Source organism: Streptomyces sp. NPDC043876 (assembly GCF_056435825.1).
The window spans coordinates 57,672-113,299 of record NZ_JBWKDV010000003.1 but is presented as its reverse complement, the minus strand read 5'-3'; the positions used below and the strand labels follow the sequence as shown (position 1 = coordinate 113,299).

General features: G+C 73.9%; 51 protein-coding genes and 1 pseudogene (2 of these 52 cut by a window edge). 23 read left to right on the top strand and 29 right to left on the bottom strand.

Annotated features, from left to right (window positions below; translation table 11 throughout):
* Window positions 1-1,208: the 5' portion of a sensor histidine kinase gene (locus AC0693_RS09905; protein ID WP_478801423.1), read on the bottom strand. The gene continues 40 nt to the left of window position 1, outside the view; 1,208 of the gene's 1,248 nt are visible here — the first part of the coding sequence; its start codon is at window positions 1,206-1,208; the stop codon falls past the left edge of the window.
* Window positions 1,209-1,384: 176 nt separating this feature from the next.
* On the opposite strand from AC0693_RS09905, the gene AC0693_RS09900 reads away from it, so the two are divergent.
* Window positions 1,385-1,882 (top strand): hypothetical protein, encoded by a 498-nt coding sequence (locus tag AC0693_RS09900; protein WP_469315663.1) that lies wholly within the window; start codon window positions 1,385-1,387, stop codon window positions 1,880-1,882.
* On the opposite strand, the gene AC0693_RS09895 is transcribed toward AC0693_RS09900, so the two are convergent.
* Window positions 1,879-2,550, bottom strand: coding sequence for a DUF2278 family protein (locus AC0693_RS09895; protein ID WP_478801422.1), 672 nt, complete (start codon window positions 2,548-2,550; stop codon window positions 1,879-1,881). The two genes, AC0693_RS09900 and AC0693_RS09895, sit on opposite strands and share 4 nt — an antisense overlap.
* Before the next feature lie 145 nt (window positions 2,551-2,695).
* Here AC0693_RS09895 and AC0693_RS09890 point away from each other — a divergent pair, with 145 nt between their 5' ends.
* Together AC0693_RS09890 and AC0693_RS09885 are read left to right on the top strand one after the other, a co-directional pair.
* Window positions 2,696-3,052 carry a YciI family protein gene (locus AC0693_RS09890; protein ID WP_469315661.1) on the top strand — a complete coding sequence of 119 codons (357 nt, stop codon included), beginning with the start codon at window positions 2,696-2,698 and terminating at the stop codon, window positions 3,050-3,052.
* A gap of 79 nt (window positions 3,053-3,131) precedes the next feature.
* Window positions 3,132-4,466 carry an RNA polymerase sigma factor gene (locus AC0693_RS09885; RefSeq protein ID WP_478801421.1) on the top strand — a complete coding sequence of 445 codons (1,335 nt, stop codon included), beginning with the start codon at window positions 3,132-3,134 and terminating at the stop codon, window positions 4,464-4,466.
* On the opposite strand, the gene AC0693_RS09880 is transcribed toward AC0693_RS09885, so the two are convergent.
* The 6 genes from AC0693_RS09880 to AC0693_RS09855 form a co-directional block, all read right to left on the bottom strand.
* Window positions 4,438-4,776, bottom strand: a complete 339-nt coding sequence (locus AC0693_RS09880) for a thioredoxin family protein (protein WP_469315659.1) — start codon at window positions 4,774-4,776, stop codon at window positions 4,438-4,440. The genes AC0693_RS09885 and AC0693_RS09880 overlap by 29 nt on opposite strands.
* A gap of 79 nt (window positions 4,777-4,855) precedes the next feature.
* Window positions 4,856-5,056, bottom strand: coding sequence for a ferredoxin (locus AC0693_RS09875; RefSeq protein ID WP_478801420.1), 201 nt, complete (start codon window positions 5,054-5,056; stop codon window positions 4,856-4,858).
* A 7-nt stretch (window positions 5,057-5,063) separates the two neighbouring features.
* Window positions 5,064-6,257 (bottom strand): cytochrome P450, encoded by a 1,194-nt coding sequence (locus tag AC0693_RS09870; RefSeq protein WP_469336170.1) that lies wholly within the window; start codon window positions 6,255-6,257, stop codon window positions 5,064-5,066.
* A 166-nt stretch (window positions 6,258-6,423) separates the two neighbouring features.
* Entirely contained in the window at window positions 6,424-7,410 is a 987-nt protein-coding gene (locus AC0693_RS09865; RefSeq protein WP_478801419.1) for an MASE1 domain-containing protein, read from the bottom strand.
* 102 nt (window positions 7,411-7,512) lie between these two features.
* A complete protein-coding gene (locus AC0693_RS09860; RefSeq protein WP_478801418.1) occupies window positions 7,513-8,346 on the bottom strand; it encodes a PP2C family protein-serine/threonine phosphatase in 834 nt (277 codons plus the stop codon).
* 108 nt (window positions 8,347-8,454) lie between these two features.
* Entirely contained in the window at window positions 8,455-9,420 is a 966-nt protein-coding gene (locus AC0693_RS09855; RefSeq protein ID WP_478801417.1) for a pirin family protein, read from the bottom strand.
* Between the two features lie 127 nt (window positions 9,421-9,547).
* Here AC0693_RS09855 and AC0693_RS09850 point away from each other — a divergent pair, with 127 nt between their 5' ends.
* The 6 genes from AC0693_RS09850 to AC0693_RS09825 all read left to right on the top strand — a co-directional run bounded on the left by AC0693_RS09850 (window position 9,548) and on the right by AC0693_RS09825 (window position 14,008).
* Window positions 9,548-9,940, top strand: coding sequence for a tetratricopeptide repeat protein (locus AC0693_RS09850; protein ID WP_478801416.1), 393 nt, complete (start codon window positions 9,548-9,550; stop codon window positions 9,938-9,940).
* Between the two features lie 96 nt (window positions 9,941-10,036).
* A complete protein-coding gene (locus tag AC0693_RS09845) occupies window positions 10,037-11,242 on the top strand; it encodes a methyltransferase (RefSeq protein WP_469315652.1) in 1,206 nt (401 codons plus the stop codon).
* A gap of 58 nt (window positions 11,243-11,300) precedes the next feature.
* A complete protein-coding gene (locus AC0693_RS09840) occupies window positions 11,301-12,092 on the top strand; it encodes a MerR family transcriptional regulator (RefSeq protein WP_468468492.1) in 792 nt (263 codons plus the stop codon).
* A 106-nt stretch (window positions 12,093-12,198) separates the two neighbouring features.
* Complete coding sequence (locus AC0693_RS09835) at window positions 12,199-12,834, top strand: DUF6230 family protein (protein ID WP_356414113.1); 636 nt, start codon at window positions 12,199-12,201, stop codon at window positions 12,832-12,834.
* Entirely contained in the window at window positions 12,825-13,349 is a 525-nt protein-coding gene (locus AC0693_RS09830) for a DUF6114 domain-containing protein (RefSeq protein WP_469315651.1), read from the top strand. The genes AC0693_RS09835 and AC0693_RS09830 overlap by 10 nt, the downstream gene beginning before the upstream one ends.
* Window positions 13,346-14,008, top strand: a complete 663-nt coding sequence (locus AC0693_RS09825) for a hypothetical protein (RefSeq protein ID WP_356414119.1) — start codon at window positions 13,346-13,348, stop codon at window positions 14,006-14,008. The genes AC0693_RS09830 and AC0693_RS09825 overlap by 4 nt, the downstream gene beginning before the upstream one ends.
* A 110-nt stretch (window positions 14,009-14,118) precedes the next feature.
* Here the strand turns inward: AC0693_RS09825 and AC0693_RS09820 are convergent, their stop codons facing one another.
* Window positions 14,119-16,875, bottom strand: coding sequence for a penicillin acylase family protein (locus AC0693_RS09820; RefSeq protein WP_478801415.1), 2,757 nt, complete (start codon window positions 16,873-16,875; stop codon window positions 14,119-14,121).
* Between the two features lie 312 nt (window positions 16,876-17,187).
* On the opposite strand from AC0693_RS09820, the gene AC0693_RS09815 reads away from it, so the two are divergent.
* Window positions 17,188-17,427: a DUF2087 domain-containing protein gene (locus AC0693_RS09815; RefSeq protein WP_469315940.1), complete on the top strand. Its 240-nt coding sequence runs from the start codon at window positions 17,188-17,190 to the stop codon at window positions 17,425-17,427.
* 10 nt (window positions 17,428-17,437) lie between these two features.
* Here AC0693_RS09815 and AC0693_RS09810 read toward each other — a convergent pair whose 3' ends face one another.
* From AC0693_RS09810 to AC0693_RS09780, 7 genes are all read right to left on the bottom strand, one after another.
* Window positions 17,438-19,012 (bottom strand): M4 family metallopeptidase, encoded by a 1,575-nt coding sequence (locus AC0693_RS09810; protein ID WP_478801414.1) that lies wholly within the window; start codon window positions 19,010-19,012, stop codon window positions 17,438-17,440.
* A 270-nt stretch (window positions 19,013-19,282) separates the two neighbouring features.
* Window positions 19,283-20,332 carry a M4 family metallopeptidase gene (locus AC0693_RS09805; RefSeq protein ID WP_478737768.1) on the bottom strand — a complete coding sequence of 350 codons (1,050 nt, stop codon included), beginning with the start codon at window positions 20,330-20,332 and terminating at the stop codon, window positions 19,283-19,285.
* Between the two features lie 132 nt (window positions 20,333-20,464).
* Window positions 20,465-21,898, bottom strand: a complete 1,434-nt coding sequence (locus AC0693_RS09800) for a dihydrolipoyl dehydrogenase family protein (protein ID WP_478801413.1) — start codon at window positions 21,896-21,898, stop codon at window positions 20,465-20,467.
* A gap of 142 nt (window positions 21,899-22,040) precedes the next feature.
* Window positions 22,041-22,451: a thioredoxin gene (gene trxA, locus AC0693_RS09795; protein ID WP_478737772.1), complete on the bottom strand. Its 411-nt coding sequence runs from the start codon at window positions 22,449-22,451 to the stop codon at window positions 22,041-22,043.
* Window positions 22,452-22,525: 74 nt separating this feature from the next.
* On the bottom strand, window positions 22,526-23,965 hold the full coding sequence (locus AC0693_RS09790; RefSeq protein ID WP_478737774.1) for an aldehyde dehydrogenase family protein: 1,440 nt from the start codon (window positions 23,963-23,965) through the stop codon (window positions 22,526-22,528).
* 223 nt (window positions 23,966-24,188) lie between these two features.
* A complete protein-coding gene (locus tag AC0693_RS09785) occupies window positions 24,189-25,379 on the bottom strand; it encodes a thiolase family protein (RefSeq protein WP_356414138.1) in 1,191 nt (396 codons plus the stop codon).
* A 112-nt stretch (window positions 25,380-25,491) separates the two neighbouring features.
* The gene (locus AC0693_RS09780; RefSeq protein ID WP_478801412.1) at window positions 25,492-26,559 is read right to left on the bottom strand and encodes a LacI family DNA-binding transcriptional regulator; all 1,068 of its coding nucleotides are present in this window, start codon (window positions 26,557-26,559) and stop codon (window positions 25,492-25,494) included.
* Window positions 26,560-26,730: 171 nt separating this feature from the next.
* Between AC0693_RS09780 and AC0693_RS09775 the strand changes: the two genes are divergently transcribed.
* Complete coding sequence (locus tag AC0693_RS09775; RefSeq protein WP_478801411.1) at window positions 26,731-28,311, top strand: amidase; 1,581 nt, start codon at window positions 26,731-26,733, stop codon at window positions 28,309-28,311.
* An 82-nt stretch (window positions 28,312-28,393) separates the two neighbouring features.
* Window positions 28,394-28,873, top strand: a complete 480-nt coding sequence (locus AC0693_RS09770; protein WP_478801410.1) for a type II toxin-antitoxin system PemK/MazF family toxin — start codon at window positions 28,394-28,396, stop codon at window positions 28,871-28,873.
* Window positions 28,874-28,898: 25 nt separating this feature from the next.
* Here AC0693_RS09770 and AC0693_RS09765 read toward each other — a convergent pair whose 3' ends face one another.
* Complete coding sequence (locus AC0693_RS09765; protein ID WP_469315643.1) at window positions 28,899-29,711, bottom strand: TIGR02452 family protein; 813 nt, start codon at window positions 29,709-29,711, stop codon at window positions 28,899-28,901.
* Between the two features lie 162 nt (window positions 29,712-29,873).
* Between AC0693_RS09765 and egtA the strand changes: the two genes are divergently transcribed.
* From egtA to egtD, 4 genes are read left to right on the top strand one after another with little or no spacing between them, the layout of a single operon-like run.
* Window positions 29,874-31,265, top strand: coding sequence for an ergothioneine biosynthesis glutamate--cysteine ligase EgtA (egtA, locus tag AC0693_RS09760; RefSeq protein WP_478801409.1), 1,392 nt, complete (start codon window positions 29,874-29,876; stop codon window positions 31,263-31,265).
* Window positions 31,262-32,590: an ergothioneine biosynthesis protein EgtB gene (gene egtB, locus AC0693_RS09755; RefSeq protein ID WP_478801408.1), complete on the top strand. Its 1,329-nt coding sequence runs from the start codon at window positions 31,262-31,264 to the stop codon at window positions 32,588-32,590. Before egtA ends, egtB begins: the two co-directional genes overlap by 4 nt.
* Window positions 32,590-33,378: an ergothioneine biosynthesis protein EgtC gene (gene egtC / locus AC0693_RS09750; protein ID WP_469315640.1), complete on the top strand. Its 789-nt coding sequence runs from the start codon at window positions 32,590-32,592 to the stop codon at window positions 33,376-33,378. The genes egtB and egtC overlap by 1 nt, the downstream gene beginning before the upstream one ends.
* Window positions 33,371-34,417 (top strand): L-histidine N(alpha)-methyltransferase, encoded by a 1,047-nt coding sequence (egtD, locus tag AC0693_RS09745; protein WP_469336201.1) that lies wholly within the window; start codon window positions 33,371-33,373, stop codon window positions 34,415-34,417. Before egtC ends, egtD begins: the two co-directional genes overlap by 8 nt.
* Window positions 34,418-34,605: 188 nt before the next feature.
* On the opposite strand, the pseudogene AC0693_RS09740 reads toward egtD, so the two are convergent.
* The 3 genes and pseudogenes from AC0693_RS09740 to AC0693_RS09730 all read right to left on the bottom strand — a co-directional run.
* A pseudogene (locus AC0693_RS09740) lies at window positions 34,606-35,184 on the bottom strand (lysophospholipid acyltransferase family protein); the annotation flags it as partial.
* Complete coding sequence (locus AC0693_RS09735) at window positions 35,181-35,999, bottom strand: GNAT family N-acetyltransferase (protein ID WP_478801407.1); 819 nt, start codon at window positions 35,997-35,999, stop codon at window positions 35,181-35,183. The pseudogene AC0693_RS09740 and the gene AC0693_RS09735, both read right to left, overlap by 4 nt.
* Window positions 36,000-36,125: 126 nt before the next feature.
* On the bottom strand, window positions 36,126-37,388 hold the full coding sequence (locus AC0693_RS09730; RefSeq protein WP_478737789.1) for an extracellular solute-binding protein: 1,263 nt from the start codon (window positions 37,386-37,388) through the stop codon (window positions 36,126-36,128).
* Window positions 37,389-37,577: 189 nt separating this feature from the next.
* On the opposite strand from AC0693_RS09730, the gene AC0693_RS09725 reads away from it, so the two are divergent.
* The gene (locus tag AC0693_RS09725; RefSeq protein ID WP_356414166.1) at window positions 37,578-37,793 is read left to right on the top strand and encodes a dodecin; all 216 of its coding nucleotides are present in this window, start codon (window positions 37,578-37,580) and stop codon (window positions 37,791-37,793) included.
* A gap of 13 nt (window positions 37,794-37,806) precedes the next feature.
* Here the strand turns inward: AC0693_RS09725 and AC0693_RS09720 are convergent, their stop codons facing one another.
* A complete protein-coding gene (locus AC0693_RS09720) occupies window positions 37,807-38,304 on the bottom strand; it encodes a phosphatase domain-containing protein (protein ID WP_478801406.1) in 498 nt (165 codons plus the stop codon).
* A gap of 135 nt (window positions 38,305-38,439) precedes the next feature.
* On the opposite strand from AC0693_RS09720, the gene AC0693_RS09715 reads away from it, so the two are divergent.
* Window positions 38,440-40,842: an excinuclease ABC subunit UvrA gene (locus tag AC0693_RS09715; RefSeq protein WP_478801405.1), complete on the top strand. Its 2,403-nt coding sequence runs from the start codon at window positions 38,440-38,442 to the stop codon at window positions 40,840-40,842.
* Here the strand turns inward: AC0693_RS09715 and AC0693_RS09710 are convergent.
* The 5 genes from AC0693_RS09710 to AC0693_RS09690 all read right to left on the bottom strand — a co-directional run bounded on the left by AC0693_RS09710 (window position 40,826) and on the right by AC0693_RS09690 (window position 46,985).
* Window positions 40,826-41,482: a hypothetical protein gene (locus AC0693_RS09710; protein WP_469315634.1), complete on the bottom strand. Its 657-nt coding sequence runs from the start codon at window positions 41,480-41,482 to the stop codon at window positions 40,826-40,828. The two genes, AC0693_RS09715 and AC0693_RS09710, sit on opposite strands and share 17 nt — an antisense overlap.
* A gap of 63 nt (window positions 41,483-41,545) precedes the next feature.
* Window positions 41,546-43,363: a stealth family protein gene (locus AC0693_RS09705; RefSeq protein ID WP_478801404.1), complete on the bottom strand. Its 1,818-nt coding sequence runs from the start codon at window positions 43,361-43,363 to the stop codon at window positions 41,546-41,548.
* A 180-nt stretch (window positions 43,364-43,543) separates the two neighbouring features.
* The gene (locus AC0693_RS09700; protein ID WP_356414177.1) at window positions 43,544-44,290 is read right to left on the bottom strand and encodes a succinate dehydrogenase/fumarate reductase iron-sulfur subunit; all 747 of its coding nucleotides are present in this window, start codon (window positions 44,288-44,290) and stop codon (window positions 43,544-43,546) included.
* A complete protein-coding gene (locus AC0693_RS09695) occupies window positions 44,287-46,236 on the bottom strand; it encodes a fumarate reductase/succinate dehydrogenase flavoprotein subunit (protein ID WP_478801847.1) in 1,950 nt (649 codons plus the stop codon). Before AC0693_RS09695 ends, AC0693_RS09700 begins: the two co-directional genes overlap by 4 nt.
* Window positions 46,237-46,280: 44 nt before the next feature.
* Window positions 46,281-46,985: a succinate dehydrogenase cytochrome b subunit gene (locus AC0693_RS09690; protein WP_478801403.1), complete on the bottom strand. Its 705-nt coding sequence runs from the start codon at window positions 46,983-46,985 to the stop codon at window positions 46,281-46,283.
* Window positions 46,986-47,080: 95 nt separating this feature from the next.
* Between AC0693_RS09690 and AC0693_RS09685 the strand changes: the two genes are divergently transcribed.
* Window positions 47,081-47,959, top strand: a complete 879-nt coding sequence (locus AC0693_RS09685; protein ID WP_469315632.1) for a LysR family transcriptional regulator — start codon at window positions 47,081-47,083, stop codon at window positions 47,957-47,959.
* Window positions 47,960-48,072: 113 nt separating this feature from the next.
* Window positions 48,073-49,119, top strand: coding sequence for a S66 family peptidase (locus tag AC0693_RS09680; protein ID WP_478801402.1), 1,047 nt, complete (start codon window positions 48,073-48,075; stop codon window positions 49,117-49,119).
* A gap of 204 nt (window positions 49,120-49,323) precedes the next feature.
* Here AC0693_RS09680 and AC0693_RS09675 read toward each other — a convergent pair whose 3' ends face one another.
* Entirely contained in the window at window positions 49,324-50,004 is a 681-nt protein-coding gene (locus tag AC0693_RS09675; RefSeq protein ID WP_469315630.1) for a TetR/AcrR family transcriptional regulator, read from the bottom strand.
* 131 nt (window positions 50,005-50,135) lie between these two features.
* On the opposite strand from AC0693_RS09675, the gene AC0693_RS09670 reads away from it, so the two are divergent.
* Window positions 50,136-51,215 carry an FAD-dependent oxidoreductase gene (locus tag AC0693_RS09670; RefSeq protein WP_478801401.1) on the top strand — a complete coding sequence of 360 codons (1,080 nt, stop codon included), beginning with the start codon at window positions 50,136-50,138 and terminating at the stop codon, window positions 51,213-51,215.
* Between the two features lie 139 nt (window positions 51,216-51,354).
* On the opposite strand, the gene AC0693_RS09665 is transcribed toward AC0693_RS09670, so the two are convergent.
* On the bottom strand, window positions 51,355-53,496 hold the full coding sequence (locus AC0693_RS09665; protein ID WP_356414214.1) for a putative bifunctional diguanylate cyclase/phosphodiesterase: 2,142 nt from the start codon (window positions 53,494-53,496) through the stop codon (window positions 51,355-51,357).
* 176 nt (window positions 53,497-53,672) lie between these two features.
* Window positions 53,673-54,494 carry an SAM-dependent methyltransferase gene (locus AC0693_RS09660; RefSeq protein WP_356414195.1) on the bottom strand — a complete coding sequence of 274 codons (822 nt, stop codon included), beginning with the start codon at window positions 54,492-54,494 and terminating at the stop codon, window positions 53,673-53,675.
* 857 nt (window positions 54,495-55,351) lie between these two features.
* Between AC0693_RS09660 and AC0693_RS09655 the strand changes: the two genes are divergently transcribed.
* Both AC0693_RS09655 and AC0693_RS09650 read left to right on the top strand, forming a co-directional pair.
* Window positions 55,352-55,501, top strand: a complete 150-nt coding sequence (locus AC0693_RS09655) for a hypothetical protein (RefSeq protein WP_356414197.1) — start codon at window positions 55,352-55,354, stop codon at window positions 55,499-55,501.
* Window positions 55,502-55,532: 31 nt separating this feature from the next.
* Window positions 55,533-55,628 carry the 5' portion of a bestrophin-like domain gene (locus AC0693_RS09650; RefSeq protein WP_478801400.1) on the top strand. 678 nt of this gene lie beyond the right edge of the window, so only the first 96 of its 774 coding nucleotides appear in the window; the start codon lies at window positions 55,533-55,535; its stop codon lies beyond the right edge, outside the window.

Here is a 55,628-nt window from a genome sequence, read left to right as displayed (position 1 = left end):
CCCCCGAGAGGGCTGTTGATCACGATGGTTCCGTCGACCGACCCTACGCGCTTGCGCAGGCCCATGAGCCCGGTGCCGCCCGCGGGGTCGGCGCCCCCCACCCCGTCGTCGGTGACGGTGATGCGCAGCCGGTCGCCGTGGCGCCGGGCGACCACCTGGCAGCGGTTCGCCCGGGCGTGCTTGGCGACGTTGGCGAGGGCTTCGGAGACGACGAAGTAGGCGACGGCCTCGACGGTGGGACCCGGCCGCTCGGCCAGTTCCACGGTGAGTTCGACGGGCAGCGGCGCGCGGGCGGCGATGCCGGAGAGGGCCGCGTCCAGGCCGCGGTCCTCCAGGACGGCCGGATGCAGGCCGCGCACCAGGCTGTTGAGTTCCTCGATGGCCTCCTTGGCCTCGCGGTGGGCCTCGTCGATGACGGCCTTCGCCTCGGGCGGCAGGTCGCGCAGGGCTGCGCGGGCGATGCCGAGGTTCATGGCGAGGGAGACCAGGCGCTGCTGTGCGCCGTCGTGCAAGTCCCGCTCGATGCGCCGGCGTTCGAGGTCGGCGGCGTCCAGGACACCGGCCCGGCTCTCGGCGAGGTCCTCGACCCGGCGTTCGAGTTCGCGGGCGCGGTTGGGTCCGAGGAGCCTGCGCGCGAGGCCGCTGTCGAGCCGGGCGAGGCCCGCGGCCAGCCAGGGCGTGAGGAGCAGCAGCAGCGCGCCCGCCACGGTGAGGAGGACCTCGTCGTCGGTCCATCCCGTGCCGCGTTCGGAGACCGGCCGCATCCACGACCAGGCGAAGACGCTCGTGCCCGCGAGCCCGACCGCCCAGCCCAGCGCGACGAGGCCGCCGCCGAGGCCGGCGAGCGGGCTGACCAGCAGGTGGTAGCCGTACTGCCGCCAGGTCGATTCGGCCCGCAGCCGCTCCAGCCAGCCGCGCGGGGTCCACCAGGGCCGCAGGTGGCCGACGGGCGGCACGTCCTGGGCCAACAGGGCCCACAGGCGGCTGCGTTGGAGCACGGTGAGCAGGGGCTGGAGGAGGAGCAGGAGGAGCAGCGCCACGGGGGCACGGCCCGGGGCCGGGATGAGGACGGCGAACGCGGCGGTGGCGGGCAGGGCCGTCGGGACGGCCGCGACGGTGAAGACGGTGTTGCGCCGGGCCCAGGCCGACCACGGCGTGTGCCCGGCGATCCAGGTGTACGTACGCCGCAGCGCGCCGGGAGGTGCCATGCGCTCACGGTAACGGCACTGGTCAGGGACCTGCCACCACCCTGGTGCCCGTGCGGGGGTGTAGCCAGTGCCACCCCCTTTTCGGACCGTGCCACTACTGACCCCGGCGCTCCCGACCAGCAGTGTTGTCACCGTGCCCGGGGGACGGACCGCCGGGCCGGAGGGAGTTCCGCCGCATGACGCTCGTCGCCCCGCAGTTCCGGACCCGCGGTGTCCCCCTGAACCCGCTCCCCCGGCTCCCCCGGCCCCGGTCGGCCGCCTCCGCGCTCAGCCGGCGCCGGTCCCCGCGCGTCCCCCGGCCCGCCACGGTGCTCACGACGGCAGGGATCGCGCTGGTGCCGTGGATCGCGGTGCTGGCCAGGACCCTGCCGCACACCGTCGAGGTCTCCCACTGGTCCACGGCCTGGATCGGACTGGACGTCATGCTCGCCGCGGGCCTCGCCGGTACGGGGCTGCTCCTCGGCCGGGGCGACCCGCGGGCCGGGGCGGCGGCCGCCGCGACGGCCGCGGTGCTGGTGCTGGACGCCTGGTTCGACGTGACGACCTCGGCGGCGGGCGGCGCCCGGATGACGGCGGTGGCGCTGGCGGTGTGCGCGGAACTCCCGCTGGCCGCACTGTGCGCCCGGGTCGCGGTCCGGAGCCCCGAGCCGGAAGCGGCCCCCGCCACCGTCTAGTTCGGCTCTGGGAGCGGGTGGCCGTCCGGGTCGGTCGCGTCCGCCTGGGTGGAGAAGCGGGACAGGAACGCGTCGAACCGGCCGTCCGGGCGCCGCACGAGCAGGGCGCCGTCCTGCCAGGTGCCGTTCTCGGCCCACCACCGGGTGCCGAGGGGGTCGCCCTGGTTCTGGTGCACGCGGCGCAGGCCGAGCCCCTCCTGCGAGGGCTCGCCGAAGACGAGGACCGGCCGCCCCGGCACGAGGAGCGCTTCCAGCGCCTGCGAGGCCTCCCGGAAGGAGCCGGAGGTCCACGGCCGCGGCGGCCTCAGCCGGTCGAGCGGGCCCCGGAGCCGTCCCGGCACCCGGCGGCCGAAGAGCCGGCCCGCCCGGTCGCCGAGCGCAGGGTGCCGGAGGTAGTCGAGCGCGCCCGATCCGCGGGCGCGGGACAGGTCGTGGTAGCCGGGCGCCGGCGCGTCCACCGGTTCCAGCACGGAGGGGTACAGGGTGAGCACCTTCCACTGCACGCCGACGCCGCGCTGCCCGCCGTCCACGTCGATCGCGCACGTGTGACGGCCCGCCGGGGTGTCGATCTCCAGGTGCACGCGCGACCAGCGCCCCTGCGCGTCGGGGTCGTCGCGGACGTGCCGGTGGAGGGTCCCGGACAGTACTCCGTAGTTCTCGAAGGGCATGGGCTCCAGTCAAGCACCGGGGCCCGCGGAAATCCGCGGAAGAATTCTCCCGGCGTGTGTCGATCCCGCCGGGCGCCGTTCGACGTATGAGTGAGGGGCGGGGAAGGACCCCCGCCCCCGGACGGAACGGCACAAGGAGTACGTCATGCCCCGCTACCTTTCGATGATCCGCCTCGACGAGGCCAACGCCCCGGCCGAGGGCCCCAGCGACGCGCTGATGGAACGGATGGGCCGGCTCATCGAGGAGATGACGAAGGCCGGTGTCCTGTTGGAGACCGCCGGTCTCGCGCCCACCGCGCAGGGCGCCCGGGTGACCTGGGAGGGCGGCCGGACCTCGGTCGTGGACGGCCCGTTCACCGAGGCCAAGGAGGTCGTCGGCGGCTACGCGATGCTCCAGGCCAAGGACCTGGCCGAGGCGGTCGAGTGGACGAAGCGGTTCCTGTCGGTCCACGAGGACTACTGGACGATCACCTGCGAGGTCCGCGAGGTCGCCGAGGGCTGAGCCCGGCGCGGGCACCGCGCGCCCGGCCCGGCCCGGCTTCGTTGCCGGGCCGGGCCGCGGGGTGCTCTGATGGGTGGTCGTGAGCACTGACAGCACGGTGGAGACCGTCTTCCGGATCGAATCCGCGCGGATCGTCGCCACGGCCGCACGGATCGTGCGGGACGTCGGGCTCGCCGAGGAGATCGCCCAGGACGCCCTCGTCGAGGCACTGGAGCAGTGGCCGCGCACGGGTGTCCCGGACAACCCGGCGGCCTGGCTGACGACCACCGCCCGACGCCGGGCCGTCGACCTGGTGCGCAGGCGGGAGGCCTACGCCCGCAGGCTCGCCGACCTGGGGCGCGACCTGGATGAGGCGGCGTACGATCCCGAACCGGCCGGGCCGGGCGACATCGACGACGACGTGCTCCGGCTGATCTTCACCGCGTGCCACCCGGTGCTGCCCCGGGACGGCCGGATCGCGCTCACCCTGCGGCTGCTGGGCGGGCTGACCACGGACCAGATCGCCCGGGCCTTCCTCGCCCCGGAGGCCACCGTCGCCCAGCGCATCGTGCGGGCGAAGCGGGCCCTGGCGGCGGCGGGCGTGCCCTTCGAGGTGCCGTACGGTCCCGAGCGCGCCCAGCGGCTGGCGGCCGTGCTGGAGGTGGTCTACCTGATCTTCAACGAGGGGTACGCCGCCACCGCGGGCGAGGACCTGATCCGGCCCGCGCTCTGCGAGGACGCGCTGCGGCTCGCCCGGCGGCTGGCCGCGCTGATGCCCGCGGAGGCCGAGGCGCACGCGCTGGCGGCGCTGCTGGAGATCCAGGCCTCGCGGACGGCGGCCCGCACCGACGCCGCGGGCCGCCCGGTCCTCCTCGCCGCCCAGCGGCGCACCCGCTGGGACCGGCTGCTGATCCGGCGCGGGTTCGCCGCGCTGGCGGCGGCCGGGGACCTCGGCGGCGAGCCGGGGCCGTACGCGCTGCAGGCCGCGATCGCCGCCTGCCACGCCCGGGCCGGCAGCTACGAGGAGACCGACTGGCGGGCCATCGCCGCCCTGTACGGGAGGCTCTCGGCGCTCACCGGCTCGCCCGTGGTCGAGCTGAACCGGGCGGTCGCCGTCTCGATGGCCGAGGGTCCGGCGGCGGGCCTGGCCGTGGCGGACGCCGTGGCGGGAGCGCCCGTACTCAAGGCGTACCACCTGCTGCCCAGCGTCCGGGGCGAGCTGCTGGCCCGGCTCGGGCGGTCCGCCGAGGCGCGCGCCGAGTTCGCCCGCGCGGCGGAGCTGACCCGCAACGCACGGGAACGGGCCCTGCTGCTGCGCCGGGCCGAAGCGGCCGGGGCGGACGTACCCGGCGCGCCCGGCACCGGTTCGCCGGCAGCACCGGAACCGCGCTCCCCCGGCGCGCCCGTCAGAGAGCGGCGTCCAGGAACGCCCTGAGCCCCTCCCGGTCCAGCGCCCCTTCCCGGGTGGCCACCACCTCGCCCGCCGTGACCAGCACGAACCAGGGCGCGCTGGTGACCCCGTAGCGGGCGGTCGGCCCCGGGCAGCGGGTCATGTCCGCCTTGACGGCGGTCAGCCGCCCCTCGTACGCGTCGGCCGCCTCCCGCACCAGGGCGTCCATGTCCTTGCAGACCGCGGCCACCTTCGGCCAGGTCCCGGTGAAGCAGACGAGGACGGGCCCGGGGACGTGTCCGAGGATGAAGTCGAACTCCTCGTTCTCCAGCGGTTGGTGGACCCGGCTCGCCATCGGTGCTCCTGGGGTGGTGATCAGTGCGGCAGCACCATCATGCGAGCACGGGCCACCGCCCCGCCAACCGGGGCCGCCGTCAGCCCGGGCGGACCGTGATGGCTCCCACCGGGCAGGCGCGGGCCGCCTCGCGCACCAGCGTGCTGCCGTCGCCGTCCTCCTTGCCGGGCAGCAGTTCGCTGAGCCCGTCGTCGTCCTGCGTGAACACTCCCGGGGCGGTCAGGGCGCACTGTCCGGCGCCGATGCAGACGTCCTTGTCGATGTCGATGCGCGGGCTCACGCCGGCCTCACCAGGTCACGGGGAGTTCGAGCATCCCCTGGATCGTGTCCCCGGGTTTGAAGGGGATCCGCTCGGCGGGTGCGGCGAGGCGCAGCCCCGGCAGGCGCTCGAACAGGGCGCCGAGGGCGATCTCCATCTCGGCTCGGGCCAGGTTCTGCCCCAGGCACTGGTGGATGCCGAAGCCGAAGGCGACGTGGTGGCGGGCCGAGCGGTGCCAGTCCAGGGCATCGGGGACCGGATAGGCGGATTCGTCGCGGTTGATGACCGAGGTGGAGAAGACCACCCCGTCGTCCTTGCGGATGGTCACCCCGGCGATGTCGATGTCGACGGCGGCGACCCGGAGCATGCCGTCCGCGATCGAGAGGAACCGCAGCAGCTCCTCCACGGCGGCGGGCATCAGCTCCGGATCGGCGCGCAGCTCGGCCAGCTGCTCGGGATGGCGCAGCAGGGTGAAGGTACCGAGCGAGATCATGTTGGCGGTGGTCTCGTGCCCGGCGATCAGCAGGATCGTGGCCAGGTCGATCAGTTCGGTACGGTCCACCTCGCCGGTGACCAGCCGCTGCGCGATCAGCTCGTCCAGCAGCCCGTCACCGCCGGGTGCGGCGCACTTGCGGTCGATCAGGTCGCCCAGGTAGTCGGTCAGTTCGTCGCGGGCCCGCTCGGTGTCGGCGGCGTCCTTGCCGCGCAGCAGGCGGCGCGAGCGGGCCTCGAAGAACTCGTGGTCGGCGTACGGCACCCCGAGCAGGGCGCAGATGACCATGGACGGCACGGGCAGGGCGAAGGCGCTGACGAGTTCCGCGCCCGGGCCGTTCTCGATCATGGCGTCGATGAGGCGGTCGACGGTCTCGCGGATCTGCGGCCGCAGGGCGGCCGTCCGCTTGAGGCTGAAGCTCGGGATCAGCATGCGGCGCTGCACGTTGTGTTCGGGGTCGTCGAGGCCGAGCAGCGCCACCCGCCGGTTCCGCAGCCCCTTCAGGCGGGCCACGGTGTTGGGGAACGACGCGTTCTCGCGGTCGGCGGAGAGCCGGGAGTCGGTCAGCAGGGCCCGCGCCTCGGCGTGGCCGGTGACCACCCACACGGAGCGGCCGTCGTAGAGGGTGACCCGCGAGAGGGGTCGCGCCTCGCGCAGCGGCTGGTAGGCGGCCGGCGGGTGGTAGGGACAGGTGCGGTCCTGGGGAAAGGCGACGGCGGGTTCTGTCATGTGTTGACCTCACAAGCGATCGATCGGTCGTGTGCCGCTCCCCATTAGATGCCTGAGGCACCTATAACTGCTATGTGAAGTTCGGCCAAATCACCCGACCGGCCGCAATGCCGGATCAGACGGCCGACGGCGCCGGACCGCGGCCCTTGCGCCGAGACGGGCCGGATCAGTCGCGCCCTTCGGGATCCCGCGGCGGCCGGTCCTGCGACGGGCGCCCCGGCAGGAGGCTGTCCACCAGCTCGGCCATCTCCAGGCACGCCTCCTCGATCTTCTCCCGGATGTGCTGCTGCTCGGTCACGAGCGCCGACAGCAGCAGTCCGGTCAGCGCCACGGAGCCGTTGAGGGCCTGGAGGTTGACCATGACCTGGAAGAGGGTCTGGTCCGCGAACGGCCCGACCCGGTCGTTCGCCGCCGAGATCGCCAGGACCGACACCAGCAGCACGCACGGCGCGGCCCCCGGCAGCCGGAACCGCAGGGCCGCCCAGATCAGCAGCGGGAAGACGAGGAAGAGCAGGGCGATCGAACTGCGCGTCACGAACAGCGAGACCACGACCACGCCGGCCGCCAGGAGCACCGCCTCCGCCCACCGCACCGGGTCCCGGGACAGTCCGTACGGCCGCCGCAGCACCAGGAGCAGCGGCGTGAGCACGAGGACCCCCATGGCGTCACCGGCCCACCACGCCGCCCAGAACGACCAGAACCCGCCCGACGCCAGGCTGCCGCCGAGGTAGACCACCACGGAGCCGACGGTCGCACTGATCAGCATCGGCACCATGCCGCCGAGGAAGACCAGGGCCACACCGTCGCCGAGCCGGTCCAGCTCGGTGCGGAAGCCGACCCGGCGCAGCAGCAGGAAGGCGCACACCGGCGCCAGGGTGCTGCCCGCGAGGATCGCCAGGCCGGAGGGCTGGAACGGGTTGATCGTCTCGATCACGAGGTAGCTGCCGAGGGCGATTCCCGGCCACACCCGCAGCCCCAGCCGGAGCAGGCAGCTCAGCGCGATCCCCGTCGGCAGGAACAGGGGCGTGACGACGGCGCCGTCGATCGCGACCCGCTGCAGCAGGCCGATCCGTCCCGTCACGTAGTACGCGACGGCCACGGCGAGGATCCGGAGAACCGCTCCGCAGAGACGTCGCCACCCCTCGTTGCGCACCGCACCATCAGAACACCGTCCCCGCGCCCCGGCGGGGCGTGACACGCGCCCGGCCCCGTCCCCCGGGACCGGCGGACGGCCCGGGCGAGCGGGGCCGCGACCTCACCCCGGGTCGCCGCCGGCCGCGTCGTGGCACAGGACGAGCACCGCGGCGTCGTCCGCGTGCCCGGTGGAGTCCGCCACCTCCATCACCGCGGCGGCCAGCTCGCCCGGTTCGGCGCCGGCCCCCTCGCGGACCACCCGGGCCACCCGGGCCAGCCCCTCGTCGATCGGGAAGGTGGGCCCCTCGACGACCCCGTCGGTGAGCAGCACGAAGGCCCCCGCCTTGGTCAGCCTGCGCCGGGTGACCGGATACACGGCGCCCGCGAGCATCCCCAGGGGCACCCCGCCCGCGTCCAGGGAGATCCCGTACTCCCCGTCGACGGTCGCCCAGACGGCCGGCACGTGCCCCGCGCGGGCGCTCTCCAGGGCCCAGGTCTGCGGGTCGAAGCGCAGGAAGCTGCACGTCGCGAAGAGGTCGGTGTCCACCGACAGCAGCAGGTCGTTGGCGCGGCTCAGCACCTCGCCCGGGTCGGCGGCCGAGGCGGCCACCGCGCGCAGCCCGATCCGGACCTGCCCCATGAAGGCGGCCGCCTCGACGTCGTGCCCCTGGACGTCACCGAGGGAGAAGCCGAGGGCGCCGCCGGGCAGCGGGAAGCCGTCGTACCAGTCGCCGCCTATGTCCAGGCCGTGCCGCGCGGGCGCGTACCGGGCGGCCGTCCGCAGTCCGGGGACGTTCGGCAGCGCGGCCGGGAGCATCCTGCGCTGCAGGGCCTCGGCCAGCTCCACCCGGGCCAGCTGGAACTCCGCGCGTTCGCGCGCCTGCGCGGTCAGCCGCCCGAGCCTGCTGAGCAGGTCGTCGGCGCTCGTCGGCCGCGGGGCACGTGGCGGGGCCATGGACCGCTCCCAGGTCTGGCGGGTTCAGCGGCCATCATATTTCGGGGCGGCCCCCGGCGCCCGCCGGGAGCCGGCCGCGCCCGCCGGGAGCCGCCCCGGGCCCGCCGGTCAGCGGACGCGGCCCCGGGGCTTGAGGGCGACGGGGGGAAGTTCGGGCGCGGGGATCGGCGGGCCGTCGTAGCCCTTCACCTCGCCGTAGCGGCTGCCGCCCATCCACTCGGCACGGGCCTCGCGGATCTCCTCGTCGGTGCGGGCCACGAAGTTCCACCACATGAGGATCTCCTCCTCGAACGGCTCGCCGCCCAGCAGCATCAGGCTCGCATCGGAGGCGGCGCGCAGCGGGAGTTCGCTGCGTCCGCAGCCCAGGTAGAGCATCGAACCGGGCAGCACCGGAACGCCGTCCACGACCGCCTCGCCGGCCATGGACAGGACCGCGTACTCGAAGTCCGGCTCCAGCGGCAGCCGCGCCTCGGTCCCGGCGGCGAGGCTGATGTCGGCGCCCACCAGCGGGCTGTACGTCGTTCCGGGCGAGGTCGCGGTGTCCAGGGTGCCCATGATCACGGTGGCGGACAGTCCGGGGGCGGTGACGTGCGGCAGCTCGCCGTGGTGCTCGAAGTGCGGGGCCACCCGGCGGTGCTCCTCCGGCAGCGCCACCCACAGCTGGGCGCCGTGCAGGAAGCGGGCGTGCGGGCGGGGGCTCTCCTCGGAGTGGCTGATGCCGTGCCCCGAGGTCATCAGGCCCAGCTCCCGGACCCCGACGGTCTGGAGGCTGCCCACGCTGTCGCGGTGCAGCACCTCGCCCTGGTGCAGCCAGCTGACCGTCTGCAGCCCCTGGTGGGGGTGCGGGGCCACCTGCATGCCCGGCTCCTCCGCGATGTCGTCCGGTCCGTAGTGGTCGACGAAGCACCAGGCGCCGACCATCCGGCGGCCCAGGTTCGGCAGCAGCCTGCGCACTTCGGTGCCCGCGCCGAGGGTGACGCGGCGGGGGCTGAGGAGTTCACGGACCGGTTCGGCGACGACGAAGCCGCGCCCGCCGCAGGCGGACAGGGCGGGCCGGCGTTCGAGATTGCTCATGGGCACAACCTACGCGGCGCGTGGCGGGCGCGTTCGCCGGAATGTCCGGCCGTACCGGCGTGTTGCAGCGACCGGAACCCCGCCGACCGAGTAGTGCGGGGGCAGACCGGCCCAGCCGGGAGGACCGATGAGCACGCCGATGGACACGACGCCGACCGTCCCCACCCCCTCCGCGTACTACGAGCAGGGCACGGCCGCCGAACGCTGGACGCGCGCGGGACTGTTCTTCGACGCCAAGGAGTACGTCCCCGCCGCCCGCGTGCTGGAGACCCTGACAGCCGAGGCCCCCGAGCAGCTGGCCCCCCGGCTGCTGCTGGCCCGCGCCTACTACCACTCCGCCCGCCTGTCCCAGGCCGAGCGCGAGCTGCGCGCCCTGCTGGAGCGCTGGCCGGTGGAGGACTATGCGCGGCTGCTGCTCGGGCGCACCCTGGAGCGCCAGGGCAGGGCGGCCGAGGCGGCCCCCCACCTGCGACTCGCCGCCGCGATGTCCGGCGACTTCCCCTCGCCCGGCGGCGCGTAACGCCCCCGGCGGCCCCGGCCCGGCGGGTCCCGGGGACGCTCCCGGGACCCGCCGGGTGCGGGAGGGAGCCCCGCACTCGGCTAGCCTGGGTCGCATATGAACCGTCTCACCACGCCTTTCGGCTCCCACGAGCTCACCCGCTTCCCCGAGGACGCCCGCGACCGGCTCCGCGCCTGGGACGCCGCCGACGAGTACCTGCTGCGGCACCTCGCCGCCGGTACCGGTGAGCGCCCGCCGGTGGAGCTGGACGGGCAGATCACCGTGCTCGGGGACCGCTGGGGGGCCCTGGTGACGGCGCTGGCCGCGCACCGGCCCGTACAGATCACGGATTCCTCGCTCACCCGCGAGGCGACCCGGGCCAACCTGGCGCGCGCCGGGGCGGCCGACGCCGGGGTCCGGCTGCTGACCACCCAGGACGCCCCGCCGGAGCGGATCGACGTGCTGCTCGTCCGGGTGCCCAAGAGCCTCGCGCTGCTGGAGGACCAGCTGCACCGGCTGGCCCCGCACCTGCACGCGGACACCGTGGTCGTCGGCGCCGGCATGGTCAAGGACATCCACACCTCCACGCTGCGGCTCTTCGAGCGGATCATCGGCCCGACCCGGACCTCCCTCGCGGAGAAGAAGGCCCGGCTGATCTTCGCCACGCCCGGCCCGCAGGCGGCCCGCGAGGCGGCCGCGCCCGGGCCCTGGCCGCTGACGTACACCCTGGACGAGGACTCGGGCGCCGGCTCCGGGCTCACCGCGGTCAACCACGCCGGGGTCTTCTGCGCGGACCGGCTCGACATCGGGACCCGGTTCCTGCTCCAGCACTTCCCCGCCCGCACCGGCGCCGCCCGGATCGTGGACCTGGGCTGCGGGAACGGCGTGGTCGGCACGGCCGCCGCGCTGGGCCACCCGGACGCCGAGGTGATCTTCACCGACGAGTCGTACCAGGCCGTGGCCTCGGCGGAGGCGACGTACCGGGCCAACGTCCCGGGTGACGACCGCAAGGCCGAGTTCCTGGTCGGCGACGGGCTCGCCGGGGTCCCGGACGGCTCGGTGGACCTGGTCCTGAACAACCCGCCGTTCCACTCCCACCAGGCGACGACCGAGGCCACCGCGATGCGGATGTTCGCCCAGGCCCGCCAGGCGCTGCGGCCCGGTGGCGAGCTGTGGGTGGTCGGCAACCGCCACCTCGGCTACCACGTCCGGCTGCGCAGGCTCTTCGGCAACAGCCAACTCGTCGCGAGCGACCCGAAGTTCGTGGTCCTGCGCGCCGTCAAGCAGGCACCCCGGACCCAGGACCGGCCCGCCGGGGAGTGATCGCCCCCTACCCGCGGGTACCCGCCGAGGCGTCCTGATCAGGTCCTAGACTCGGCGGGTGAGCAGCATCCGGGTCGGGCCGACCCCATCGGGCGGTGAGGGCACGGCGCACCGCGAGGGCGCACCGGCGGCCCGCTACCGCCGGGAGGAAGTCGCCCTCGCGGCGGGCGTGAAGGTGCGCAACCTGCGCTACTACCAGGAGCGCGGCCTGCTCCCGCCGCCCCTGCGCGAGGGCCGGATCGCCTGGTACTCCGACGACCACCTCGCCCGGCTGCGGCTGATCAGCGACCTGCTGGGCCGGGGCTACACCGTCAACGGCATCGCGGAGCTGCTGGACGCCTGGGAAGAGGGCGGCGGCATCGGCCGACTGCTGGGCCTGGAGCGGGAGATGACCCGGGGCTGGGTGCACGAGGACCCGGTCACGATGACGCTGGCCGAGCTGCGCGCGCTGTTCGGCCCGGCGGCCACCCCGCAGGACACCCGGCGCGCGGCGGCCCTGCGGTACGTCACGATCGAGGGCGACACGGTGACCTTCCCGAGCCGCGGGCTGCTGGAGGCGACCGTGACGCTGGTGCGGCAGGGGGTGCCGCTCACGGAGATCCTGGACGCGGGCGACTTCGTACAGACTCAGGCGGCGGCGCTCGCGGACCGGTTCGTGGGGCTGTTCCGATCGTATGTGATCGGTCCGGACGGGTTGGAGCACCTTTCGGCCACCCAGGTCCAGCACGTCACGGACGCGGTGGCGGCGCTGCGCCCGGTGGCGGGCGAGGTCGTGGCCGCGGAGTTCGCCCGCGCGATGGCCCGGCGGGTGGAGGCGGAGGTCGCCGAACTGCTGCGTACGGAGCAGTAGGAGTCGGCCGAAACCGGGCGTTCCCGCAACCTTGCCAACCACCATTGGCACTCTTACATTCAACTCGTCGGTAACAACGGTGCACAGCCGAATACAGGGGCATCCGGTGGAAGATTCCCAGCACTTACCTGACAACGCTGTCAACAGCGCGGACGGCCGGGTCAGATGGCGGCGCTTCGCCGTCCTGACCCTCCCGGCGGTCGCGGTCACGGCGGGCCTCGGGATAGCCCTCGCGCAAGGGGCGCTCGCCGCCTCCTTCGCCGTGTCGGGCCAGCAGTTCAAGGTGTCGGCGCAGAGCCTGGAGGGCGAGGGTTTCGCCCAGTACGGCAGCGTCGACGTCAACGCCCGCGAAGAACTCATACCGGTGGCCATCACCGCCATCAAGGAGGCCAAGCTCCACAGCCTCTGCCAGTCGGTGGTCACCACGCTCCCGATGATCGGGGACATCTCGCTCAACCTCACAGCGGGCCAGAAGGACCCGGTCGAGGCGAGCAACCTGTTCGTCGACGCCACCCAGCTCTCCGGCGACGCGGTCTTCAGCAACATCGAGATCGGCCGGGACGCCTCCACCCTGGACAAGGGTCCGGCGGAGGCCGTGGGCATGCAGGACCTCTTCGCCCAGCAGGCGGACACCGTCAAGATCACCGGTCTGCACCAGACGGCGTGGGCGACCAACGCCGGCACCTTCAAGCTCTCCGGGCTGAACATGAACATCAGCAAGGGCAAGAAGGAATGCTTCTGACCCGGGGCCGCGCCCGGGGCGGCGCCCCGGGCGGCGGCGGTCCGCAGGCCGCGACCCCGGCCGGCGGCGCCCGGCGGGCGGGCCGGTTCCGCCGCTGGAGGCGGAGCAGACCCTTCTGGGGCGGCTTCTTCGCCCTCCTCGCCGGAGCCGAGATCTGCGCGCTGCCGCTGGCACCGCTGAAGGTCATGCTCAGCCAGGGCGTGGCGGGCATCCCGTCCGTCCTGATGGGCATCGTCATGATCGTGATGGGGCTCTCCGCCTGGTTCTCCCCTCAGCACCGCACCCTGGCGGGGATCCTCACGACGCTCATCGCCACCGCCGCGCTGGTCCTGTCGAACCTCGGCGGGTTCCTCGTCGGCACCCTGCTCGGCATCCTCGGCGGCGGACTGATGTTCGCCTGGCAGCCCTCCGCCGCGCCGCGCCGCACGTCCGCCACGCCCCCCACGGAGACCTCTCCTCCCCCCTCTCCTGCGCCCCCCACGCAGGACACCGATCCCCAAGGAGCGCCGTCATGACCCGTACGCGCACCCGCACCGCCCTCGCCCTGGCCGCCGCCACCGCGGCCGCCGGGGCCCTGACCCTGGGCTCCGTCCCCGCGATGGCCGGCCCCTTACCCCTGGCGGGCTCGACCACCGTCACGCCCGCCGGTCACGCGTTCAAGGCCACCCTCAGCGGCAAGGCCACCCTCAAGGCCGGCTCGGTCACCGTGACCTGCACGGTCTCCGTCTCCACGGGTGCGGTGCCGGCCGCGCCCGGCAACCACAACGCGGCCGGGCCCGTCTCCTCGCCCATCTCCCCGCCGTCGTACAGCTCGTGCACCTCCAGCCTGCCCGGGGTGACGCCGACGGTCACCACGAGCGGCGCGTGGAGCGTGTCGATGCAGAACGGCTCGCCCGTCACGGCCACGATGACCGTGCCCACCGGCGGTCTGGTGGTGCACACCACCGGTCTCGCGACCTGTACCGTCACGGCCGCGCCCGCCGGCCCGGCCGCGGTGGCGGGTGCCTGGACGAACGGCGCCCCCTCCAGCCTCACGTTCACCAACGCGAGCGTGCCGGTCACCGTGACCGGCGGCTTCGGCTGCCCGACCAGCGCGACCAGCTCCACCTTCAACGCCGTCTACAAGGTGGCGGACACCACCGACCCGGCGCAGCAGATCACCGTCGGCCCCTGACCGGGTCCGCGTGAACGCGGCCCCGCCGTTCCCGGTGCGCACCGGGAGCGGCGGGGCCCTTCGCGTACGGCCGGACGGCCGGGGCGGGATGCCCGCCCCGGCCGGGTGGTTCAGCGGTGCGCCGGGAACTCCACGACCTGCTGGTAGGTCGGCCGGTTCTGCCAGGTGGTCATCGGGTGCGCGAGCCCGCCGACCGGACGCTGGACGATGGCGTCCGCGCACCACTGCTTGCCCGCGGCGCAGGTGCCGTCGGCCGGGTACACCGCCGCCGGGGTCGCGGCCGCCGCCTGCTTGAGGGTGGCGAGCAGGACGTCGCGGCAGCCGCTCAGCGAGCCGCCCCCGCAGTAGACCTTGGACGGCGGGTCGGCCACCGGCCGCCCGAGGACCATGCGCAGGTCCTCGTCCGCGTAGCTCCACCAGCCGTACTGGAACGCGGATCCGGCGTGCGAACCGGTGGGCCCGTGGCCCGCGTTGGGCGCCTCGTCGATGCTCAGGGAGGCCCGCAGGGCGTCGTAGAGCGGCGCGCCGAGCCCGGGTTTGAACTCGGCTTCGACCAGCAGCGGCCACCACGCGTCCATGATGCGGATCGCGTCGGCGTGCGCGTAGGTCTGCGAGCCGGGGGCGGTCTCCTTGCGTTCGCTTCCGGCGTCCCGCCAGGCGGTCAGTTTCTGCACGGCGGCGGCCGCCGCGGGGTCGGTCACGGCCGAGCTGTTCAGGACGTCGATCAGCTCGGGCAGCAGGTTCTCCCCGCGCAGGTCCGTGACGGCGGCGTCCTCCATGGCCCGGGTGAGCGAGGCCCGGGTGACCCCGCCCGCCGCGACGAGCGGTTTGACCCGGTCGTCCAGGAGGCTCGCCCGGTGCACCGCGCCCATCCCGAACCCGGCGGCGCCGTAGCCCTTGGCCTGCTTGTTGTTCCAGCTGATGTAGTAGTCCTGCCCGATGGACTGCGGGTGCTGGGCGGGCGGGGTGTAGGCGGCCGTGTTCACCGCCGGGTCGAAGCCCTGCCACTCGTAGGCGGGCCGGCCGAGGACCGGGAGCGCGGGGTCGACCCCGGCGGCCCGGACCGGGTTCAGGCCGCTGTTGTAGTAGGCGGCCTCGCGGGAGTCGGCGTAGAACCAGTTGAAGGCGTAGCCGATGTGCTGCGCGGCCTGCTGGAAGGCGTGCGCGTCCGTCACGTACGCCGGGTCGTTGAGCATCTGGAAGCCGATCATCGAGTCGGCCTCGTGGCGGTAGGTGGAGCGCAGCGCGGTGTAGGCGACGGGCTTGCCGGCCACCGTCGCCCGGTGGGTGACGATGCCGTAGCCGGTGCGCCAGACCTGCATCCGGTAGGAGCCCGCCGCGGTGCCGTCGGCGACGGTGGGGGTCCATGCGTTGCGGTGCTCCAGTTTCTCCATCGGCGTGCAGGCACCGCGGAAGAGGTAGGAGGTGGAGGCGGTGGTCGGGGCGGCGCCGCCCGGTTCGCAGAGTTCGACGGCGAAGGTGTCGGTGATGTCCTGTCCGGCGGAGGTCGCGCTCCAGGCGTAGTCCTGGCCGCGTCCGAGCTGTACGTACATGCTCACGCCCGCGAAGGAGGCGCCGCGTGCGCTCAGTCCCGGTCCCTGGAGTTCCTGGAGCATCAGCAACTGGGGTGCCAGATAGCCGGTCTGGGGTCCGAAGACGGCGACCGGCCGGCCGCTCGCGGTCTTCGCGCCGGAGACGAGCAGGGCGTTGGACATGCTCGGCTTGACAGGCTTGGGCACGGCGGTCGCGGTCTGTGCGGCCGCCGCTCCCGTACGGTCGTACACCAGCGGTTCGGCGACGACGGAGCCCGCGTCCGGGAGGGCGGTGCCCTGCGGGTTCGCGGGCTTCTGGGCGTAGGGGAAGCTCGTCCCGTCGTGGACGGTCAGGACGGCCTCGGGGTCCTCGCGCTCGCGGAAGGACTCCCAGATGCGGGTGCCCTCCTCCAGGCCGAACTTCTGCTGCGCGGCGAGGAGCGAGACCGCGGCCTGCACCTCGCCGCCGCCTCCGCCGCCGAACAGGCCGCCGACGACGGAGGCGAGGGCGATCAGGTCGGTGAGCTTGAACGGCTGGATCTCGCCCGCATTGGTGACGGAGTCGATGTGGCCGGTGAGCACGTACTCACCGGGGAAGTAGCGGCCGTCCTTCGACTGCTGCCGGTAGGCGTTGACGCCGTCCACGTAGGCCTGCGCGTCCTCCATGGCCTGGCGGCCGCGGTCCCCCTCGGTGGTGCGGATGCGGTCCACCTGGGCCTGGAGGTCGGCCTCGGTGTAGGGGGCCTGCGGCCAGAACTCCTGCTCCAGGCCCTGGTTGGCGAGGGCGCCGCCCGCGAAGGGGGTCAGGTCCCCGCGGCCGACGTGCCGGAAGAGGTCCATCTGCCAGAGCCGGTCCTGCGCGGCGGCGTAGCCCGCGCCGTACTCGGTGCCGTAGCGGGTGGTGCCCTTGATGTGCGGGACCCCGGACTTCTTGTCCCGGGTGATGGTGACGTCGGGGCGCGGGCTGACCGTGGATTCCACCTGCGCGGCGGGGACGCCGAAGGAGGCGTCGTTGAAGAAGTCGTTGATCTTGGCGTCGGTGAGGCCCGGGTAGCCGCCCGCCAGCGAGGCGTAGCGCGCCAGCTGGTCCGAGGTGTGGGCGGGCAGGGTGCCGAAGGCCTTGTGGAGCAGGATCTGCGCCAGGGTGGCGTTGCCGCTCTGGCCGGGCGGCAGGATGTCGGCGCACTGCCCCCCGCAGTAGTCCGCGACGGGGAGCGGGACGGGATCCGCGGCGGGGGACGCCGCGGCCGGTGCGAGCGGGGCGAAGAGGGCGGCGCCCAGGGCGATGAGCCCGGTGGCGACCGCGGTGCGCAGCCGTGCGGTGGGGCTTCTCATAGTGCTCCTCCGGAAGGGACGGGGAACGGTTCCCGGAGGGTACTGCGGGGACTACCACTCAGTAAGGTGAAGGAGCGTCACTTTTCGCGGGACGTCGCCGGCAGCGGGAAAAGCGGTTGCCGCGGCCCGTGGCGCCGGGCGAGGCTGCTGCTCATGTCCGACAGCGAAGCGCAGCACCCGCCCCACGCCCAGGCCCACCCCCGGCACCGGGTCCGGCCCCCGGCCGGAACCCCGTCCGAAGACGGGGCCCGGCCCGCGGGCGGGACCGGCAGCGGGGTCCGGTCCGCGACCGAACGGCGCGGCGTCACCGACCTGTTCTCCGCGGCCGGCCGCCTCAAGGCCGTCCCGCGCAAGCCCGTCCGGCGCGAGCAGCTGCTGCGCCACCTCGCCGAAACCCTGTTCGCCCCGGGCCGCGCGTACACGGAGCCCGAGGTGAACGAGGCGCTGCGCACGGTCCACGACGACAGCGCGGCGCTGCGGCGCTACCTGGTCATCGCGGGCCTGTTGACGCGGACCACCGACGGCGGCAGCTACCGGCGGGCCGACGTCTGACGCAGGGGCGTCAGTTGACGTTCACGGCCTTCCAGGCCGCGGCGACCTGCTGGTACTCGGCGCCCGTCGTGCCGTAGAGGTCCCCGGTCGCCTGCAGGGTCGCCTTGCGCGCGCCCGCGTAGTCGGTGGTCGACGTCATGTAGGTCGAAAGGGCCTTGTACCAGATCTTGTAGGCCTTGGTGCGGCCGATGCCGGTGACCTTGGAGCCGTCGTAGGTCGGGGAGTTGTAGGCGACGCCGTTGACCGTCTTGGCGCCGCTGCCTTCGGAGAGCAGGTAGAAGAAGTGGTTGGCGACGCCGGAGGAGTTGTGGACGTCGAGGCCGCCCACCGACTTCGACCAGTAGTCGGCGGAGGCGCCGTCCTTGCTGGGCTTGTCCATGTAGCGCAGCGGCGAGCCGTTGCCCCGGATGTCGATCTTCTCGCCGATGAGGTAGTCGCCGGGGTCCGAGGAGTTGTTGGCGAAGAACTCCACGGACGTGCCGAGGATGTCGCTGGTGCCCTCGTTCAGACCGCCGGACTCGCGGCTGTAGTTGAGCTTGGCGGTGGCCGCGGTCAGGCCGTGGCTCATCTCGTGCCCGGCCACGTCCAGCGAGGTGAGGGGCTTGGAGTTGTTGGCGCCGTCGCCGTAGGTCATGCAGAAGCAGCTGTCGGACCAGAAGGCGTTGACGTAGGCGTTGCCGTAGTGGACCCGCGAGTAGGCGGCCTTGCCGTCACCGGCGATGCCGTTGCGGCCGAGCTCCGACTTGTAGAAGTCCCACGTCACCGCGGCGCCGTAGTGGGCGTCGACGGCGGCGGTCTGACGGTTCGACGGGGAGCCGGTGCCCCACTTGTCGTCGGCGTCCGTGAACAGGCTGCCGGTGGCGGTGGAGGTGGCGCCGTTCAGGTCGTAGGTCTTGTGGCCGCCGCGGGCCGCGTCGGTCAGGCTGTACGACGAACCGCTCAGGGTGGTGCCGAGGGTGACGGCGCCGGAGTATTCGCTGGTGCCCGTGCCGGTGTCGATGGCCTCGTAGGCGTAGAGCTCGGCGCCGGTGGCGGCGTCGGTGATGACGTGGCGCTCGCTGGGCGTACCGTCCGCGCGGGTGCCGGTGACGACGGCCTCGTAGGCGAAGACCGGCTTGCCGGTGGCGGCCCAGACGACCTCGCGGGCGCCGGCCGGCGCCGCCTTGAGGCTGCGGGCGGCGGCCGGGGCCAGGCGGGCCTCGGTCCCCTTGGTGGTCTTGCGGCTGCCGTCCTTCTTCTGGTGGACGACCAGGTCGCCGCCGAGCACGGGCAGTCCGGCGTAGGTGCGCTCGTAGCGCGTGTGGACGGTGCCGTCCGCGTCCTTGATCACGTCGCGGGCCACGAGGCGCTCGCCGTCGGCGAGGCCGAAGGCGCGGCCCGTGCCGTCCGCCTCGGCCTGTGCGGTCGATATCGCCTCGGCGCGCGCACCGGCGTTCAGGCTGAGGGCGGTTGCTCCGGCCTCGCGCTCGGCCGACGCGCTGGCGGAACCGCTCTGGGCCACGATGGCGACCATCGCCGCCGAGGCGACGAGGGCGGCGGCGCGCAGCGCGCGGGTGCGGTTGCGGGTGGTGGGGGATGAGGACATGGGTGGGGTCTCACTCTCCTGGTGTGCCGTGGGGGGAACGGCTGTGACATTGCCAGGAGGAAGACCCAAAATGACAGGGACGCAACAAGGATTTGACCTGCTGTTATCCGGAGAGCGGTTCACGATGTCCGCTCAACGGTCGAAAACGGACCATTCCGCTTTGCTGCGAACCGCGGTGCCAGGGCGGCTATTTGACGACCATTTGACGATCACCCGGCGCCCCGGCCGGTCCTCTCGGGCGGGGCGCCGCGCGGGCCTGAGCCGGCCGGACTACTCGATTCCGGGGATCTGGCGGTTCTTGAACGCGGTCCGCACGGCGTCCGCCGCGCTCGCGCCGTACATGCTCCGGGCGGTGGCGATCGTGGCGAGCGCCGCGTCCCGGAAGCTCGTGTCGGGGGCGAAGGAGAACTGCGCGTTGACGATCACCCGGTCCGCCGTGCGCGCGCCCAGGGCCCCGCGGATGTCGAAGAGGGCGCGGGACCAGATCTCGCCGTCGGCGTGCACCTCGCCGACCCGGTCCGCGTAGACCTTGGTGCCGTCGATGCGGCGCAGGCAGTGCGGGGCGGCGCTGTAGGGGACCGAGTCCCAGTCGGCCACGCATGCCAGGTCCGTGCGGCGCGGCCAGCCCCGCGCGGCGTCGGCGTGACTGCCGACCTCGACGGCCAGGTAGTCGCCGAAGGCCTCGCCTATCGCCCCCGCCTCCGGGGAGGTGCCGAAGCCCGGGACCTGCGCGTTGTGCACCGCGTGCCCGTACTCGTGGACGATGACCTCCGCGTCCTCGGCGTCGTCCACGCCTCCCTTGCCGAAGCGGATCTCGGCCTTCTTGTCGGTGAAGAAGGAGTTGTCGGCGCCGTACTGGTTGATGCGGACCGGCTGCGCGCGGTCGTTGGCACCGCGCAACTCGCTGCCGAAGCCCAGGGACTGCAGGTACTCCTGCGCCTCGTTGACCCAGAAGTAGGCCATGACCTGCTCGAACTGGTCGTCCGCCCGGGTGTAGCGGCCGGCGTCCGCGAGGGCGGCGGGGGCGCCCGTCTCCGAGCGGACGTACGCCCACCGGCCGGACAGGCCGCCGCTCGCGTCCAGGTTGCGCAGCGCGACCGTGGCGTAGGCGGAGTCCGGCACGGCGCCGGCGGCGTCCTTGCCGTCGGTGAGCGTCTGATCGCCGGACGACTGGACGGGGTTGACCATGAAGACGCGGCCCTGGGGCGGGCCGGCCGGCGCGGATCCGGACGCGTCGGCGGCCGCCGGGACGGCGCAGCCGAGCAGGGTGAGGGAGGCGATGAGCGCGGCGGTGCGGCCGCGGGAAGAACGGCGGGGCATGGACATCCTCCTGTGAGGGACGCGTGGCGCCGGAAGAACGCCGGTGGAGAGGTGCGGACGCGATCTTTGGCCACCGGCGACGACCTTGACCAGCCCCCGGACGCGACCGGAGTTCCGTTCCCCGCCGCGTCCTCAGCCCCGGTAGGCCTCCAGCAGCCGCAGCCAGATCTCGCTCACCGTCGGGAAGGCGGGAACCGCGTGCCACAGCCGAGCGATCGGCACTTCACCGGCCACCGCGATGGTGGCCGCGTGGAGCAGTTCGGCGGTCCCCGGCCCCACGAACGTGGCGCCGAGGAGGACTTCGCGGTCCAGGTCCACCACCATCCGGGCCCGGCCGCGGTACCCGTCGGCGTACAGGCCCGCTCCGGACACCTGGCCGAGGTCGTAATCGACGGCCCGCACCCGGTGGCCCGCGCGTTCGGCCTCCTCCAGGGTCAGCCCGACCGCCGCCGCCTCCGGATCGGTGAAGACCACCTGGGGCAGAGCGGCCGTGTCCGCGGTGGCGGCGTACGGGCCCCACGCCCCCTCGTCGGAGGCGGCGACGGCGCCCGCCGCGCGGGCCGCGATGACGGCCCCCGCGATCCGCGCCTGGTACTTGCCCTGATGGGTGAGCAACGCGCGGTGGTTGACGTCACCGACCGCATACAGCCAATCGGTTCCGGGCACCCGGCAGCTCTCGTCGACCCCGATCCACCCACCGGGTTCGAGCCCGACCGTGTCGAGGCCGACGTCCTCGGTGTGCGGGACCCGGCCCGTCGCCATCAGCAGTTCGTCGCCCTCCAGGGTCTCCCCGCCGGCGAGCACGACCGTGACGGGGCCGGTCGACCCATCGCGGACGACGGCCTCCACGTCCACGCCCGTACGGACCACCGCGCCCGCCTCCCGCAGCGCATCCGCGACCAGCTCGCCCGCGAACGGCTCCATCCGGGGCAGCAGCCGCGCACCGCGCACCAGCACCGTCACCTGCGAACCGAGGCCCTGCCAGGCGGTGGCCATCTCGGCGGCCACCACCGAGCCGCCCACGATCAGCAGCCGCTCCGGCGCCTGCTGCGCCGAGGTGGCCTCCCGGCTGGTCCACGGCCGGGCCGCGGCCAGCCCCGGCACGTCCGGCACCAGCGCCCGCGTCCCGGTGGCCACGACCACGGCGTGCCGGGCGGCGAGCACGTGGTGCTCGCCCTCGGGGCTGGTGACGGAGACCTTGCGGATCCCGTAGAGACGGCCGTGCCCCCGATAGAGGTCCACGCCGATGGAACGCACCCAGTCGGCCCCGCCGTCGTCCTTCCAGTGCCCGGCCCAGTAGTCCCGGTGCGCGAACACGGCCGCCGTGTCCAGCGGCCCCCGCGCGGCCTCGGCCAGCCCGGGCACCTTGCGCGCGTCCGCGCGCGCGAGCACCGGCCGCAGCAACGCCTTGCTGGGCACGCAGGCCCAGTACGAACACTCCCCGCCGACGAGCTCGCTCTCCACCAGCGCCGCGCTCAACCCGGCGGCCCGCACCCGGTCGACGACGTTCTCGCCCGCAGGTCCCCCGCCGATCACCACGACGTCGTATTCCACCGCTTCAGTCATGGGGTCCAGTCTCGCGGCAGCGCAGGGTCCGCGCGACCAACCGCCGGGCCGCGGCGTGCCGGAGCCGGGTCACGGCGTGCCGAGCCGGGCCGCGGCGGGCGTGCCGCGGCCCGGGGCCGGTGTGCTCGGCGGGGGCCGGCCGTTACGCGCCTTCGGCGGGGGGCTGGGCCGGGCCGTCCCCGGGCTTCGGGGTCGCCTTTTCGGCGGCGATCTTCGTGCGGACCTCGTCCATGTCCAGGGCGCGGGCCTGGCCGATGACGTCCTCCAGCATGGCTTCGGGGAGGGCGCCCGGCTGGGCGAAGATGGCCACCTGGTCCCGGATGATCATCAGCGTCGGGATCGACCGGATGTCGAAGGCGGCGGCCAGCTCCTGCTGCGCTTCCGTGTCCACCTTCGCGAAGACCAGGTCGGGGTGGGTCTGCGAGGCCCGCTCGTAGACCGGGGCGAACTGCCGGCAGGGGCCGCACCACGACGCCCAGAAGTCGATCAGCACGAACTCGTTCTCGCTGACCGTCCGGTCGAAGTTCTCCTTGGTGAGTTCGACTGTAGCCACGGTTTCCAGACCTCCGTAATTCGCGCTTCCTGTCCCCTGGAACGAACGGAACGCGCCCGGCATTCCGGGACCGGTCAGAACGGGTGGCCGGCCGGGGTGCGGCGGACCGTGGTCCAGCGCAGTTCCGTGAAGGCGTCGAGGTTCGCCTCGCCCCCGAACCGGGCCCCGTTGCCGGAGGCGCCGACGCCGCCGAAGGGGGCGACCGCCTCGTCGTTCACCGTCTGGTCGTTCACGTGCACGATCCCGGTGGGTATCCGGTCCGCCAGCTCCAGCCCGCGCGCCGCGTCACGGGTGACCACGCCGAGGGAGAGCCCGTACGGGCCCGCCGAGGCCAGGGCGACCGCCTCCTCCTCCGACGCGAAGGACCGTACGGGCGCCACCGGGCCGAAGACCTCCTCCGCGTAGGCGGGGGTGTCGTCGGCGACGCCCGCCAGGACCGTCGGCCGGTAGAAGAGCTCGCGGTGGGTGCCGCCCGCGATCAGCTTCGCGCCGCGCCCGGTGCTCGCCTCCACGAGGGCGTGGACCCGCTCCAGCTGGGCGCGGTCGATGAGCGGGCCCAGGTGCACCTGTTCGCGGTACGGGTCCCCCACCGCCAGCGCCTCGGCCCGCGCCGCGAGCCGCTCGACGTATTCGTCGTACAGGGTGGCGTGCACCAGATGGCGGCCCGCGGTCATGCAGATCTGGCCCTGGTGGAAGAAGGAGCCCCAGGACGCCTGGGCCACCGCGGCCTCCACGTCGGCGTCGGCGAGCACGACCAGCGCCGAGTTGCCGCCCAACTCCAGCTGCACGCGCTTGAGGTGACGGCCGGCCGATTCCCCGACGGCCCGGCCGCTCGCGGTCGACCCGGTGAACGAGACCACCCTGACCAGGGGTTCGGCCACCAGCGCCGCCCCGGTGTCCGCGTCCCCCGGGAGCACGTGCAGCACTCCGGCCGGCAGCCCGGCGGCGGCGAAGACCGCGGCGAGCACGAGGCCGCCGCACACGGCGGTGCGCCGGTCCGGCTTGAGCAGCACGGCGTTGCCGAGGGCCAGCGCGGGCGCCACCGAGCGGATGGCGAGGATCAGCGGGGCGTTGAAGGGGGCGATGACCCCGACCACCCCGGCCGGGGAGCGCCGGGTGTACGAGAGGCGGGGCGCCTCGGTCGCCAGTACCTGACCGGTCGGCCGGGACGCCAGCGCGGCGGCCTCGTAGCACTCCTGGGCGGCGACGTGCAGTTCGAAGTCCGCCTTGCCGGGGATCGACCCGGATTCGCGGATCAGCCAGGTGCGCAGCTCTTCGGCGTGGGCGGCGAACAGGTCCCCGGCGCGCCGCAGCACCGCGGCGCGCTCCAGGTGGGTCGAGCGCCCCCAGTCCCGCTGCGCGGCCCCGGCCCGTACGGCGGCCTCGGCGATGTCGGGCGCCGAGGCGAGGTCGAGGGTGGCGAGGGTGCGGCCGGTCGCCGGTTCGATGACCGGCGCCGTACCCCCGGTCAGGGTCGGTCCGTCCTGCCAGAGCTGCGGGTCGAGGAGCGGCATGGCGCGGGGCCTCCGGTGGGTGGGGACGGAACCGGCGCAGGACGGAGCCGGCCGGGGGTGGGGGGCGGCACGCGTCATCGTGCCAGAACGGAGTTCCCAATTCTGTTCAGTTATTGGGCAGTTGCCGGGCGCACATGTCCGGAATCGATCGGACCACCCGGCCCCCCTGGAGCCTGCCCCGCGTCCCCGCGCGCCCCGCCGGGCTCCCGCGTACCGTGCCCCGTCAGCGCTCCAGCACCAGGGCGATGCCCTGGCCCACCCCGATGCACAGCGCGGCCATCCCCGTCCCCGCACCGGCCGCCGCCAGCTGGTGGGCGACCGAACCGGCGAGCCGGGCACCGGACGCGCCGAGCGGGTGGCCGAGGGCGATGGCGCCGCCGCGTGGGTTGACCACCTTGCGGTCCAGCTCGGGCCAGGCCTCCAGGCAGCCCAACGCCTGCGCGGCGAACGCCTCGTTCAGCTCCAGGGTCGTCAGGTCGGCGAAGCCGCGGCCGGCCTTCTCCAGCGCCCGCCGGACCGCCTCGACCGGCCCCAGTCCGAAGAGCTGCGGCTCGATCCCGGTCACCGCGGAGGCCCGGATCCGGGCGAGCGGCTCGCGCCCGGTCTCCGCGAGTCCCGCCTCGTCGGTGAGCAGCAGGGCGGCGGCGCCGTCGTTGAGCGGAGAGGCGTTGCCCGCCGTGACCGTGCCGCGGCCGTCGGTGCGGAACGCGGGCTTCAGCCGGGCGAGGGCCTCCATGCTGGAGCCCTCCCGGACGCATTCGTCGCGCAGCAGCTCGACGCCGGGGTACGGGACCACCTCGGCGTCGTACTCCCCCGCCGCCCAGGCCGCCGCAGCCTTGCGGTGGCTCTCCAGCGCGAAGGCGTCCTGGGCCTCGCGCGTCAGCGCGTACTTGTCCGCGACCAGTTCCGCGCCCTCGCCCAGCGAGCCGGTCCATTCCCCGGGCATCCGCGGGTTGGTCATCCGCCAGCCGAGGGTGGTGGACCACAGCTGCTGGTGGGCCGCGGGGAACGCCCGCTCGGGCTTCTGCACCACCCAGGGCGCGCGGGTCATCGATTCGACGCCGCCCGCGATCGCCACGGAGGCGTCCCCGAGGGCGATGGCCCGCGCCGCCTGGATCACGGCCTCCAGGCCCGATCCGCACAGCCGGTTGACGGTGACGCCGGGGACCGTGACCGGGAGCCCCGCCAGCAGCACCGCCATGCGGGCCACGTCGCGGTTGTCCTCACCGGCGCCGTTGGCGTCGCCGAAGACGACGTCGTCGATCCGCGCGGGGTCGAGTCCGGGCGTACGGTCCACCAGGGCGCGGACCACGTGCGCGGCCAGGTCGTCCGGGCGGACCCCGGCGTAGGCACCGCCGAACTTGCCGATCGGGGTGCGGACGGCGTCGACGATGTAGACGTCGCGGATGCGCATGGGGGTCTCCTGGGCAGATCCGTGCGGGCGCGCCGGTGGGCGCGCCCGCAGTCTCCGTCCCCGGCTCGCGGCCTGTCAACGCCTCCCCGCTGCCGCAGGGGCAGGTCAGGGCTCACGCCGTGCGGGTGGACTCGCGCGGGACGGCCGTGGCCGACATCAGGTCGTGGCGGGCCGGGGGCTCGGAGGGCTCGCGGACCGCCCGGTCCACCAGGGCGGCCAGGTGATCGCCGGTGGGCATTTCGATCCGGACCGTGCTCAGGCGGGGCCGCAGCAGCCGCCCGATCAGCAGGTCGTCGGCGCCCATGACGGCCACGTCCTCGGGCACGCGCAGCCCCTCGTCCTGGAGGGCGCGCATCAGCAGCATCGCGTACTCGTCGTTGTAGGCGAAGACGGCGTCCGGGCCGTGCGTCCGCCAGCGGGCGGCGAGGGCCCGCGCGGACTCCTCGGTGTAGGCCATCGGCAGCGGCTCGATCACGGCCACGCCGTCGGCGGCGGTCCGGGCGCCCTCCAGGCGCGGGGCGGAGAACAGGTCCAGCCCCTCCTCCTCGGGGACGATCACGCCGATCCGGCGGTGACCGCGCTCGATGAGGTGGGCGGCGGCCCGCAGGCCGACCTCCGCCTGGTCCATGACGCAGGCGTGCGCTCCGGGGACGCCGACCGGCCCGAGCGTGATCACGGCGCGGGCGCCCGCCCGCTTGAGGGTCGCGACGTTCTGCGCGCTCAGGACGATCTCCCCGAGGGAGATCACCGCCACGGGCCGCAACTCGGCCCAGGCGCGCGCGGCCTGGTCACCGGTGAGGCCGAGGCTGCCGTACTGGACCACGGTGTAGTCGAGGCGGCGCAGCGCCCACTGCAACGCGTTCAGGAAGGAGCTGTACAGCGGTCCGGCCGGGACGTGCGAGGTGGGCAGCAGCACGATGCGGGTGTGTCCGGCGCGCAGGCTGCGGGCGGCGGCGTGCGGGACGTAACCGAGCTCCTCGGCCGCCTCGCGGACCTTGCGGCGGGTCGGTTCGCTGATGCGGACGGCCTCGGCGTTGTTCAGCACGTAGGAGACCGTGGCGCGCGAGACACCGGCGAGGCGCGCCACGTCGGCGCTGGTCGCCGCGGCGGGCAGTGGGGGATGCGGGGCCGCGGCGGGCGGGGCCGAGGGCGGCGGAGGCGACTTCGGTGACTGGGGCATGGCCCGGGAATCCTTCCAGACCGCTCGCGTCCGAGGGCCGGCGGATGGCTGGAATCATGCCGCGGGGACTTCGAGGGGTTCGTGAGCTCGCTTGAAGGAGGGATATAGCAAGCTTCAAGATCTCCCCGTTACCGTCTGTATACCGATGAGTAACGGGGAGGTCCGGTTTCGATGACCACAGTTCCTGGCACGGCTCCTGGCGCGACGACCGTCTTGACTCCGGGGACGACGGCCGTCGCGGCGCCCCGCCCCACGGCCGCCCCGGACCCCGGTTCGCCGCCGGGCTTACTCCCGCTTCCGGCCCCGTACGCGGTGCCCGGTCTGGTCGACATGGCCCGGGCACTCGCCGAGGGCAGCGTGTCCTCGCGCTGGCTGACCGAAGAGTGCCTGGAGCGGATCGAGGCCTCGCAGCCGGAGCTGAACGCCTTCCGGGTGGTGCACGCCGAGGCCGCCCTCGCGGAGGCCGACGCGGCCGACCGGCGGCTCGCCGCCGGTGAGCGGCTGCCGCTGCTGGGCGTACCGCTGGCGGTCAAGGACGACATGGACGTGGCCGGGCTGCCGACCGCCTTCGGCTGCGCCGGGGAGTTCCCGCCGAAGGCCGAGGACAGCGAGGCCGTACGCCGGCTGCGCGCCGCGGGGGCCGTCATCGTGGGCAAGACCCAGACCCCGGAGCTGGGCCAGTGGCCGCTCACCGAGGGGCCCGCATTCGGCGCGACCCGCAATCCCTGGAACCCGGCGTTCACTCCCGGCGGCTCCTCGGGCGGTTCCGCGGCCGCCGTGGCCGCCGGACTGGTCCCGGCGGCGCTGGGGTCGGACGGCGCCGGGTCCATCCGCATCCCCGCGGCCTGGACCCACCTGGTCGGCATCAAACCGCAGCGCGGCCGCATCTCCACCTGGCCCGAACCCGAGGCCTTCCGCGGGCTGACCGTCAACGGCGTCCTCGCCCGTACGGTCGCCGACGCGGCCCTCCTCCTGGACGCGGCCAGCGGCTCGCACCGGGGCGACCTGCACCGGCCCGCGCCGGTCTCCGCCGTCCGGGCGGCCCGTACCGCGCCGGGCCGGCTGCGGATCGCGCTCTCCTTCGGGATGCCGTTCACCGGCACCTCCAAGTCCCTCGACCCGTCCGTCCGCAACGCCGTGGAGCGGCTCGCGGGGCGGCTGGAGGCGCTCGGCCACGAGGTGGCCCTGGAGGACCCCCGGTACGGGAAGATCGGGCTGAGCTTCATACCCCGCGCGACCGGCGGCGTCCACGAGTGGGCGGCGCGGGTGCCGGACGCCTCGCTGCTGGACCCGCGGACGAGCGAGGCCACGCTCATGGGGCGCATCCTGAGCGGTCTGCCCCTGCGGGCGGCCCGCCGGGCGGAGGCCCTGCACCAGTACCGGATCGGGGAGATCTTCCAGCGCTACGACGTGGTCCTCACGCCCACGACGGCCACCGCGCCCCTGCGCGTCGGCGCCCTGACGGGCCGCGGCTCGCTGGAGACGGAACGGACGATCATCGCGGCCTGCCCGTACGCGTGGCCCTGGAACGTCCTCGGCTGGCCGGGCGTGAACGTCCCGGCGGGCTTCACGCCCCAGGGTCTCCCCGTCGGCGCCCAACTCCTGGGGCCGGAAGCCTCGGAGCCCCTCCTCATCTCCCTGGCAGCCCAGCTGGAGGCGGCGGAGAACTGGCAGTCCCACTGGCCGCACTGGTCCGCTCCCCTGCGCGCGGCGCCCCGGACCCCCCGCGCCCAGCCGGTGGGGGCGCGGTAGCGGCGGTCGCGCTCCCCCTGCCGTCGTAGCTGCGGCCCCGCGGCGGCGCGGCCACGGGCCCCTTCCCGCTAACCTCACCCGGATGACGGCACTTTCGCACCGCACCGGGCCCACCGACCCGCTCCCCCAGCCCCACCAGCCCGGCCGCGCCGGGGCCGGGGCGACCGCCGAGGTCGATCCGCACGCCATCGGGGCCGTGCGCACCTCCTACGCGCCCGATCACGACGGGGACCCCGATCCCGGCGAGATCGTGTGGACCTTCGTTCCGTACGAGGAGAACGACGGGCGCGGCAAGGACCGCCCCGTGCTGGTCGTCGCCCGCGAGAGCGGCAGCGGGGCCGTGCTCGCCGTACAGCTGTCCAGCAAGCGGCACGACCACGACCGGGAGTGGGTGCCGATCGGCACCGGTCCCTGGGACAACGCCGGACGGGAGTCCTGGGTGGCGGTTGACCGGGTGCTGCGCGTGCACGAGGACGGCATGCGGCGCGAGGCCTGCGCCCTGGACCGGGACCGGTTCGAGCTGGTCGTGGACCGGCTGCGCGCACGGTACGGCTGGACGTAGGGCGCCCCGGGTACGCACCCGGCCCTCAGCCCGCGAACGCCGCCTCGAAGGCGCGGCGCGGGCCCGGGGCCCGGTCCAGGATGCCGAAGACCACCCGGTCGAAGACCCCGGCGAAGCGGCCCGTCAGCGGGGCGCGGAACGCCTGCGCCACCTCGGCCGGGTCGTTCATGAACACCCCGCACCCCCACGCCCCCAGCACCAGGTTCGGGTAGCCGTGCAGCGCGGCCACCTCCAGGACCCGCTGTGCCCGCCGGGCCAGCGCCGCCGGGATCTCGTGCGCGCGGTCCGGTTCCTGACGGCGGATGGTGCCCGCGTTCGGCGCCGGCGAGGTCAGGAACCCGGCGCGGAAGGGCGCGTCCAGGAGTTCGCCCCGGTCGTCGCGGAAGACCGGGACCCCGGGCGAGTGAATCACCCGGTCGGTGTAGAAGGTGCTGGGCTCGGCGCGGTGGACCTCGTAGTACGCGCGCGCCTCCAGCAGGGTCTCGTAGAGGGCCGACGCACGGCACAGGGCTTCCTCCTGGGCCTTGGCCCCGCGGACGTAACCGCCCCCGGGATTACGGGCCGAGGCGAAGGTGAGCACCGCGACCGGGCCGTCCGCAGCGAGCCTGCGGGCGGCGACGGTGCTGCTCTCCCCGGTCACCTCGAAGGCGGTCGCGCGGCTTCCCGCCCCCGGCACTTCGTCTGGAATGACCGGATCCGGGCCATATATTCTGGTTCCTGCCTTGGCCTCCGCCACGGCGGCGGCGAGCGCAACCTGCCGTCCGGACCGCGTCCGGTACCCCCCGGCCGCCACGATCTGCGCGTTCTCCGTCGCGATGGCCCGCAATCTGCTGCTCATCTCCTGATCTTCGGGAAGGCGACCACCCGTGGCAACGCAATTTCTTGCGCGATCCGGCACTGATTTGCGCGATCTTGATGCGATCCGCACGATTCACGGCCCGACCACGACGGGTAGGCAACGGTGATGCCACGGCTCGCGCCAGGAGATGAGGAACCGTTCATGACCCAGGACTCCCCCGCCCCACCCGTCCGGGCGCACGCCCCCGGGCCGCCCCCCGGCCTCGCCGGTCCCGACCCGAGCCCGCTCACCGAGACCGCCGCCGAGGACCTCGTACGCGGGATATGTTTCAAGACGGGGCCGCCCCGTCTGATCGGTGCCGAGCTGGAATGGCTGCTGCTGGACGCGGAGGACCCCGCGCGTCCGCTGCCGCCCGCCCGCCTCACCGCCGCCCACGACACGGCGGCCGCCCTGCCCCTGCGCTCCCGGTTCACGGTCGAGCCCGGGGGCCAGCTCGAACTCAGTTCGCCGCCCGCCGCCTCCCTGATGGGGTGCGTCGGCGACCTCCAGGCCGATCTCACGGCGGTACGGGAGGCCCTGGGCTCCCAGGGCGTCGTCCTCGACGGCCTCGGCCACGATCTGCGCCGGCCGCTGCGGAGACTGCTGGACCACCCGCGCTACGCCGCGATGGAGACGTACTTCGACCGCACCGGCCCGGCCGGACGCGCCATGATGCGCGCCTCCGCCTCGGTCCAGGTCTGTGTCGACGCGGGCCACGAGGAACCCGGGCCGCTGGGGCACGGCAGGCGCTGGCGGTTCGCGCACCTGCTGGGCGCGGTGCTCGTCTCCGCCTTCGCGAACTCCCCCGCCGACAGCGGCCCGTACGCGGGGTGGCGGTGTTCGCGCCAGGGGGTCTGGAGCGACCTCGACACCGCGCGGGCGCTGGCTCCGCCGCTGGACGGCGACCCGCGCGAGGTGTGGACGCGGCACGCGCTCGACACGGCGGTGATGTGCGTACGGCCCGCGGAGGCGGACGGTCCGGACGCAGCGGGCGGTGCCTGGGAGGTGCCCCGGGGCCTGAGCTTCCGCGCATGGCTGCGCGGCGCCGGGCCCCGGCCCCCCACCGCCGCGGATCTCGACTACCACCTGACCACCCTGTTCCCCCCGGTGCGGCCGCGCGGGCACCTGGAGCTGCGGATGATCGACGCGCAGCCGGGCGAAGACGGCTGGCTGGTCCCCGTGGCCGTGGTGCACGCCCTGTTCGACGACCCGGAGGCCGCGGAGACGGCGTACCGCGTGGCGAAGGGACTGGCCGACACCCACGGCCCGCGGCCGGCGCCGCGCAATCCGCTCTGGCTCTCGGCGGCCCGCCACGGACCCCGGGACCCGGAGCTGCGCGCGGCCGCCCGCGCCTGCTTCCGGGCCGCCGCCGAGGCGCTGCCGCGGCTCGGCGCGGACACCCGGGTGCGGGACGCCGTCGGCGAGTTCACCGAGCGCTTCGTGCGGCGCGGCCGCTGTCCCGCCGACGAGGTCGACGACGCGCGGGCCCGTTCCACCGCCACGGCGCCACGGGGCGCCGCCTCCGCCACCGACCGGAAGGAGACGCGCCCGTGAGCACGGGAGCCGACCGGACCGCCCCCGCACCGCCCGGGGACCTGCGCGCGCGGGCGGCCGCCGCGCTGACCGCCGCCCGGGCCAGGACCGCGGCGCTGACCGACCCGGTGAGCGACGGGGACCTGGCCGCGCAGCACTCGCCGCTGATGTCCCCGCTCGTGTGGGACCTCGCGCACATCGGCAACCAGGAAGAACTGTGGCTGCTGCGGCGCGTCGCCGGGCGGGAGCCGATGCGTCCCGAGATCGACCCCTTGTACGACGCCTTCGCGCACCCCCGCGCGGAGCGGCCGGCGCTGCCGCTGCTGGGTCCCGCCGAGGCCCGCGGCTACAGCGCCGAGGTGCGGGGGCGGGTGTTCGACCTGCTGGAGCGGACGCCGTTCGAGGGTTCGGCGCTGCTCGACGACGGCTTCGCCTTCGGGATGATCGCGCAGCACGAGCAGCAGCACGACGAGACGATGCTGATCACCCATCAACTGCGGCTCGGCGGGCCCGTCCTGGCCGCTCCGGACCCCGGAGCGCCGACCGGCCTGCCCCCCTCGGCCGCCGAAGTCCTCGTCCCCGGCGGGCCGTTCACCATGGGGACCTCCACCGAGCCGTGGGCGCTGGACAACGAGCGCCCCGCGCACACCCGCGACACCGGCCCCTTCTGGATCGACACGGTCCCGGTCACCAACGCGCGGTACCTGGACTTCATCGCGGACGGCGGCTACGCCGAGCCCCGCTGGTGGGCGGCCGAGGGCTGGGAGCAGATCCGCCGCCACGGGATCGGCGCGCCGCTGTTCTGGCACCGGGAGGCCGGCCAGTGGCTGCGCCGCCGTTTCGGAGTGGTGGAGCCGGTGCCCGGGGACGAGCCGGTCCTGCACGTCAGCTGGTACGAGGCGGACGCCTACGCCCGCTGGGCCGGCCGGCGGCTGCCGACCGAGGCGGAGTGGGAGAAGGCAGCCCGGCACGACCCGGCGACCGGCCGCTCCACCCGGTACCCGTGGGGCGACGCCGACCCCGGGCCCGCCCACGCCAACCTCGGCCAGCGCCACCTGCGCCCCGCCCCCGCGGGCAGCTACCCGGCCGGGGCCTCCCCGCTCGGGGTGCGCCAGCTGATCGGCGACGTGTGGGAGTGGACGGCCAGTGACTTCCTCCCCTATCCGGGCTTTCGCGCCTTCCCCTACCGGGAGTACTCCGAGGTGTTCTTCGGGCCGGAGCACAAGGTGCTGCGGGGCGGTTCGTTCGCGGTGGACCCGGTGGCCTGCCGGGGCACCTTCCGCAACTGGGACCTGCCGGTGCGCCGCCAGATCTTCACCGGTTTCCGCACTGCGAGGGACGCCTGATGTGCCGTCACATAGCCTGGCTGGGACCGGCCGTGCCGCTGGGCAGGCTGCTCTCCGAGCCGGAGTACTCGCTGGTGCGTCAGGCGTGGGCGCCGCGCCGCCAGCGGTTCGGGACCGTCAACGCCGACGGGTTCGGCGTGGGGTGGTACGCGGAAGGGGACCCCGTGCCGGCCCGCTACCGCCGGGCGGGCCCCGTGTGGGGCGACGCCACCTTCAGCGACCTCGCGCGGGTCGTGCGCAGCGGATCCGCGCTGGCGGCCGTCCGCGACGCGACCCTGAGCAGCGCGGACGGCGAGGCGGCGGCCGCGCCCTTCGCGGCCGGGCCGTGGCTGTTCAGTCACAACGGGGCGGTGCGGGACTGGCCGGACGCGGCCGCGGCCGCCGCCGCCTCGCTGCCCGCCGTGGAACTGCTCCAGCTGGCCGCCCGCTCCGATTCGGCGCTGGTCTGGGCACTGGTCCTGCGCGCGCTGCGCGCGGGCGCGGCTCTCGGTGACGCGCTGAGCGCTCCCGTCCGCGAACTGGCGGCGGCGGCCCCCGGATCGCGGCTCAACCTGCTGCTCACCGACGGGCACGCGATCGCGGCGACGGCCTGGGGCGATTCGCTGTGGTACCTGGCGGACACCCGGACGGACCGCATGGTCGTCGCGTCCGAGCCCTACGACGACGATCCCCGCTGGACCGAGGTCGCCGACCGGACCCTGCTGACCGCTTCCCGGACGCACGTCGAGCTGACCCCGCTCAAGGAACTCCCCCCGCACGCGACCAAGGAGAACCAGGACAGTGAGTGAATTCCCCACGGGTGACTTCCGGTTGACCCGGACCCTGGACGAGAACGCGGCCGAGAAGGCGCTGCGCGCCGATGTGCGCGAGGGCTTGACCGGCTCTCCCAAGTCACTGCCGCCCAAGTGGTTCTACGACAGCCGGGGCAGCGAACTCTTCGAGGAGATCACCCGGTTGCCCGAGTACTACCCGACGCGCGCGGAGCGGGAGATCCTGCTGGAGCGCGCCGGCGAGATCGCGGCCGTCACCGGCGCCCGCACCCTGGTCGAGCTGGGCTCCGGGTCCTCGGAGAAGACCCGGCACCTGATCGAGGCACTGCCCGGGCTGGACACGTACGTCCCGGTGGACGTGAGCGAGAGCGCGCTGCGGGGAGCGGCCGGGGTGCTGCTCGCGGACCGTCCGCGGCTGCGGGTGCACGCGCTGGTGGCCGACTTCACCCGGCCGCTGGCGCTGCCGCCCTCGCCGGGGCCCCGGCTGGTGGTGTTCCTGGGCGGGACGATCGGAAACCTGCTGCCCGCCGAGCGGGCCGCCTTCCTGGCGTCCGTCCGGGCGATGCTCTCGCCCGGGGACGCGCTGCTGATGGGGACCGACCTGGTGAAGGACGAGGCGGTGCTGGTGGCGGCGTACGACGACGCGCAGGGGGTGACGGCGGAGTTCAACCGGAACGTCCTGGCCGTCATCGACCGCGAGCTGGGCGCGGACTTCCACACCGCCGACTTCGCGCACGTGGCGGTGTGGAACCGGGAGCACGAGTGGATGGAGATGCGGCTGCGGGCCCTGACGGACGCCCTGGTGAAGATCCGGGCCCTGGACCTGGTGGTGCCGTTCGCGGCGGGCGAGGAGATCCTGACCGAGGTCTCCGCGAAGTTCCGTCAGGAGGGCGTGCGCCGTGAGCTGGCGTCCGCCGGGCTGGAGCTGACCCAGTGGTGGACGGACCGGGAGGGCCGGTTCGCCCTGTCCCTGTCGGTCGCCGCGCCCGCGCCGCAGGACGGGCGCGGCGCCGGGACGCCGGGCAGCGGCACGGGGCCGGAGCCGACGGCCGCCTGAGCCGCCGCGGCGAGTTCCCGCCGGTCCGGGTGACGGCCCGGCGGGATCCGCGGCAGCAGCGTGATGTCGGCCCGCACCCCGCGGGCCCGGGCGATCCGCCACAGCGAGGCGGTCAGCGGGTCGTCGCCGACGAAGGCGGGCGCCCCCGCGAGCCGCCCGTCGGCCAGCCGGTAGTCGATGCGGACGGGCTGTACGGCGACCCGCGCGTCCAGCGCCGCCTGGAAGGCGGCCCGGCGGAAGAGCCCCCGGGTGCGCCCGCACCAGGTGCTGCCCTCGGGGAACACGGTCACCCGGTCCCCGGACCGCAGCGCGGCCGTGAGCGCCCCCACGGTGGCCGGCAGCGCCCTGATCCGCTCCCGCTCGATGAACAGGGTGCCCGCGCCGGTGGCGAGCCCTCCCAGCAGCGGCCAGTCCCGGATGTCGCTCTTGGCCAGCATCCGGGAGGGCAGCACCGCCGCGACGAGCGGGATGTCCAGCCAGGAGACGTGGTTCGCGACCACGAGCCGGCCCCCGTCCGCGCCGCGGCCGCCGTGGACGGTGATCCGGACCCCGAAGGACCGTACGAAGGCGCGCGCCCAGGCCCGTACCAGCGCGCCGCGGGCACGGGAAGGCAGCAGCCGCAGGGCGGGCGCCGCCAGGATCCCCAGCAGCAGCACCAGCGCCGCGGTCAGCAGGCGCACCGCGGCGTGCACTGCGCCCGCGGCCGGGCCGCGGTGGGCGGCGCAGTCCTCGGGGGTGCACGGCGCGGTGGGCAGCCAGGCGCTCATGCGGCGGGGGCCAGCGAGAGGAAGTGCCGGAGGTAGCGCGGGTGGGTGCGGCGAAGCGAGAGCAGCACGTACAGGTCGGCGACGCCGAAACCGGCGTCCAGCGCGGGCTCCCCGCACACCCAGGCACCCAGCCGCAGGTAGCCGCGCAGCAGCGGCGGCAGCTCGGCGCGGTCGGGGAAGGAGATGCCGTCGGGGCTCCACGGGCGGTGCGGGGTGACCCGGTACTCCTGGGGGGCGAGGTGGCGGGTGAGGACCCGCTCCCGGGTGGCGGCGGCCAGGATCCCTCCGTCGGCGAGCGGGACCGAGCAGCAGCCGGCCAGCCAGTTGTGCCCGCTGCGGTCCATGTAGCGGGCCAGCCCGGCCCAGATCAGGCCGATGACGGCGCCGTTCCGGTGGTCGGGGTGGACGCAGGAGCGGCCGACCTCGACCAGGTCGGAGCGGATCGGGGCGAGCGCCGAGAGGTCGAACTCGCCCTCGGAGTAAAGCCGTCCCGCGACCGCGGCGCGCTCCGGGGGCAGCAGCCGGTAGGTGCCGACGACCCGGGCGCTCTCCTCCTCGACGACGAGGAGGTGGTCGCAGTAGGCGTCGAAGGCGTCGGCGTCGAGGCCCGGTTCGGGGCCGTCGAGGCGGGCGCCGAGTTCGCCCGCGAAGACGTCGTGGCGCAACCGCTGGGCGGCGCGGACCTCGTCCTCGTCGCGGGCGAGGCGGACGGTGTAGCGGGCGGCGGGATGCGCGGCGGGGGCGGGGACCGCCCGCGGGGGCGCGGCGAGGGGGAGGGTGGCGACGTCGACGGGGGACAGGGGGGCGATGGTCATGACGGCTCCTGATCCGGGAAGCGGGAGCCGGGCCGGCGGCGTATCGGCCTGGCTCCTCTACTTCTTCCGTGACCGGCTGGATTCGACGTGACCGAGCGGCGGCAGCGGGATGTGCGGTCGCTGAACTCAGCGGTCGGAGCTGAGGACCTTGCTGATCGCCTCCGAGGCCGTCCTGGCGGCTTCCTTGGGGTCCTGTCCGGACAGGACGGCCGTCATGAAGGGTTTGATCGGGTTCTTCGCCTCCACCTCGGCCCAGCGCGCGGACTTGGGCGTGGCCCGGCCCTGGGCCGCTCCCGGGGCCATGGCGGTGGCGCCGTCGTTGCCCTCGACGACGTGCGCGAGCGTGGTCTTGTTGGGTACGTAGCTCATCTCCCGGGCCAGTTCGGTCTGCCACTTCTCGCTGACCAGGGCCGTGATCACGTCCACGGCGGCCTTCCGGTCGGCGGTGCGGTCCGGGATGATCAGGTCGGATCCGCCGGTGAAGACGGCGCCGGGCTTCTCGCCGGTCTTCCCGGGTATCGAGAAGAAGCCGAGCTTGCCCTTGAGGGCCGGGTTCAACTCCTCGATCTGCGCCGCCTGTCCGGGCGGGGCGATGATCTGGGCGATCTGGCCGCGCGCGAAGACCTCGGCCTGCGAGGGCGTTTCCTCGTCGGCGCTCTTGGGGCCGTCGCCGAGCGCCTGGAGCTGCTTGTAGAACTCCATGCCGTCCAGGGCCTCGCGGGTGTCGAGGGTGCCGATCCACTGGCCACCGGTTTCCATGGCCAGATCGCCGCCCTCGTCCCAGATGAATCCGGACAGCACGTACCAGTTCTGGCCGGGCAGGTAGATGCCCTGCTGGGCGCCCTTGTCGAGCTTCTGGGTGGTGGAGATCCACTCCGCGCGGTTCTTCGGCGGCGCCTTGATCCCGGCGCTCGTGAACATGTCCTTGTTGTAGATCACCACCCGGTTGGCCGCGTACCAGGGCACGCCGAACTGGGCGCCGTTGACGCTGCCGGGGTCGGCGAGGCCCTTGAGCCAGTCCTTGCTGCCCCAGTCGCGCAGGCCCTCCAGGGTGAGTTCGGACAGGCCGCCGGTCTCGATGTACTGCGCGACCTGGGTGTTGCCCACCTCGATGACGTCGGCCCTGTCCTTTCCGGTGCCCTTCAGGACGGCGTTGACCTTGTCGCCGATGCCGGTCCACTCCTGGATCCTGACGTCGAGGTCGACCCCCGGGTGGTCCTTCTCGTAGGCGTCGGTGAACTTCTTGATGAAGCCGTCCGACGCGCTGCCCTTCATGAGCCACAGCGTGACCTTGCGGGGCCCGCCGTCGGAGCCGCCCAGCACACTGCAGCCGGTCAGTGCGGTGGCTGCCACGAGGGCGGTGCATACAGCGAGGAAACGCTTCTTCACAAGGACACCTTCTGGGAGGTCGATCTCAGATGGCTTGAAATTGGCATGGACCAATGAGCGGGTCAAGGGCCCTGGGCGCCGGATTCTCCCGACAAAGCCGACGAACCGGTACGTCTCCTCCGCCTCGCGGACCGGGACGTCCTGGGGCACCGTGGAACGAGGCACCAGAACCCACCCTCGGGAGAGCCCATGTCCAACCACACCTACCGCGTGACCGAGATCGTCGGCACCTCCACCGAGAGCATCGACCAGGCCATCCGCAACGGCATCACCCGGGCGGGCCAGACCCTGCGGAACCTGGACTGGTTCGAGGTCTCCCAGGTGCGCGGGCACATCGAGAACGGCGAGGTCGCGCACTTCCAGGTGGGACTCAAGGTCGGCTTCCGCCTCGACGGCGAGGACTGACGCCGCGACGGGCTCAGGTGCGCCCCTCGCCCTCCTGGGCCTCCCGCAGCTCCGGCGCGTCCGGGGCCCAGTCCGCCCGCACCACGGGGAATCCCGCGGCGCGCGCCGCCTGGCAGACCAGCTCGTCGTCGTCCACGAGCATCCGCACCTCGCGGCCGCGGGCGATCCGGCGGAGCACCTCCAGCTTGGCCGTCCGGGCCGGGCGCCGGTCCTGGTTCCCGCGCATCCACACCCGCCCCCCGGGCAGCCCGTGCCGCGCCAGCCACTCCTCGGTGTCGGCGCGGCACCGCTCCGGGCGCCCCGTCAGGTAGACCACCTCGCAGTCCGCCGCGCTCTCGACGGCCATCGCCACGCCCTGCGCGAGCGGCCCGTCGGCCGGGGCCGCGCCGAAGAAGCCGTCCCAGTCGCGGGGCCGCCGCTCCAGGAAGTGCTGGCGGTGCGCGGTGTCGGAGAGGGTTCCGTCGATGTCGAAGACGGCCAGGGGGCGGCGGCCGGTCGTGTGATCGCTCATGCGGCCCAGCGTAGGCCGGGGCACCGACAGGGACCGGAAAGGCTTCGCTCGTGCGCATGCCCGGCCTCCCGTCCGGTCCGGCCGGGGTCGTTGCCGACGCGGAGGCGGGGGCCACGGACCCGTAAAATGTACGGAATGCGCCGACCGACCGATCCCCCCGCCCCCGATTCCTTCGTCCGCGTGCGGGGCGCCCGGGAGCACAACCTGCGCGGGGTCGATGTCGACGTTCCCCGGGACGCGCTGACCGTGTTCACCGGGGTGTCCGGCTCCGGAAAGAGTTCGCTCGCCTTCGGGACCCTGTACGCCGAGGCGCAGCGCCGCTACTTCGAATCGGTGGCCCCCTACGCCCGTCGGCTCATCCACCAGATCGGCGCCCCGAAGGTGGACTCGGTGACCGGGCTGCCCCCCGCCGTCTCCCTGGAGCAGCGCCGCTCCACGCCCGGTTCGCGCTCGTCCGTCGGGACGGTGACCCTGCTGTCGAACTCCCTGCGGATGCTCTTCTCCCGGGCCGGCACCTATCCGCCGGGGGCGCCCCGGCTCGACTCCGACGCCTTCTCCCCCAACACCGCCGCCGGGGCCTGCCCGTCCTGCCAGGGGCTGGGGCGTGTCCACCGCACCAGCGAGGAACTCCTGGTGCCGGAGCCCTCCCTGTCGATCCGTCAGGGGGCGATCGCGGCCTGGCCGGGCGCCTGGCAGGGCAAGAACCTGCGGGACGTCCTGGCCGCGCTGGGCCACGACGTGGACCGGCCCTGGCGGGAACTGCCCGCGAAGGACCGCGAGTGGATCCTGTTCACCGAGGAGCAGCCGGTCGTCACCGTGCACCCGGTGCGGGACGCGGACCGGATCCAACGCCCCTACCAAGGCACGTACATGAGCGCGCGGCGCTATGTGATGAAGACCTTCGGCACCACGAAGAGCGCCACCCTGCGGGCGCGGGCCGAGCGGTTCCTCGCCGATGCGCCGTGTCCCGTCTGCGCGGGCAGCAGGCTGCGTCCGGAGGCGCTGGCCGTGACCTTCGCGGGCCGCACGATCGCGGAGCTGGCGGCGCTGACGCTGACCGGGCTGGACGCCGTACTGGCCGCCGCTCCCCCGGCCGGCGAGGCGGCCCGGGTGCTGTCGGCGGACCTTCGGGCGCGGCTCGCCCCGGTCGTCGAACTCGGCCTGGGGTACCTGAGCCTGGACCGGACGGCGCCGACCCTGTCGGCGGGCGAGCTGCAGCGGCTGCGGCTGGCGACGCAGCTGCGCTCCGGACTGTTCGGGGTGGTGTACGTGCTGGACGAGCCGTCGGCGGGCCTGCATCCGGCCGACACCGAGGCGCTGCTCGGCGTCCTGGACCGGCTGAAGGAGGCGGGCAACACCGTCTTCGTCGTGGAGCACGACCTGGAGGTGGTGCGCCACGCGGACTGGCTGGTGGAGATCGGGCCGCTGGCCGGGGAACACGGGGGGCGGGTGCTGTACAGCGGGCCGCCGCAGGCGCTGGCCGGGGTACCGGATTCGGCGACGGCCCGGTTCCTGGCCGGGCCGCGGGGACCGTCGGGGCGTGCGGGCCGGGCGCCGCGTACGCCGACGGGTGAGGTGCGGTTGTCCGGGGTCACCCGGCACAACCTGCGGGAGGTGACGGCCGCCTTCCCGCTGGGCGTGTTCACCGCGGTCACCGGGGTGTCCGGCTCGGGCAAGTCCACGCTGGTGGGCCAGGTGCTGGCGGACACGGTGCGGGAGCGGATCGCGGCGCGGGACCCGGACTTGCCGGTGCGGCGACTGGTGGAGGTGGACCAGAATCCGATCGGGCGCACCCCGCGCTCCAACCTGGCGACGTACACGGGCCTGTTCGACGCGGTCCGCGCCCTGTTCACGGCTTCCCCGCAGGCCCGGGAGCGCGGCTGGAAGGCGGGCCGGTTCTCCTTCAACGTGGCGGGCGGGCGCTGCGAGACCTGCCAGGGCGAGGGCTTCGTCTCGGTGGAGCTGCTGTTCCTGCCCAGTACGTACGCCCCCTGCCCGCGGTGCGGGGGCGCCCGGTACAACGAGGAGACCCTCCAGGTCCGCCACGCGGGCCTGAACATCGCCGAGGTGCTGGGGCTGACCGTGGAGGCGGCGGCCGCGTTCTTCGCGGAGGTCCCGGCGGCGCACCGCGCCCTGCGCGCGCTGGACGACATCGGCCTGGGCTACCTGCGGCTGGGGCAGCCCGCGACGGAGCTCTCGGGCGGCGAGGCGCAGCGGATCAAGCTGGCGAACGAGCTCCAGCGGGTGCGCCGGGACCACACCCTGTACCTCCTCGACGAGCCGACGACCGGACTGCATCCGGCGGACGTGGAGGTGCTGGTGGACCGGCTGCACGGGCTGGTGGACGCCGGGCACTCGGTGGTGGTCGTGGAGCACGACATGGCGGTGGCTGCGGGCGCGGACTGGGTGATCGACCTGGGTCCGGGCGGCGGCGCGGACGGGGGCCGGGTGGTGGCGGCCGGTCCCCCGGACCTGGTGGTCCGGGCCGGCGAGGGGCGTACCGCGGGCTACCTGGCGCGGGCTACGCGTCTCCGGTGAGCAGGTGCTGCGGTAGTTCGCGGAAGCTCCACCGGCCCTGGCGGCGGGTGAGGAGCCAGACGAGGTCGTAGCGGTCGGGCCAGCCGGCGGGCATCCCGAGGACCTGGTCGGCGCCGAGGGCGCGGACCAGCCGGGGGATGCCGCTGTGCTCCCAGCAGATCAGGACGGGGGCCGGGGCGGCGAGCGCGGCGCGGGCGAGGTCCGCTTCGCGGCCCACCGCGAGGTCGGCCCGGACGGGGGTGCGCAGGAGGTCGGCCAGCGGGGCGACGGTCTGGCGGGAGCGGGCGGCTCCGGCCGCACCGCCCGCGAAGATCACCGCGGGCCGGGGCAGGACGGCGCCCGGGGTGGGCGGGAAGAGCTGGGGCAGTGCCTCGGCGCGGCGTCGGCCGCGGCCGGCGAGGGAGCCGGCGTCGTCGTTGCCCTCGTCGTCCTCGCCCGTGTCTCCGGCGTACGGCTTCTCGGCGTGCCGGATCACCATGATCAGGGCGTCCTTGGCGGCGGCCTGGGGGCCGGGTGCCGGGGCGGCCGGGTGTGCCTCGCCCGCGCAGCCGGCCAGGGCCAGGGGGGCGAGCGGGGTCAGTGCGGCGAGCACGGTCCGGCGCCGTGGTCCGATCCCGGCGGGTGCTGGTGCTTCTGCCATGCCGGACACTGTCACGCATGACCGCGCGCGCCGGGGGATCCGGCGCGGCGTACGCCCCCGCGGTCAGCCGATCGGCGCAGGCACGGGGGGCCGCTCCCCCGCTTCGGCGGGCACGTCGGCGGGCTTCTCGTACTGGGAGGCCACCGGGAAGTACGCCTCCAGGAACGCGGCGACCGCGCGGCGCTGCTCCTCGGGCGACAGCTCCGTACCGCCGTCGTCGGCGAGGCAGAAGGCGTCGGTGCGGCGGTCGTGGACCAGCTCCGGGAGCCGTTCGATCTCCTCGGCGCGGTCCGTCGCGACATAGGCGAGGGTCAGTTCCCCCTCGACGGCGCGGCCCTCGGCGAGCGCGAGGTGCGCGGCCAGGGTGATCGGGGCGAGGTCCGTCGCGCTGCGGAAGGCCGAGCGGCTGGTGGCAGCGAGGCGTCCGGGGAGCCGTTCCTCGGCCGCGGCGAAAACGGAGCGGGTCATCGGGTACGGCGCGTGGGCCAGGATCCGCGGGTAGGTGCGGTGGACGGCTTCCTCGACGGCGCGCCGGGTGGCCCGCTGGGAGGCGGTGAAGACGTCGTCGCGCACCTCCGGCGAGCTGGGCGGGACGGCCCGGGTGTCGTGGAAGACCTTCGGCAGGCCGGAGGGCAGGAAGTAGCTCTGCGGCCGCTGCGGGCGTCCGAGGAACATGTCGTCGTTGAAGTAGAGGTAGTGCTCGGCCAGCCCCGCTATCCGGTGCAGCTGCGTTTCGATGGCGTGCGAGTTGAAGACCGGCAGCGCGCCGGGGTCGGCGAAGAGTTCGCGGTGCGGGACCACGGTGATCCCCGGGTGGTCGGCGGCGAGCCAGCCGGGCACCTGGTCGTCGGTGACGAGGAAGATCCGCCGGACCCAGGGGGCGTGCGCGGCGATGGAGCGCAGGCAGTAGCGCAGCTCGCCGCGGTCGCGGTAGCGGTGGGCGGCGTCGTCGAAGGCGGGTTCGCCGTGCGCCCCGGCGCCGACTGTGTCCTGGGCGTACTCGGCCAGCGCCCGGTCCCGGCGGCGGCGCCAGGCGGGGTCGGCGGAGTCCACCCAGGTGATCACGGCGTCGATCGGGAAGTCGATGTCGTCGGGGAAGCACCGGGCGAGCGCGTCCACGACGGGGTACTCGCGGTCGCCGACGCGGCGCGTCCCGGTGGCCGCGAGGGAGGGCACCCACCAGCCGAACGGCGTGTCGCGCAGGGAGGCGACCCCGCCGGCGCCGGACTCCGGGGGGTCCCAGAACTCCAGGTCGCAGCCGTGGTCGGCGCCGAGGTAGAGGGTGCGCCCGGAGGTCACCACGGGCTGGTGCAGCCGGACCCCCTTGACCTTGTGGTGGGGGTCCTCCTCGTCGGGGGCCGCGTCGGGGCGGCGCTCGCCCTCCTTGGCGGCGACGGCCGCGGGCAGCGCCTCGGCCAGGGTGACGGCGAGGGTTCCGCCGTGTCCGAGCAGCTCGGCGTAGACCGGCCGGCCGGTGAAGGCCTCCGCGCAGGCGGCGAGGGCGTCCGCGCGGGTGCCGGGGGCGAGGGCGACGCGGTGGAGGAGGCCCCCGTCGGGGACCAGTCCGTAGTCGATCCCGGCGGCTTCCAGGGCTTCGGCGGCGGCCCGGAGGTTCGCGGCGCGCAGGTCGCCGGGCAGCAGGTCGTCCCGTACGAGGGCCAGCCGGCCCCGGTAGCGGACGACGCCCCCGCCCGGGGCGAGGTCCGCCAGCAGCTCCTCCTCGCGGTCGGGCGGGCGCGGCGCGGGCGCCTCCGCCGGCGCGGCGTCGAGCCGCTCGCGCTCCGTGCGCGCGGGCTGGCGCGGGACGCGGGCGGACGGTCGCAGGGCGCGGACGAGCCGGTGCAGGCCCGTACGGCGCAGGTGTCTGCGGAAGCCGCTCATGTCCACCTCGGGGTCGCGATGGTGTGTCCGTCGGCCGTGAACGGGGATTCCGCTCGGGCCGACATCACCCTAAGCCGAGATGGCTGAATCTTGAACCGGATGTGGAACCTTTGGCGGTCCGTACAAGTCACCGCAGGTCACAGCCATTGCACAGGTTTCCCTCGCCGTCGGGCCGGCGGCCTAGTGACCGCCCTTGCGCACCGCCCGGAGCCACTCCTTGTTCATCGCCGCGATGGAGGGGAGCGGGATGCCCTTGGGGCAGGCCGTGGCGCACTCGCCCGTCAGCGTGCAGCCGCCGAACCCCTCGCCGTCCATCCGGGCCACCATGTCCAGGACCCGGCTCTCGCGCTCCGGGGAACCCTGCGGGAGCACGTTGAGGTGGTTGACCTTGGCCGCGGTGAAGAGCATGGCCGAGCCGTTGGGGCAGGCCGCGACGCACGCCCCGCAGCCGATGCACTCGGCATTCTCGAAGGCGTGGTCGGCGACGGGCTTGGGCACGGCGGTGGCGTGCGCCTCGGGCGCCGCGCCGGTCGGCGCGGTGATGTAGCCGCCGGCCTGGATGATCCGGTCGAAGGCGCTCCGGTCCACCACCAGGTCGCGGACCACCGGGAAGGCGGCGGCCCGCCAGGGCTCGACGTCGATGGTGTCCCCGTCGGCGAAGGAGCGCATGTGGAGCTGGCAGGTGGTGGTGCGCTCGGGCCCGTGCGCCTCGCCGTTGATGACGAGGCTGCACGCGCCGCAGATGCCCTCGCGGCAGTCGTGGTCGAAGGCGACGGGGTCCTCGCCGCGCAGGATCAGGTCCTCATTGAGGGTGTCGAGCATCTCCAGGAAGGACATGTCCGCCGAGATGCCGTCGACCTCGTAGGCCGTCATGGCGCCGGGTGCCTCGGCGTGCGGCTGGCGCCAGACGCGCAGGGTGAGCTTCATGCGTAGCTCCGCTGGGTGGGGTGGACGTACTCGAAGACGAGGTCTTCCTTGTGCAGGACGGGGGCGGCGCCGGTCGCGGTGAACTGCCAGGCCGCGGCGTAGGAGAACTCCTCGTCGCGGCGCTCGGCCTCGCCGTCCGGCGTCTGGGACTCCTCGCGGAAGTGGCCGCCGCACGATTCGGCGCGGTGCAGGGCGTCGAGGCACATCAGGTCGGCCAGCTCCAGGTAGTCGACGACCCGGTTGGCCTTCTCCAGGGTCTGGTTGAACTGCTCGCCGCCACCGGGGACCTTGATCCGCCGCCAGAACTCCTCGCGGATCTCGGGGATGCGGGCCAGCGCCTTGCGCAGCCCCTCCTCGGTGCGGGCCATCCCGCAGTACTCCCACATCAGTTCGCCGATCTCCCGGTGGAAGAAGTCGGGGGTGCGGTCGCCGTCGACCGCGAGGAGCCGCTCGATGCGGTCCCGGGTCTCCCGGACCGCGGCCACGGCCTCGGGGTGGGTGTCGTCCACCGCGGTGGTGCGGGGGTGGCGGGCGAGGTAGTCGTTGATGGTGGACGGCAGGACGAAGTAGCCGTCGGCGAGGCCCTGCATCAGGGCGGAGGCCCCGAGCCGGTTGGCCCCGTGGTCGGAGAAGTTGGCCTCGCCGATCGCGAACAGGCCGGGGACCGTGGTCGACAGGTCGTAGTCCACCCAGAGACCGCCCATCGTGTAGTGCACGGCGGGGTAGATCCGCATGGGGACCTCGTACGGGTTCTCCGCGGTGATCCGCTCGTACATCTCGAAGAGGTTGCCGTACTTCTCGGCCACCTTCTCCCGGCCCATGCGGCGGATGGCGTCGGCGAAGTCCAGGTAGACGCCCTGGCCGCCGGGGCCCACGCCGCGGCCCTCGTCGCAGACGTTCTTGGCGGCGCGGGAGGCGATGTCGCGCGGGACGAGGTTGCCGAAGGACGGGTAGATCCGCTCCAGGTAGTAGTCGCGTTCCGCTTCGGGGATCCGGTCGGGGGGCCTTGTGTCGCCGTGGGCCTTGGGGACCCAGATCCGGCCGTCGTTGCGCAGCGACTCGCTCATCAGGGTCAGCTTGGACTGGTGCTCGCCGGTCCGCGGGATGCAGGTGGGGTGGATCTGGGTGAAGCAGGGGTTGGCGAAGTAGGCGCCGCGGCGGTGGGCCCGCCAGATCGCGGTCGCGTTGGAGTTCATGGCGTTGGTGGAGAGGTAGAAGACGTTGCCGTAGCCGCCGGTGGCGAGAACGACGGCATCGGCGAAGTGGGTCGAGATCCTGCCCGTAACCAGGTCGCGGGCGACGATGCCGCGGGCGGCGCCGTCCACCACGATGAGGTCGAGCATCTCGGTGCGCGCGTGCATCTCGACGTTCCCGGCGGCGATCTGCCGGGAGAGGGCCTGGTAGGCGCCGAGCAGCAGCTGCTGCCCGGTCTGGCCGCGGGCGTAGAAGGTCCGGGAGACCTGGACCCCGCCGAAGGAACGGGTGTCGAGCAGGCCGCCGTACTCGCGGGCGAAGGGGACGCCCTGGGCCACGCACTGGTCGATGATCTCCACCGAGATCTGGGCGAGGCGGTGCACGTTGGACTCGCGGGCGCGGAAGTCGCCGCCCTTGACGGTGTCGTAGAAGAGGCGGTGCACGGAGTCGCCGTCGTTGCGGTAGTTCTTCGCGGCGTTGATGCCGCCCTGCGCGGCGATGGAGTGCGCCCGGCGCGGGGAGTCCGAGAAGCAGAACTGGACGACGTGGTAGCCCTGTTCGGCGAGGGTGGCGCCGGCCGCGCCGCCCGCGAGGCCGGTACCGACGACGATGACGGTGTGCTTGCGGCGGTTGGCCGGGTTGACCAGCCCGGCCTCGAAGCGGCGGCGGTCCCAGCGGTCGGCGACCGGGCCCGCGGGGGCCTTCGCGTCGGCGATCGGGGAGCCGGTGGTGTAGTCGGCGTAGGCGCTCATGGGGATCGCGGTGTTCTCCGTCCGTGGTGTCGCGGTGCTCATGGTCAGCCCACCCATCCGGTCATGACGGCGACGGGGACGGACACGAATCCCGCGAAGAGGAGCAGGGCCAGCAGGTTGGCGAGGGCCTTCAGCGTCCTGTCCCGGCGGGCGTTGCCCGCGCCGAGGGTCTGGGCGGCGCTCCAGAAGCCGTGCCGGACGTGGAAGGCGAGGGCGGTCATCGCGGTGAGGTAGATGGCGTTGCCGTACCAGGTGGAGAAGGTCGCGACGACGTTCTCGTACGGATGCCCCTCCAGGGCCCGCTCGTTGACCGTGAGCGTGGTCAGGTCGAGGATGTGCCAGACGATGAACAGGCCGAGGATCACCCCGCCCCAGCGCATGGTGCGGGTGGCGTAGCCGGCGCGCCGGCGCTTGTGGGCGTACCGCACGGGACGCGCCTTGATGTCGCGGCGACTCAGCTGGTACGCGGAGACGGCGTGCGCGACGACGGCGGCGACCAGGGCGATCCGGGCGATCCACAGGCCCCAGTGGCTGTGCAGGACGGGCGCGCCCATGTGGCGCAGCCAGGCCGCGTAGCCGTTGAACTCCCCGGGCCCGAAGAAGATCTTCAGGTTGCCGAACATGTGGACCACGAGGTAGCCGAGCATGATCAACCCGGACACCGCCATGACGGTCTTCTTGCCGACGGTGGAGTCCCAGAGCGTGTGCGTGGTGGACGGCCGTCGGCCCGTCCGCGTTGCCAGAGCCATGTCTCAGACGGTAGGGACCGAAGCCCTCAAAGGTCCAAGACATGATGGGGCTCATCTTGATAGGTCAGGGCTATGAGCTGGTCTACGCTGGGAGGATGCAATTCCAGCAGCTCGTGTACTTCGTGGCCGTGGCCGAGACCCGTCACTTCACGCGCGCGGCGGAGCGGGTGCACGTCGCCCAGCCGTCGCTGTCCCAGCAGATCAGGGCGCTGGAGCGGGAGCTGGGGGCGGAGCTGTTCAGCCGGGCGCGGGGCAACATCGCGCTGACCGAGGCGGGCGAGACCCTGCTGCCCCTCGCGCGGCGGATCCTGGCGGACGCGGACACGGCGCGGCTGGAGGTGCAGGAACTGGCGCAGCTGCGGCGCGGGCGGGTCCGCCTGGGCGCGACGCCGAGCGTGTGCACGGGCCTGCTGCCGGACGTCCTGCGCGCTTTCCACACCGCGCACCCGGGGATCGAGCTGCTGATCGAGGAGAGCGGATCGCTGGACCTCGTGCGCGAACTGGCGCGCGGGGCCCTGGACCTGGCCCTCGTCACCCTTCCGCTGCCGCCGTCGGCGCCCGCGCTGACGACCGTGGAGCTGCTGACGGAGGACCTGGTGGTGATCTCCTCCGCAGAGCTGCCGCCGCCGGGCGACGGCGGACCGCTGCGGATCAGCGACCTGCGCGAGGAACCGATGGTCATGTTCCGGCACGGCTACGACCTGCGGGAACTGACGGTGACGGCCTGCCGCGCCGAGGGCTTCGAGCCGGTGTTCACGGTGGAGGGCGGGGAGATGGACGCGGTCCTCGGATTCGTCCGGGCCGGGCTGGGGCTCGCGGTGGTCCCGGCGATGGTGGTCGACCACGCGGGACAGGGACTGCGGACCACCGCCCTGGCGGGCTCCCCCCTGCGCCGCACGATCGCCCTGGCCCACCGCACGGACGTGGCCCCGCCCCGCGCGGCCCGGGAGCTGAAGCGGATGCTGGTGGGGTGAGGGCGGGGGGTACGTTCGGGGTGAGGGCGGGGGCGTCGAGCAGTGGGGGCGGAGACCGTCGTCCGGTGGAAATCAGGCTGGCTTGCGGTCGTGCACGGCCGTAGGGTCCCGGGATGATCGTTCCCACATATCCCCCCAAGCCCGTACCCGGCGACCGCATCGCGGTCGTCTCCCCTTCCTCCGGCTTGCCGGGTCTCCTTCCGCTCCCCTACGAGTTGGGGCTGGCGCGGCTGCGGGAGGAGTTCGGGCTGGAGCCGGTGGAGTACCCGTCGACCCGCACGATGGGATCCACGGCCCGGCAGCGCGCCGACGACCTGCACGCCGCTTTCGCCGACCCGACGGTCAAGGCGGTGATGGCGAGCATCGGGGGCGACGACCAGCTGACCGTACTGCCGCTGCTCGACGGGGAGTTGATCCGCTCCCACCCGAAGCCCTTCTTCGGGTTCAGCGACAACACGTGCCTGCTGCTGTTCCTGCGCAACCTCGGCATCGTGGGCTACCACGGTGCCTGCCTCATGACCGAGCTCGGGCGGCCGTACGCGCTCCACCCGGTGACCGCCGCGTCGATCCGCGCGGCCCTGTTCACCTCCGGGCCCTACGAACTGCGGCCCGCCGAACGCTTCCGCGACACCGACCGCGACTGGGCCGATCCCGCCACCTTCGACGCCGAGCCCGAGGTCCGCGACGGGGCCGGCTGGATCTGGCACCAGCCGGACCGGGTGGTCGAGGGACGCACCTGGGGCGGCAACCTGGAGATCCTGTCCTGGCTGCTGATGGCCGACCGGGAGGTCGCGGCGGCGCCCGAGGCTGCGGAGGGCGGCGTGCTGTTCCTGGAGACCTCCGAGGAGATGCCCCGCGCGGAGGAGGTCTTCCGGATCCTGCGCAGCATGGGCGAGCGGGGACTGCTCGCCCGCTTCTCCGCGCTGATGATGGGCCGGGCCAAGGCATGGTCCTTCGACCAACCCAACGACGTGGCCGGCAGGCTGCGCTACGCCGAGGAGCAGCGGGAGGCCGTACTGCGAGCGCTCACGACCTACGCCCCGGGCATGATGGCCGTCTTCGACGTGGACCTGGGCCACACGGACCCACAGGTGGTGATTCCGTACGGCGGCGTCGTCCGGCTGGACGGCCCCGCGCGCAGGATCACCGTGACGTACTGATCCGTACTGGGCGGCGCAAGGACGGAGGCGGGGCCGGGGCCTGGGGGCATGGGCCAGGCCTGGGCCTTGGGCCCGGGGGCCGGGGCCAGGCCCTGGGCCTTGGGCCGGAGGCCTGGGTCCGGGCCTCGGCCTGGGCGGCGTGTGAGCCCAGATCCGGGGCAGGGGGGCCGGGACAGAGGGGGCCGGGGCAGGGGCTGCTGCGGTTCACGCGGGGAGGGTTTCCAGCCCCTCGGCCAGCATGGCGAAGGCCATGTCGGCGTCGGCCACCGCTGCCCCGTGCGCCGCGGCGGCGCTCTGCCCCGCGTCTATGCGCCGCCAGTTCGCTTGCGCCAGCTCGTGACGGGCGGTCACCAGATACAGGGCGCCAAGACGGGCCCGCAGCTGTCGCCGCCCCTCCTCCGCCCCGCCGGCCCCCGCCTCCGCGGCCTCCCGCTCCAGTACGGCGGCCAGCAGGTCCACCTCCCGGGCGGTGTAGTGGGCCAGGCGCGAGGCGAGGCTCGCGGTCGAGTACAGCAACCGCTGGAAGACCACGACGTTCGGGTGGTCACAGAGGCCGGTGATCGGATCGTTGGCGGCGAGGGCGTCGATGAAGTGGGCATGTACGGCTTCGACCGGCGTCTGCCCGGAGGGCCGCTCGCGCACGACGCGCGCCGCCTCGTCCTGGTGGTCGGCGAAGCGGTCCAGCAACAGGTCCTCCTTGCTCGGGAAGTACCGGAACAGCGTCGGTTTGGAGACTTCCGCGGCGGCGGCGACATCCGCCACCGAAACGGCGTCGAAGCCGCGCTCCAGGAAGAGCTCCAGCGCGGTCGCGGCGAGCTGCTGCCGCGTGCGCTGCTTCTTCGCCTCGCGCAGGCCGGTCACAGGGGTATCGGTCGTCTTGTCCATGCGCACACCCTAGCAGAGATTTCACAACCAAGTCATCTTTGTAACCGGGTTGCTTTTTCTGGCGGGAGCCGCTTCACTGGAGTCACGCCGAGGACACCGACCACGGCGACCGACGAACGAGGGAACCTGTGATGACGCACGCAGTGGACGTATTGATCGTGGGCTCCGGACCGACGGGCCTGACCCTCGCCTGCGACCTGGTCCGCCGGGGTGCCCGGGTCCGGGTGATCGACCGCCGGGCCGCACCGCACCGCGAATCCCGGGGCAAGGCGCTCCACGTCGGCAGCCTGGAGGTCTTCGACACGCTCGGCGTGGCCGGGCGGATGACCGAGACCGGGCGCACCGGCCTCGCCTTCCGCAAGTACTTCGACGGGGAGCACATCAACGACACTCCCCGAGGCGGCTCCTCGATCTTCATAGGGCAGTGGCAGATCGAGGAGATCCTGCGCGACAAACTGACCGAGTCCGGTGTCGGCGTCGAGTACGAGGCCGAGGTCGAAGCGGTGTCCCAGGACGCGGACGGCGTGCGGGTGACGCTCGCGGACGGGCGGACCCTGGGGGCGGCCTACCTGGCCGGCTGCGACGGAGGGAGCAGCACCGTCCGCAAGCGGCTCGGCATCGGCTTCGAGGGACGCACCGCCGACGAGGAGGCGATGGTGGTCGGGGACGTGACGGCGGCGGGACTGAGCCGGGACTACTGGCACCAGTGGTTCACCTCGGACGGCGGCGCCATGATGCTCTGCCCGATACCGGGGACGGACACCTTCCAGCTCCAGGCCTCACCGGAGACCGACGACCGGGGGGAAAGGCTCGCCCCGTCCCTGGAAGGCTTCCAGCGGCTCTTCGACCGGCACGCCCGGATGCCCGGGATACGCCTGGCCGACGCCACCTGGCTCTCGACCTGGCGGGTCAACGTCCGGATGGCCGACCGCATGCGGCAGGGCCGCTGCTTCCTCGCCGGAGACGCGGCGCACGTCCACCCGATAGCGGGCGGGCTGGGCATGAACACCGGCGTCCAGGACGCGGCCGCCCTGGGCCGGGTGCTCGGCGGAGTGCTGACCGCGACCGCCGGGGAGGAGGCCCTGGACGACTACGAGACCGAACGCCTCCCGGCCGCCGCCGCGTTGCTGGCCGACACCTCCGCCCGCCACGAGCGCGTCCGCGCGGCGGTCCGCGAGCCGGGCCACGGCATCGAAGCCGCGCTTAGCTGACCCGCCCCCGACCCGGCGCCCGAGGCCGCGGCAACGGGTTGGGTGGCCGGGTGAGGGGCGGCCGGGCGAAGGCTGGCCGGGTCAGGGCGTGGCCGGGTCAGGGCGTGGCCAGGTCAGGACGTGCCGCCAGGGGGCGGTGTCACGGGGTGGGGACCGCATCGCAGAGGGACAGGGCGTGGATCCGGTCCGGGGCGCCGGGGCGGGCGTAGTACCAGCCCTGGGCCGTGTCGCAGCCCAGCGCGCGGAGTTGGGCCGCCTGGACGCCGGTTTCGACACCCTCGACCGTCACGGCGAGTTCGAGGCTGTGGGCCAGGGCGACGATGCCCTCCACGATCTTGACGTCGACCGGGTTGGCGGGTTCCTGCTGCATGCCCTGGGTGAAGGAGCGGTCCAGTTTCAGGACGCTCACCGGCAGGCGGCGCAGGTTCGCCAGGTTCGAGTACCCGGTGCCGAAGTCGTCGAGGGCGATGTCCACGCCGAGGGCGGCGAGCCGACGCAGGGGTTCCAGGAGTTCGTCGTCGGCACCGATCAGGGCGGACTCGGTGACCTCCAGGCACAGCGCGCCGGGAGCCAGACCGGAGTTCTCCAGCACCGCCACCGTGTCGGCGACCAGGCCGGGGTGGTGGAGCTGGGTCGGCGAGAGGTTCACGTTGATCCGCAAGGACGAACCCCCGTGCTGGCGCTGCCAGGTGCGAGCCTGGCGGACCGCTTCCTCCAGGACCCAGCGGCCGAGCGGCACGATCAGACCGGTCCGTTCGGCGAGCGGGATGAACCGGTCCGGTCCGAGCACCCCGTACTGCGGGTGCGACCAGCGCACCAGCGCCTCGGCGCCGTGCACGCTGCCGTCGTGCATGTGCACCAGCGGCTGGTACTCGATGAAGAACTCGCCGCGCTCCAGGGCCGCGGGCAGCGCGTTCGTCAGCCCGTGGCGGGTGATCGCCCGGGCGTCCGCCTCCTCGTCGGCGAACTCGAAGCGGTTGCCGCCGGCCGCCTTCGCCCGGTACATCGTGATGTCGGCGCTGCGCAGCACTTCGGCAGCGGTCCGCGAGCCCGCCGGACCCTCCACGATGCCGATGCTGCCCCGGACCGTCAGCTCCCGGCCCTCCAGGCGGATCGGGGTGGCGAGGGCGGAGAGGATCCGCATCGCCAGGTCGGTCACCTTCTCCTCGGTCTCGGGCCCGGTGGTCAGCGCCACGAACTCGTCGCCGCCGAGCCGGGCGACGACCTCGCCGGGCCCGGTGGCGCAGCTCTGCAGCCGGTCCGCGACCTCCACCAGCAGCCGGTCGCCCGCCGAGTGCCCGAGGCTGTCGTTGACGGTCTTGAAACCGTCCAGATCGAGGTAGCAGAGGCCGAAGCGGCTTCCCCCGGCCCCGCCGAGGGCCTTCTCCAGCCGTTCGAAGAACAGGGTCCGGTTGGGCAGCCCGGTCAGCGCGTCGTGGGTGGCCTCGTACCGCAGCCGCAGGTTCAGCAGCCGCCGCTCGGTGGTGTCCTCCATCAGCGCCAGCTGGTACTGCGGCGTGCCGTCGGCGTCGCGCAGCAGGGACACCGTCAGGTTGGTCCACAGGACCGTCCCGTCGTGCCGGTAGTACGGCTTCTCCACGCGGTAGCTCTCGCGCTCGCCGCGCACCAGCTCGCCGTACATCCGCCACACGTGCGGGGTGTCGTCGGGGTGGCTCCACTCGTTCACGTTGCGGCCCCGGACGTGCCCCTCCAGCCCGCCGAACATCCGCAGCAGCGTGTCGTTGACCTCCAGGACGTTGCCCTGGAGGTCCGCGATGCCGATGCCGATGGCCGCCCCTTCGAAGACCGCGCGGAAGCGCGCCTCGCTGGCGTGCAGGGCCTGCTGGGCGTCGATCCGCGCGGTGAGCGCGGACCGGGCGATCGCCTCCTGCTCCTTGAGCGTGCGCTCCCGTAGGGCGCGGGCGAAGCCCGCGGCGATCCCGTGCTGGAGCCGGGCGCACCGGGCGCGGTACTCCTCGGACTCGTCCGGCCCGCCGCCGTCCGGGCCGCAGTACAGCACGAGGTAGGCCTCGACCACGCCGAGGGTACCCGCGAGGGCGTCCGGGTCGGTGCAGTGCACGGCGACGAGTTCGCTGCCGACCCGCTGGCCGACGGACGCGTCGAAGGGGCGGGCGTGCAGGGCCTCGGCCAGGGTGCGCGCGAGCGGCACGAGGTGGCGTTCGAACTCCACCCGGGTGAGCGAGGTGGCGGTCACCGGGAAGATGGCCCGGCTCCAGATGGTCGCGAACCGCCCGATCCGGTCCTCCGGATCGGCGGGCAGCCCGGTCGACGGCGCCGCGGGGGCGGTGGTCGCCGGTCCGGTGGCCGCCGGTCCGGTGGTCGCAGCCCGGCGGGCAGCCGCCGTCACGGATCCGGCCGCGGGTACGCGGACGCCCGCGCCCGGTGCGGTCGCGGGCGCTGCCGGGGCCGCCTGCCCCGCCGTCTGTGCCGGGAGTCTCACGCCTTGCGTCCCACGCCCGCGAAGCCCGAGAAGGCGTACGGATCCTCCTGGACCTCGCCGTCCTGCGGGCCTTCGGGCCGCCACTCGGGCATGGAGACCAGCCCGGGCTCCACCCACGCGAAACCGTCGAAGAAGCGGCCGATCTCCTCACCGGTGCGCATGACCAGCGGATTGCGGATGTCCCGGTAGACGCCGACGGCCCCGCCCGCGACGTCCTCGGTGAGCGGGACGCCCTCGTAGGAGGCGTGCGTGAGGATCAGCAGGCTGCCGGGGGCCAGCGCGTCGCGCAGCTCGGCGACGGCGGCGTACGGCTCGTCCGCGTCCTCCAGGAAGTGCAGGACGGCGACCAGCAGCAGGGCCACAGGCCGGTCCAGGTCGAGCAGCCGGGTCACCTCGGGGCTCGACAGGATGTCCGCCGGCTTGCGCAGGTCGGCGGCGGCGATGCCGGTGCGTTCGGTGCCGGCCAGGACGGCCTGGCTGTGCGCGACGGCGACCGGGTCGTGGTCGACGTACACGACGCGGGCGTCGGGGCTGGCGGCCTGGGCGATCTCGTGGACGTTGCCGAAGGTCGGGATGCCGGAGCCGATGTCGAGGAACTGGGTGACGCCCTGGGAGACGGCGTAGCGGACGGCGCGGCGCATGAATGCCCGGTTGGCCTGCATGATCTTGGGCAGGCCCGGGATGAATTCCATGGCGCGGCGGGCCGCTTGGCGGTCGACCTCGAAATTGTGCGATCCGCCGAGGTAGTAATCGTAGATGCGGGACACGCTCGGCACCGATATGTCGATGCCTGGCGGGGCCCAGGCGGGTCGCTCCATCGGGGTCTCCAAGGCGTAGTCCGTCGGTGTCCGTCGGTCTCGGACAGCTGTCCGAGCCGAATGTACTGATCATTGCCCAACGGAGCGAGCGAAAGCGGAAATTGGCGGTCCGTTCTTCGTCACACACCAAACACACCATGGGCACCGTCCGCCCGGATTGATCGAAACCGACAAATACCTTTTGGGAATTGATCGTCGGCCGATCGGAACCCTTCATCCGCTGGCTCAAACCTCTACCGTCCCCAGTCCCCCCGTTCGGAGGAACCGAGCCGGAGCCGGAGGCGCGAGACGCCCGGCTGCCCCATGCTCCCCGGGTGAACAGACCCTGTGCCAGGCGCCTGCTGGCGGTTCCGGTCCTCGTGTGGGCGGCACTGTCCGCCGCACCGGCCGTGGCCGATAGCCGCGCCTTCGCGATGCCCGGCCCGGATGACGGCCGGACCGTCGTCGAGCTGGTCGCGGCGGCCCGGAGCGAGGCCCTCCGCAGCGCCGCCGGGGCTTCCCGGGGTGGCGGACATCACGACGACCACGGCCACGAACACGGGGGTTGGCACTGCGGAAGCCACCACGGCGGGCACCACTGCCCGCCCCGCCCCTGTCCACCGCCCCCGCCCCCGCCGTGCCCGACGCCCACGCCCACACCCACGCCGACACCCACTCCCACGCCGACACCTCCCCGCCCCACGCCCACGCCCACCCCGAAGCCCACCCCGCCGAAGCCCCCCGCGCCGGCGCCCGAGCCCCCGCCGCCTCCTCCGCCCCCGCCCCCCGCCCCCGCGCCGCCGCGGCCGGCGCCTCCCGCGCCCCGGGCCCCCGCACCGCCGCCCCCGCCGGTCCCGGCACCTCCACCGGCCCCCGTCGTGGCGCCGCCCGCGAAGAAGCCGGTGCCCCGGCCCGCCTACCGCACGGAGGCCCGTAAGCCGGTGGAGCACCACATTTCACCGGTCACCTTCACATTGCTCACGGCCGCCCCCGCCGTGCTCGCCATCGTCGCGCTGCGCCCGCGCTGACCCGACCCGATCGATTTCCGTGGGAGTTCCCTTGTCGGAATGGCTCGTCCTGTCCCTCGCGATGGCCGCGGCCTGTGCCGTGGTCCTGTCCATCGCCTTCTTCAACCACCGGCGGATCGGCGAGGAC

Excerpts from the sequence above, each read along its gene's own strand:
- AC0693_RS09900 (WP_469315663.1), top strand. The coding sequence starts at position 1,385 with ATGACGCTCGTCGCCCCGCAGTTCCGGACCCGCGGTGTCCCCCTGAAC.
- AC0693_RS09895 (WP_478801422.1), bottom strand. The coding sequence starts at position 2,550 with ATGCCCTTCGAGAACTACGGAGTACTGTCCGGGACCCTCCACCGGCAC.
- AC0693_RS09890 (WP_469315661.1), top strand. The coding sequence starts at position 2,696 with ATGCCCCGCTACCTTTCGATGATCCGCCTCGACGAGGCCAACGCCCCG.
- AC0693_RS09880 (WP_469315659.1), bottom strand. The coding sequence starts at position 4,776 with ATGGCGAGCCGGGTCCACCAACCGCTGGAGAACGAGGAGTTCGACTTC.
- AC0693_RS09870 (WP_469336170.1), bottom strand. The coding sequence starts at position 6,257 with ATGACAGAACCCGCCGTCGCCTTTCCCCAGGACCGCACCTGTCCCTAC.
- AC0693_RS09860 (WP_478801418.1), bottom strand. The coding sequence starts at position 8,346 with ATGGCCCCGCCACGTGCCCCGCGGCCGACGAGCGCCGACGACCTGCTC.
- AC0693_RS09855 (WP_478801417.1), bottom strand. The coding sequence starts at position 9,420 with ATGAGCAATCTCGAACGCCGGCCCGCCCTGTCCGCCTGCGGCGGGCGC.
- AC0693_RS09850 (WP_478801416.1), top strand. The coding sequence starts at position 9,548 with ATGAGCACGCCGATGGACACGACGCCGACCGTCCCCACCCCCTCCGCG.
- AC0693_RS09845 (WP_469315652.1), top strand. The coding sequence starts at position 10,037 with ATGAACCGTCTCACCACGCCTTTCGGCTCCCACGAGCTCACCCGCTTC.
- AC0693_RS09830 (WP_469315651.1), top strand. The coding sequence starts at position 12,825 with ATGCTTCTGACCCGGGGCCGCGCCCGGGGCGGCGCCCCGGGCGGCGGC.
- AC0693_RS09825 (WP_356414119.1), top strand. The coding sequence starts at position 13,346 with ATGACCCGTACGCGCACCCGCACCGCCCTCGCCCTGGCCGCCGCCACC.
- AC0693_RS09820 (WP_478801415.1), bottom strand. The coding sequence starts at position 16,875 with ATGAGAAGCCCCACCGCACGGCTGCGCACCGCGGTCGCCACCGGGCTC.
- AC0693_RS09810 (WP_478801414.1), bottom strand. The coding sequence starts at position 19,012 with ATGTCCTCATCCCCCACCACCCGCAACCGCACCCGCGCGCTGCGCGCC.
- AC0693_RS09805 (WP_478737768.1), bottom strand. The coding sequence starts at position 20,332 with ATGCCCCGCCGTTCTTCCCGCGGCCGCACCGCCGCGCTCATCGCCTCC.
- AC0693_RS09800 (WP_478801413.1), bottom strand. The coding sequence starts at position 21,898 with ATGACTGAAGCGGTGGAATACGACGTCGTGGTGATCGGCGGGGGACCT.
- AC0693_RS09790 (WP_478737774.1), bottom strand. The coding sequence starts at position 23,965 with ATGCCGCTCCTCGACCCGCAGCTCTGGCAGGACGGACCGACCCTGACC.
- AC0693_RS09785 (WP_356414138.1), bottom strand. The coding sequence starts at position 25,379 with ATGCGCATCCGCGACGTCTACATCGTCGACGCCGTCCGCACCCCGATC.
- AC0693_RS09780 (WP_478801412.1), bottom strand. The coding sequence starts at position 26,559 with ATGCCCCAGTCACCGAAGTCGCCTCCGCCGCCCTCGGCCCCGCCCGCC.
- AC0693_RS09775 (WP_478801411.1), top strand. The coding sequence starts at position 26,731 with ATGACCACAGTTCCTGGCACGGCTCCTGGCGCGACGACCGTCTTGACT.
- AC0693_RS09770 (WP_478801410.1), top strand. The coding sequence starts at position 28,394 with ATGACGGCACTTTCGCACCGCACCGGGCCCACCGACCCGCTCCCCCAG.
- AC0693_RS09765 (WP_469315643.1), bottom strand. The coding sequence starts at position 29,711 with ATGAGCAGCAGATTGCGGGCCATCGCGACGGAGAACGCGCAGATCGTG.
- egtA (WP_478801409.1), top strand. The coding sequence starts at position 29,874 with ATGACCCAGGACTCCCCCGCCCCACCCGTCCGGGCGCACGCCCCCGGG.
- egtC (WP_469315640.1), top strand. The coding sequence starts at position 32,590 with ATGTGCCGTCACATAGCCTGGCTGGGACCGGCCGTGCCGCTGGGCAGG.
- AC0693_RS09735 (WP_478801407.1), bottom strand. The coding sequence starts at position 35,999 with ATGACCATCGCCCCCCTGTCCCCCGTCGACGTCGCCACCCTCCCCCTC.
- AC0693_RS09725 (WP_356414166.1), top strand. The coding sequence starts at position 37,578 with ATGTCCAACCACACCTACCGCGTGACCGAGATCGTCGGCACCTCCACC.
- AC0693_RS09720 (WP_478801406.1), bottom strand. The coding sequence starts at position 38,304 with ATGAGCGATCACACGACCGGCCGCCGCCCCCTGGCCGTCTTCGACATC.
- AC0693_RS09715 (WP_478801405.1), top strand. The coding sequence starts at position 38,440 with ATGCGCCGACCGACCGATCCCCCCGCCCCCGATTCCTTCGTCCGCGTG.
- AC0693_RS09710 (WP_469315634.1), bottom strand. The coding sequence starts at position 41,482 with ATGGCAGAAGCACCAGCACCCGCCGGGATCGGACCACGGCGCCGGACC.
- AC0693_RS09705 (WP_478801404.1), bottom strand. The coding sequence starts at position 43,363 with ATGAGCGGCTTCCGCAGACACCTGCGCCGTACGGGCCTGCACCGGCTC.
- AC0693_RS09700 (WP_356414177.1), bottom strand. The coding sequence starts at position 44,290 with ATGAAGCTCACCCTGCGCGTCTGGCGCCAGCCGCACGCCGAGGCACCC.
- AC0693_RS09695 (WP_478801847.1), bottom strand. The coding sequence starts at position 46,236 with ATGAGCGCCTACGCCGACTACACCACCGGCTCCCCGATCGCCGACGCG.
- AC0693_RS09690 (WP_478801403.1), bottom strand. The coding sequence starts at position 46,985 with ATGGCTCTGGCAACGCGGACGGGCCGACGGCCGTCCACCACGCACACG.
- AC0693_RS09685 (WP_469315632.1), top strand. The coding sequence starts at position 47,081 with ATGCAATTCCAGCAGCTCGTGTACTTCGTGGCCGTGGCCGAGACCCGT.
- AC0693_RS09680 (WP_478801402.1), top strand. The coding sequence starts at position 48,073 with ATGATCGTTCCCACATATCCCCCCAAGCCCGTACCCGGCGACCGCATC.
- AC0693_RS09675 (WP_469315630.1), bottom strand. The coding sequence starts at position 50,004 with ATGGACAAGACGACCGATACCCCTGTGACCGGCCTGCGCGAGGCGAAG.
- AC0693_RS09670 (WP_478801401.1), top strand. The coding sequence starts at position 50,136 with ATGACGCACGCAGTGGACGTATTGATCGTGGGCTCCGGACCGACGGGC.
- AC0693_RS09660 (WP_356414195.1), bottom strand. The coding sequence starts at position 54,494 with ATGGAGCGACCCGCCTGGGCCCCGCCAGGCATCGACATATCGGTGCCG.